Annotated in this window: 65 protein-coding genes and 1 tRNA gene (1 of these 66 cut by a window edge); 63 read left to right on the forward strand and 3 right to left on the reverse strand. The window is 65.4% G+C overall.

The window, feature by feature from the left end:
* The 42 genes from tuf (I7S92_RS18945) to rpmD form a co-directional block, all read left to right on the forward strand.
* The coding region (tuf, locus tag I7S92_RS18945) for an elongation factor Tu (protein WP_197647082.1) at positions 1-1,176 on the forward strand (1,176 nt) is incomplete at its 5' end.
* A gap of 155 nt (positions 1,177-1,331) precedes the next feature.
* The gene (locus I7S92_RS18950) at positions 1,332-1,631 is read left to right on the forward strand and encodes a ribbon-helix-helix domain-containing protein (protein ID WP_197647083.1); all 300 of its coding nucleotides are present in this window, start codon (positions 1,332-1,334) and stop codon (positions 1,629-1,631) included.
* A gap of 87 nt (positions 1,632-1,718) precedes the next feature.
* Positions 1,719-2,114, forward strand: coding sequence for a VOC family protein (locus tag I7S92_RS18955; RefSeq protein ID WP_197647084.1), 396 nt, complete (start codon positions 1,719-1,721; stop codon positions 2,112-2,114).
* Between the two features lie 45 nt (positions 2,115-2,159).
* Positions 2,160-2,681, forward strand: coding sequence for a Twin-arginine translocation pathway signal (locus I7S92_RS18960; RefSeq protein ID WP_197647085.1), 522 nt, complete (start codon positions 2,160-2,162; stop codon positions 2,679-2,681).
* 15 nt (positions 2,682-2,696) lie between these two features.
* Complete coding sequence (locus I7S92_RS18965; protein WP_197647086.1) at positions 2,697-4,265, forward strand: GMC family oxidoreductase; 1,569 nt, start codon at positions 2,697-2,699, stop codon at positions 4,263-4,265.
* A gap of 85 nt (positions 4,266-4,350) precedes the next feature.
* Positions 4,351-4,737 carry a DUF6766 family protein gene (locus I7S92_RS18970; RefSeq protein WP_197647087.1) on the forward strand — a complete coding sequence of 129 codons (387 nt, stop codon included), beginning with the start codon at positions 4,351-4,353 and terminating at the stop codon, positions 4,735-4,737.
* Between the two features lie 110 nt (positions 4,738-4,847).
* Positions 4,848-4,923 (forward strand) — tRNA-Trp (locus I7S92_RS18975).
* 115 nt (positions 4,924-5,038) lie between these two features.
* Positions 5,039-5,230, forward strand: a complete 192-nt coding sequence (gene secE, locus I7S92_RS18980; RefSeq protein ID WP_197647160.1) for a preprotein translocase subunit SecE — start codon at positions 5,039-5,041, stop codon at positions 5,228-5,230.
* A gap of 157 nt (positions 5,231-5,387) precedes the next feature.
* Entirely contained in the window at positions 5,388-5,921 is a 534-nt protein-coding gene (gene nusG, locus I7S92_RS18985) for a transcription termination/antitermination protein NusG (protein ID WP_197647088.1), read from the forward strand.
* A gap of 92 nt (positions 5,922-6,013) precedes the next feature.
* Positions 6,014-6,466, forward strand: coding sequence for a 50S ribosomal protein L11 (rplK, locus tag I7S92_RS18990; protein ID WP_197647089.1), 453 nt, complete (start codon positions 6,014-6,016; stop codon positions 6,464-6,466).
* Positions 6,467-6,471: 5 nt separating this feature from the next.
* Entirely contained in the window at positions 6,472-7,170 is a 699-nt protein-coding gene (gene rplA / locus I7S92_RS18995) for a 50S ribosomal protein L1 (protein ID WP_197647090.1), read from the forward strand.
* Positions 7,171-7,412: 242 nt separating this feature from the next.
* On the forward strand, positions 7,413-7,928 hold the full coding sequence (gene rplJ, locus I7S92_RS19000; protein ID WP_197647091.1) for a 50S ribosomal protein L10: 516 nt from the start codon (positions 7,413-7,415) through the stop codon (positions 7,926-7,928).
* Positions 7,929-7,992: 64 nt separating this feature from the next.
* Positions 7,993-8,367: a 50S ribosomal protein L7/L12 gene (rplL, locus tag I7S92_RS19005; protein WP_197647092.1), complete on the forward strand. Its 375-nt coding sequence runs from the start codon at positions 7,993-7,995 to the stop codon at positions 8,365-8,367.
* A 239-nt stretch (positions 8,368-8,606) separates the two neighbouring features.
* The gene (gene rpoB, locus I7S92_RS19010) at positions 8,607-12,740 is read left to right on the forward strand and encodes a DNA-directed RNA polymerase subunit beta (RefSeq protein ID WP_197647093.1); all 4,134 of its coding nucleotides are present in this window, start codon (positions 8,607-8,609) and stop codon (positions 12,738-12,740) included.
* Positions 12,737-13,531, forward strand: coding sequence for a hypothetical protein (locus I7S92_RS19015; RefSeq protein WP_197647094.1), 795 nt, complete (start codon positions 12,737-12,739; stop codon positions 13,529-13,531). Before rpoB ends, I7S92_RS19015 begins: the two co-directional genes overlap by 4 nt.
* Before the next feature lie 48 nt (positions 13,532-13,579).
* Positions 13,580-17,824 carry a DNA-directed RNA polymerase subunit beta' gene (gene rpoC, locus I7S92_RS19020; protein WP_197647095.1) on the forward strand — a complete coding sequence of 1,415 codons (4,245 nt, stop codon included), beginning with the start codon at positions 13,580-13,582 and terminating at the stop codon, positions 17,822-17,824.
* Positions 17,825-17,946: 122 nt separating this feature from the next.
* Positions 17,947-18,870 carry a DMT family transporter gene (locus I7S92_RS19025; protein ID WP_197647096.1) on the forward strand — a complete coding sequence of 308 codons (924 nt, stop codon included), beginning with the start codon at positions 17,947-17,949 and terminating at the stop codon, positions 18,868-18,870.
* Positions 18,871-19,110: 240 nt separating this feature from the next.
* On the forward strand, positions 19,111-19,482 hold the full coding sequence (gene rpsL / locus I7S92_RS19030; protein WP_197647097.1) for a 30S ribosomal protein S12: 372 nt from the start codon (positions 19,111-19,113) through the stop codon (positions 19,480-19,482).
* A gap of 11 nt (positions 19,483-19,493) precedes the next feature.
* On the forward strand, positions 19,494-19,964 hold the full coding sequence (gene rpsG / locus I7S92_RS19035; RefSeq protein ID WP_197647098.1) for a 30S ribosomal protein S7: 471 nt from the start codon (positions 19,494-19,496) through the stop codon (positions 19,962-19,964).
* Between the two features lie 9 nt (positions 19,965-19,973).
* The gene (gene fusA, locus I7S92_RS19040; protein ID WP_197647099.1) at positions 19,974-22,091 is read left to right on the forward strand and encodes an elongation factor G; all 2,118 of its coding nucleotides are present in this window, start codon (positions 19,974-19,976) and stop codon (positions 22,089-22,091) included.
* An 83-nt stretch (positions 22,092-22,174) separates the two neighbouring features.
* On the forward strand, positions 22,175-23,350 hold the full coding sequence (tuf, locus tag I7S92_RS19045) for an elongation factor Tu (RefSeq protein ID WP_197647082.1): 1,176 nt from the start codon (positions 22,175-22,177) through the stop codon (positions 23,348-23,350).
* Positions 23,351-23,467: 117 nt separating this feature from the next.
* Positions 23,468-23,776, forward strand: coding sequence for a 30S ribosomal protein S10 (gene rpsJ / locus I7S92_RS19050; protein WP_023666234.1), 309 nt, complete (start codon positions 23,468-23,470; stop codon positions 23,774-23,776).
* 13 nt (positions 23,777-23,789) lie between these two features.
* A complete protein-coding gene (gene rplC, locus I7S92_RS19055; protein WP_197647100.1) occupies positions 23,790-24,509 on the forward strand; it encodes a 50S ribosomal protein L3 in 720 nt (239 codons plus the stop codon).
* Entirely contained in the window at positions 24,506-25,126 is a 621-nt protein-coding gene (rplD, locus tag I7S92_RS19060; protein WP_197647101.1) for a 50S ribosomal protein L4, read from the forward strand. The genes rplC and rplD overlap by 4 nt, the downstream gene beginning before the upstream one ends.
* A complete protein-coding gene (locus I7S92_RS19065; RefSeq protein ID WP_197647102.1) occupies positions 25,123-25,443 on the forward strand; it encodes a 50S ribosomal protein L23 in 321 nt (106 codons plus the stop codon). The genes rplD and I7S92_RS19065 overlap by 4 nt, the downstream gene beginning before the upstream one ends.
* A 115-nt stretch (positions 25,444-25,558) precedes the next feature.
* Complete coding sequence (locus tag I7S92_RS19070) at positions 25,559-26,266, forward strand: hypothetical protein (protein ID WP_197647103.1); 708 nt, start codon at positions 25,559-25,561, stop codon at positions 26,264-26,266.
* Between the two features lie 209 nt (positions 26,267-26,475).
* Entirely contained in the window at positions 26,476-27,315 is an 840-nt protein-coding gene (rplB, locus tag I7S92_RS19075; protein ID WP_197647104.1) for a 50S ribosomal protein L2, read from the forward strand.
* Positions 27,316-27,318: 3 nt separating this feature from the next.
* Positions 27,319-27,597: a 30S ribosomal protein S19 gene (gene rpsS, locus I7S92_RS19080; RefSeq protein ID WP_197647105.1), complete on the forward strand. Its 279-nt coding sequence runs from the start codon at positions 27,319-27,321 to the stop codon at positions 27,595-27,597.
* Between the two features lie 3 nt (positions 27,598-27,600).
* The gene (gene rplV, locus I7S92_RS19085; protein WP_197647106.1) at positions 27,601-27,981 is read left to right on the forward strand and encodes a 50S ribosomal protein L22; all 381 of its coding nucleotides are present in this window, start codon (positions 27,601-27,603) and stop codon (positions 27,979-27,981) included.
* The gene (gene rpsC, locus I7S92_RS19090) at positions 27,981-28,697 is read left to right on the forward strand and encodes a 30S ribosomal protein S3 (RefSeq protein ID WP_197647107.1); all 717 of its coding nucleotides are present in this window, start codon (positions 27,981-27,983) and stop codon (positions 28,695-28,697) included. Before rplV ends, rpsC begins: the two co-directional genes overlap by 1 nt.
* Positions 28,698-28,710: 13 nt before the next feature.
* On the forward strand, positions 28,711-29,124 hold the full coding sequence (gene rplP, locus I7S92_RS19095; protein WP_197647108.1) for a 50S ribosomal protein L16: 414 nt from the start codon (positions 28,711-28,713) through the stop codon (positions 29,122-29,124).
* A gap of 262 nt (positions 29,125-29,386) precedes the next feature.
* Positions 29,387-29,587 (forward strand): 50S ribosomal protein L29, encoded by a 201-nt coding sequence (rpmC, locus tag I7S92_RS19100; protein ID WP_197647109.1) that lies wholly within the window; start codon positions 29,387-29,389, stop codon positions 29,585-29,587.
* Positions 29,588-29,599: 12 nt separating this feature from the next.
* A complete protein-coding gene (gene rpsQ, locus I7S92_RS19105) occupies positions 29,600-29,839 on the forward strand; it encodes a 30S ribosomal protein S17 (protein WP_197647110.1) in 240 nt (79 codons plus the stop codon).
* A gap of 65 nt (positions 29,840-29,904) precedes the next feature.
* Positions 29,905-30,273: a 50S ribosomal protein L14 gene (gene rplN, locus I7S92_RS19110; protein WP_013066055.1), complete on the forward strand. Its 369-nt coding sequence runs from the start codon at positions 29,905-29,907 to the stop codon at positions 30,271-30,273.
* On the forward strand, positions 30,273-30,578 hold the full coding sequence (rplX, locus tag I7S92_RS19115; RefSeq protein WP_197647111.1) for a 50S ribosomal protein L24: 306 nt from the start codon (positions 30,273-30,275) through the stop codon (positions 30,576-30,578). The genes rplN and rplX overlap by 1 nt, the downstream gene beginning before the upstream one ends.
* Entirely contained in the window at positions 30,578-31,138 is a 561-nt protein-coding gene (gene rplE / locus I7S92_RS19120) for a 50S ribosomal protein L5 (RefSeq protein ID WP_197647112.1), read from the forward strand. The genes rplX and rplE overlap by 1 nt, the downstream gene beginning before the upstream one ends.
* A gap of 18 nt (positions 31,139-31,156) precedes the next feature.
* Positions 31,157-31,462 carry a 30S ribosomal protein S14 gene (rpsN, locus tag I7S92_RS19125; protein ID WP_197647113.1) on the forward strand — a complete coding sequence of 102 codons (306 nt, stop codon included), beginning with the start codon at positions 31,157-31,159 and terminating at the stop codon, positions 31,460-31,462.
* Positions 31,463-31,474: 12 nt separating this feature from the next.
* Positions 31,475-31,873 carry a 30S ribosomal protein S8 gene (rpsH, locus tag I7S92_RS19130; RefSeq protein WP_197647114.1) on the forward strand — a complete coding sequence of 133 codons (399 nt, stop codon included), beginning with the start codon at positions 31,475-31,477 and terminating at the stop codon, positions 31,871-31,873.
* A gap of 10 nt (positions 31,874-31,883) precedes the next feature.
* A complete protein-coding gene (gene rplF, locus I7S92_RS19135; RefSeq protein WP_197647115.1) occupies positions 31,884-32,417 on the forward strand; it encodes a 50S ribosomal protein L6 in 534 nt (177 codons plus the stop codon).
* Between the two features lie 11 nt (positions 32,418-32,428).
* Positions 32,429-32,788, forward strand: coding sequence for a 50S ribosomal protein L18 (gene rplR, locus I7S92_RS19140; protein ID WP_197647116.1), 360 nt, complete (start codon positions 32,429-32,431; stop codon positions 32,786-32,788).
* A 108-nt stretch (positions 32,789-32,896) separates the two neighbouring features.
* Positions 32,897-33,469 carry a 30S ribosomal protein S5 gene (gene rpsE, locus I7S92_RS19145; RefSeq protein ID WP_197647117.1) on the forward strand — a complete coding sequence of 191 codons (573 nt, stop codon included), beginning with the start codon at positions 32,897-32,899 and terminating at the stop codon, positions 33,467-33,469.
* 2 nt (positions 33,470-33,471) lie between these two features.
* Complete coding sequence (gene rpmD / locus I7S92_RS19150; protein WP_197647118.1) at positions 33,472-33,684, forward strand: 50S ribosomal protein L30; 213 nt, start codon at positions 33,472-33,474, stop codon at positions 33,682-33,684.
* Between the two features lie 215 nt (positions 33,685-33,899).
* Here the strand turns inward: rpmD and I7S92_RS19155 are convergent, their stop codons facing one another.
* Entirely contained in the window at positions 33,900-34,088 is a 189-nt protein-coding gene (locus I7S92_RS19155; protein ID WP_197647119.1) for a helix-turn-helix transcriptional regulator, read from the reverse strand.
* Between the two features lie 138 nt (positions 34,089-34,226).
* Here I7S92_RS19155 and I7S92_RS19160 point away from each other — a divergent pair, with 138 nt between their 5' ends.
* The 16 genes from I7S92_RS19160 to I7S92_RS19235 all read left to right on the forward strand — a co-directional run bounded on the left by I7S92_RS19160 (position 34,227) and on the right by I7S92_RS19235 (position 47,676).
* Positions 34,227-34,667 (forward strand): GFA family protein, encoded by a 441-nt coding sequence (locus I7S92_RS19160; RefSeq protein ID WP_197647120.1) that lies wholly within the window; start codon positions 34,227-34,229, stop codon positions 34,665-34,667.
* Positions 34,668-34,885: 218 nt separating this feature from the next.
* Positions 34,886-35,365 carry a 50S ribosomal protein L15 gene (rplO, locus tag I7S92_RS19165; protein WP_197647121.1) on the forward strand — a complete coding sequence of 160 codons (480 nt, stop codon included), beginning with the start codon at positions 34,886-34,888 and terminating at the stop codon, positions 35,363-35,365.
* Positions 35,366-35,466: 101 nt separating this feature from the next.
* On the forward strand, positions 35,467-36,834 hold the full coding sequence (gene secY / locus I7S92_RS19170; RefSeq protein WP_197647122.1) for a preprotein translocase subunit SecY: 1,368 nt from the start codon (positions 35,467-35,469) through the stop codon (positions 36,832-36,834).
* A gap of 3 nt (positions 36,835-36,837) precedes the next feature.
* Positions 36,838-37,488: an adenylate kinase gene (locus tag I7S92_RS19175; protein WP_197647123.1), complete on the forward strand. Its 651-nt coding sequence runs from the start codon at positions 36,838-36,840 to the stop codon at positions 37,486-37,488.
* A gap of 180 nt (positions 37,489-37,668) precedes the next feature.
* Positions 37,669-38,037: a 30S ribosomal protein S13 gene (gene rpsM, locus I7S92_RS19180; RefSeq protein WP_197647124.1), complete on the forward strand. Its 369-nt coding sequence runs from the start codon at positions 37,669-37,671 to the stop codon at positions 38,035-38,037.
* Between the two features lie 13 nt (positions 38,038-38,050).
* Positions 38,051-38,446: a 30S ribosomal protein S11 gene (gene rpsK, locus I7S92_RS19185; RefSeq protein WP_197647125.1), complete on the forward strand. Its 396-nt coding sequence runs from the start codon at positions 38,051-38,053 to the stop codon at positions 38,444-38,446.
* Between the two features lie 121 nt (positions 38,447-38,567).
* A complete protein-coding gene (locus I7S92_RS19190; RefSeq protein ID WP_197647126.1) occupies positions 38,568-39,584 on the forward strand; it encodes a DNA-directed RNA polymerase subunit alpha in 1,017 nt (338 codons plus the stop codon).
* Between the two features lie 152 nt (positions 39,585-39,736).
* Entirely contained in the window at positions 39,737-40,147 is a 411-nt protein-coding gene (gene rplQ, locus I7S92_RS19195) for a 50S ribosomal protein L17 (protein ID WP_197647127.1), read from the forward strand.
* A gap of 190 nt (positions 40,148-40,337) precedes the next feature.
* Complete coding sequence (locus I7S92_RS19200) at positions 40,338-40,931, forward strand: helix-turn-helix transcriptional regulator (RefSeq protein WP_354001349.1); 594 nt, start codon at positions 40,338-40,340, stop codon at positions 40,929-40,931.
* 51 nt (positions 40,932-40,982) lie between these two features.
* Positions 40,983-41,570: an acyl-homoserine-lactone synthase gene (locus I7S92_RS19205; protein WP_197647129.1), complete on the forward strand. Its 588-nt coding sequence runs from the start codon at positions 40,983-40,985 to the stop codon at positions 41,568-41,570.
* A 155-nt stretch (positions 41,571-41,725) separates the two neighbouring features.
* On the forward strand, positions 41,726-43,036 hold the full coding sequence (locus tag I7S92_RS19210; RefSeq protein WP_197647130.1) for a replication-associated recombination protein A: 1,311 nt from the start codon (positions 41,726-41,728) through the stop codon (positions 43,034-43,036).
* 512 nt (positions 43,037-43,548) lie between these two features.
* Positions 43,549-44,394 (forward strand): glycosyltransferase family 4 protein, encoded by an 846-nt coding sequence (locus I7S92_RS19215; RefSeq protein WP_197647131.1) that lies wholly within the window; start codon positions 43,549-43,551, stop codon positions 44,392-44,394.
* Positions 44,395-44,538: 144 nt separating this feature from the next.
* The gene (locus I7S92_RS19220; protein WP_197647132.1) at positions 44,539-45,303 is read left to right on the forward strand and encodes an SDR family NAD(P)-dependent oxidoreductase; all 765 of its coding nucleotides are present in this window, start codon (positions 44,539-44,541) and stop codon (positions 45,301-45,303) included.
* Entirely contained in the window at positions 45,300-46,214 is a 915-nt protein-coding gene (locus I7S92_RS19225; protein WP_197647133.1) for a 2-dehydro-3-deoxygalactonokinase, read from the forward strand. Before I7S92_RS19220 ends, I7S92_RS19225 begins: the two co-directional genes overlap by 4 nt.
* Positions 46,211-46,828 carry a 2-dehydro-3-deoxy-6-phosphogalactonate aldolase gene (locus I7S92_RS19230; protein WP_197647134.1) on the forward strand — a complete coding sequence of 206 codons (618 nt, stop codon included), beginning with the start codon at positions 46,211-46,213 and terminating at the stop codon, positions 46,826-46,828. Before I7S92_RS19225 ends, I7S92_RS19230 begins: the two co-directional genes overlap by 4 nt.
* On the forward strand, positions 46,825-47,676 hold the full coding sequence (locus tag I7S92_RS19235; protein WP_197647135.1) for an SMP-30/gluconolactonase/LRE family protein: 852 nt from the start codon (positions 46,825-46,827) through the stop codon (positions 47,674-47,676). The genes I7S92_RS19230 and I7S92_RS19235 overlap by 4 nt, the downstream gene beginning before the upstream one ends.
* Before the next feature lie 21 nt (positions 47,677-47,697).
* Here the strand turns inward: I7S92_RS19235 and I7S92_RS19240 are convergent, their stop codons facing one another.
* On the reverse strand, positions 47,698-49,308 hold the full coding sequence (locus tag I7S92_RS19240) for an alpha-glucosidase (RefSeq protein ID WP_197647161.1): 1,611 nt from the start codon (positions 49,306-49,308) through the stop codon (positions 47,698-47,700).
* A 212-nt stretch (positions 49,309-49,520) separates the two neighbouring features.
* Between I7S92_RS19240 and I7S92_RS19245 the strand changes: the two genes are divergently transcribed.
* Positions 49,521-50,756 carry an MFS transporter gene (locus tag I7S92_RS19245; protein ID WP_197647136.1) on the forward strand — a complete coding sequence of 412 codons (1,236 nt, stop codon included), beginning with the start codon at positions 49,521-49,523 and terminating at the stop codon, positions 50,754-50,756.
* A gap of 79 nt (positions 50,757-50,835) precedes the next feature.
* On the opposite strand, the gene I7S92_RS19250 is transcribed toward I7S92_RS19245, so the two are convergent.
* Positions 50,836-51,879 (reverse strand): DUF4424 family protein, encoded by a 1,044-nt coding sequence (locus tag I7S92_RS19250; protein WP_197647137.1) that lies wholly within the window; start codon positions 51,877-51,879, stop codon positions 50,836-50,838.
* Between the two features lie 193 nt (positions 51,880-52,072).
* Here I7S92_RS19250 and I7S92_RS19255 point away from each other — a divergent pair, with 193 nt between their 5' ends.
* The 4 genes from I7S92_RS19255 to I7S92_RS19270 all read left to right on the forward strand — a co-directional run.
* Entirely contained in the window at positions 52,073-53,242 is a 1,170-nt protein-coding gene (locus I7S92_RS19255; RefSeq protein WP_197647138.1) for an MFS transporter, read from the forward strand.
* A gap of 91 nt (positions 53,243-53,333) precedes the next feature.
* Positions 53,334-54,356 (forward strand): aspartate-semialdehyde dehydrogenase, encoded by a 1,023-nt coding sequence (locus tag I7S92_RS19260; RefSeq protein ID WP_197647139.1) that lies wholly within the window; start codon positions 53,334-53,336, stop codon positions 54,354-54,356.
* A 36-nt stretch (positions 54,357-54,392) separates the two neighbouring features.
* Positions 54,393-54,836, forward strand: a complete 444-nt coding sequence (locus tag I7S92_RS19265; protein ID WP_197647140.1) for a hypothetical protein — start codon at positions 54,393-54,395, stop codon at positions 54,834-54,836.
* Positions 54,837-54,915: 79 nt separating this feature from the next.
* Positions 54,916-55,081, forward strand: the 5' portion of a protein-coding gene (locus tag I7S92_RS19270; RefSeq protein WP_197647141.1) for a DUF4139 domain-containing protein. It continues 1,454 nt past the right edge of the window; 166 of the gene's 1,620 nt are visible here — the first part of the coding sequence; the start codon lies at positions 54,916-54,918; the stop codon falls past the right edge of the window.

Genomic DNA, 55,081 nt, shown 5'->3' on the forward strand with positions numbered 1-55,081 from the left:
ATGGCGAAGGCAAAGTTTGAACGGACGAAACCGCACGTTAACATCGGGACGATCGGTCACGTCGACCATGGAAAGACGACGCTGACGGCGGCGATCACCAAGTATTTCGGCGACTTCAAGGGCTATGACCAGATCGACAACGCGCCGGAGGAGCGTGCGCGGGGGATCACGATCTCGACGACGCATGTTGAATACGAGACCGAGACCCGGCACTACGCGCACGTCGACTGCCCCGGCCACGCCGACTATGTGAAGAACATGATCACGGGTGCGGCGCAGATGGACGGCGCGATCCTGGTGGTGGCCTCGTCGGACGGGCCGATGCCGCAGACGCGCGAGCACATCCTGCTCGGCCGCCAGGTGGGCATCCCCTACATGGTGGTCTACATGAACAAGGTCGACCTTGTGGATGACGCCGAACTGCTGGAACTGGTGGAGATGGAAGTGCGCGAGCTTCTGTCGTCCTACGAATATCCCGGCGACGACATTCCGATCGTGAAGGGCTCGGCGCACCAGGCGCTGATCGGCGAGCGCAAGGACATCGGCGAGGATTCGATCCGCGCGCTCTTGAAGGCGGTTGACGAATACATCCCGACCCCGGCGCGTGCGGTGGACCAGCCGTTCCTGATGCCGATCGAGGACGTGTTCTCGATCTCGGGCCGCGGCACGGTGGTGACCGGCCGGGTCGAGCGTGGCGTGATCAACGTCGGCGACGAAGTCGAGATCGTCGGCATCCGCGACACCAAGAAGTCGGTCTGCACCGGCGTCGAGATGTTCCGCAAGCTGCTGGACCGGGGCGAGGCGGGCGACAACATCGGCGCGCTGCTGCGCGGCGTGGACCGTGACGGGGTGGAGCGCGGCCAGGTGCTGTGCAAGCCGGGCTCGGTGAAGCCGCACACCAAGTTCGAGGCCGAGGCCTATATCCTGACCAAGGAGGAAGGCGGGCGCCACACGCCGTTCTTCGCGAACTACCGTCCGCAGTTCTACTTCCGGACGACGGACGTGACCGGCACCGTGCAGCTGCCGGAAGGCACCGAGATGGTGATGCCGGGCGACAACCTGAAGTTCGAGGTCGAGCTGATCGCCCCGATCGCGATGGAAGAGAAACTGCGCTTCGCCATCCGCGAAGGCGGCCGCACCGTCGGCGCAGGCGTGGTGTCGAAGATCATCGCGTGATGATCAATCGTAGGGTGCGCTACAGCGCATCTTACGTCCGCACGGGATCGCAAGGGCCGCTCTTCGGGGCGGCCTTTGTGCATCGCAGTTGATTTGACGATTCGCCTTCCCCGTCCCACAGTCGTTCCATCGACCTGACGGGGGGAGACCAGCCGATGTGCCAGATGTTCGCCGGGCAGGATCCGGCCCGTTACGAAAATGTCACCCGCCGGTTGCGGCTGAACGGGCAGTCGACCTCGATCCGCCTGGAGCGCGCCTTCTGGGGCATCGTCGACCAGATGGCCGCGAAGGACGGCTGCACCACGCCGGCCTTCCTGTCGAAGCTGCACTCCGAAGTGCTGGAGCAGCATGGCGAGGCGACGAATTTCACCTCTCTCCTGCGCTGTGCCTGCACCATCCATCTGGGCGAGCTGGACCAGGTGCCACAGCATGGCGCGCCGATCGCGGCCGAATAGGAAAATCCGCCTGTAGTATTCCCTTACTACCTCACCCCAAATTGGTTCGTTAATCTTACCAGATCAACGCCACTTTCCGGGGAAGCAATGGCCAAGCTCATCCACTCCATGGTCCGCGTGCTGGAGGAAGCACGTTCGGTCGCCTTTTACGACGCCGCCTTCGGGCTGAAGGTGGCCGAACGGCTGGATTTCGAGACCTTCACGCTGATCTACCTGTCCAACGCCGAATCGACCTTCGAGCTGGAGCTGACCGTCAACAAGGGCCGGGACGAGGCCTACGACCTGGGCAACGGCTATGGCCACGTCGCCGTCAGCGTGCCGGATGCCGAGGCCGAACATGCGCGGATGACGGCGGCGGGCCTTGCGCCGCGCAAGATCGTCGATTTCCGCAACGGCGACGCGCTGGTCGCCCGGTTCTTCTTCATCGCCGACCCCGACGGCTATCAGATCGAGGTCATCCAGCGGGGCGGCCGCTTCCTCTGAGGAGGGAGGAGGCAGCCGGCCCGGCCAGACACAAGGGAGGAAAGAATGACAAGACAAGACCTTCGGGGGCTGACCCGGCGTCAGCTCCTGTCGCGCAGCCTGTCTGCCGGGGCGCTGGCGGTGGTCGGCACCGGCTTCATCGCCGCGCCGAATGCCGCCTGGGCGGTCGAGGTGACGGTGATCACGCCCGAGGAGATGGCGACGCTCCTGCAGATGGCGCGCGACATCTATCCGCATGACCAGGTGCCCGACCAGTTCTATGCCGTGGCGGTCAAGGGCTATGACAGCGAGGAGCAAAAGGCGCTGGTGGCCGAGGGCGTCGCCGCGCTGGACGCCGCCGCCAAGGCCGCCGGTTTCGACAGCTATGTCGCGGCAGGCTGGGAAGAGGACCGGGTCAGGCTCCTGCAAGGAATCGAGACGACGCCCTTCTTCCAGACCGTCCGTTCAGGCCTCGTGACCGGACTCTACAACCAGAAGGAAGTCTGGCCGATCTTCGGCTACCAGGGGGAAAGCTTCTCCCAGGGCGGCTACATCGAGCGCGGCTTCAACGACATCGACTGGCTGTAGGGGGAGGGACCGGACATGGTTGCGAAATTCGACCTGAACGACGACTCCGTGGTCGTCATCATCGGCACCGGCGCGGGCGGCGGGGTGCTGGCCAACGAACTGGCGCAGAAGGGCGTCAAGGTCGTCGCGCTGGAGGCGGGCGGGCGCTACCTGCCCGAGGACTTCATCAACGACGAATGGGAAAGCTTCGGCCAGCTGGCCTGGCTGGATGCGCGGACGACCTCGGGTTCCTGGCGCGTGGCCAAGGACTTCGCGGGCTTGCCGGCCTGGATCGTCAAGGCGGTGGGCGGCACCACGACCCACTGGGCGGGGGCCTCGATCCGCTTCCAGGAGCATGAATGGAAGGGGCTTTCGACCTACGGCAAGGTCGAGGGCGCGAACCTGCTCGACTGGCCGATCGACGGCGCGGAAATGGCGCCCTGGTATGACAAGGCCGAGGCCAAGCTGGGCGTCACCCGCACCGGCGATCGGGCGGGCCTGCCCGGCAACAACAACTACCTGGTCTTCGAGAAGGGCGCCAAGGCGCTGGGCTACAAAGAGGTGCATACCGGCCGCATGGCGATCAACTCGGCCGATTACGACGGCCGGATGGCCTGCCATCAGACCGGCTTCTGCTTCCAGGGCTGCAAATGGGGCGCCAAATGGTCGGCCGCCTATACCGACATCCCGAGGGGCGAGGCGACGGGCAACCTGGAAGTGCGCGACCGTTGCCACGCCGCGCGGATCCTGCATGACGACAGCGGCAAGGTGACGGGGGTCGAGTATTTCGACAAGGACGGCAACCTGCAACTGCAGAAGGCGCGCATCGTCTCGGTCGCGGGCAACAGCTACGAATCGCCGCGCCTCTTGCTGAACTCGGCCTCGTCGATGTTCCCGAACGGGCTGGCGAACTCCTCCGACCAGGTGGGGCGCAACTACATGCGGCATACCACCGGCTCGGTCTATGCGATCTTCGACAAGCCGGTGCGGATGTGGCGCGGCACCACCATGGCCGGGATCGTCCAGGACGAGGCGCGCCACGACCCCAGCCGCGGATTCGTCGGCGGCTATGAGCTGGAGACGCTGGCCCTCGGCCTGCCCTTCATGGCCGCCTTCCTGAACCCCGGCGGCTGGGGGCGCAGCTTCACCACCGCGCTCGACCATTACGAGCACATGGCCGGGATGTGGATCGTGGGCGAGGACATGCCCCAGGCCACGAACCGGGTCACGCTGTCGGAAACCAAGGACCAGTTCGGCCTGGCCGTAGCCAATGTCCATTTCGACGACCATCCGAACGACGTGGCGATGCGCAACCACGCCTACAGGCAGGGCATAGCCATGTACGAGGCGGTGGGCGCGACCCGCGCCTTCCCGACGCCGCCCTATCCCTCGACGCACAACCTCGGCACCAACCGGATGTCGGAAAAGCCCGAGGATGGCGTGGTGAACAAATGGGGCCAGACCCATGACATCGCGAACCTGTTCGTCTCGGACGGCTCGCAGTTCACCACCGGCGCGGCCGAGAACCCGACGCTGACCATCGTGGCGCTGGCGATCCGCCAGGCCGACCACATCGCCAGCGAGATGGCCGCGGGCAACATCTGAACCGGCGCGGGCCGGGGCATCCCCGGCCCGCCTGGAACATTCCGACCCGCCGCCGGTTGCAGCCGCTGCCGGAACGGAGGGTCCCATGTCCATCTGGAAAGCTTATGGCTATGCCTGGATCACGCTGATCCTGTTCCTTGGCGCCTTCATCGGGCACTGGACCTTCGGCTGGTTCGCCTATGTCGACCAGCAGCTCCAGCATGGCGCGCCGGTCGAGGTCTCGGAATACCTGGTCGAGATGGGCCGCGACACGATGGAGAACTGGCAGTCGGAGTTCCTGCAGCTTCTGTGGCAGGTGGGCGGCCTCGGCTTCTTCCTCTTCGTCGGCTCGCCGCAGTCCAAGGAGGAGGACGACCGGCTGGAGGAGAAGCTGGACCTGATCCTGCGCACGCTGCGCCCGGAAGATGCCGACCGCTTCATCGCCGAGTTCGACCGCCGCTTTCCCGGCCGCAACATGGGGCCGAAACTCTAGCCCGGCGGCGCAGGGCCGCGGTTTGCCATGGCAATCTGTCCGACCGGCCGCAAACGCTGCCGATCGCCTCTTGATTTCCCTCCGCGCCTGCCGTAACCCCTGCCTCGCGTAGGGGTATAGCTCAGCTGGTAGAGCGACGGTCTCCAAAACCGTAGGTCGCGGGTTCGAGCCCTGCTGCCCCTGCCAACCTCTTCCTGGACGGATCGTCAATCGTAGGGTGCGCTACAGCGCACCTTCCGCAGCCGCTTGAATTCCCCGGCCCAAAGCCGTATCTCCCCCTCCGACCCTAGTGCGGAAGCCCATCGCGATGATGAACCCCCTCCAGTTCCTGCAGCAGACCCGCAACGAGGTGGCCAAGGTCGTCTGGCCCACCCGGCGCGAAGTCCTTCTGACCACGCTGATGGTCTTCATCCTCTCGGCGCTGGCTGCGACCTTCTTCAGCCTGATCGACCTCGGGATCCGGACCGGCCTGCACGCGATCATCGGTTCGTGAGGCGGCGGTTCCCCCTTGCAATGGGGACGGTGCGGGGGTAATCCCCGGATCGACCAAAGGGACACCGGCGCGCATCGATTCGGGGTGCGCGCTGTTTTTTGTTCCGGGACAGACGATGACGCGGCCGAATGGCCCGGGCAGCAAGGATGACAGGCAGATGGCGAAGCGCTGGTATTCGGTGAGCGTTCTCTCGAACTTCGAGAAGAAAGTGGCCGAGCAGATCAAGACCGCCGTCACCGATGCCGGTCTGGAAGAGGAAATCGATGAGGTCCTGGTTCCGACCGAGGAAGTGATCGAGGTCCGCCGTGGCAAGAAGGTCACGTCCGAGCGTCGCTTCATGCCGGGCTATGTGCTCGTGCACATGGAAATGTCGAACCGCGGCTATCACCTGATCTCTTCGATCAACCGCGTCACCGGCTTCCTGGGACCGCAGGGCAAGCCGATGCCGATGCGCGATGCCGAGGTGAACGCGATCCTCAACCGGGTCGAGGAAGGCCAGGAAGCCCCGCGCAACCTGATCCGCTTCGACATAGGCGAGACGGTGCAGGTCACCGACGGCCCGTTCGAGGGCTTCTCGGGCATGGTCGAGGATGTGGACGAGGCGCACAACCGCCTGAAGGTCACCGTGTCGATCTTCGGCCGGGCGACGCCGGTGGAACTGGAATTCACCCAGGTCTCGAAAGGGGTCTAGGGTGCATCGCGTGGGAGGCGAGCGCGCCTGACGGCGTGACGGACCGGACCACTAAACCGCATCCCCGGATGCAGTGACAAAGGAGAGGCCAGATGGCCAAGAAGATTATCGGCAGCCTCAAGCTGCAAGTGAAGGCCCAGCAGGCCAACCCGTCGCCCCCGGTCGGTCCGGCCCTGGGTCAGCGCGGCCTGAACATCATGGCCTTCGTGAAGGAATTCAACGCGAAGACCGCCGACATCGCGCCGGGCACGCCCACGCCGGTCATCATCACCTACTACCAGGACAAGTCTTTCAGCCTGGAGCTCAAGACCCCGCCGGCCGCCTTCCTGATCAAGCAGGCCGCCGGCCTGCCGCCCGTCGGCAAGCGTTCGCGCTCCAAGGGCTCGACCAAGCCGGGCCGCGAGGTTGCCGGCACGATCACCGCGGCCCAGCTGCGCAAGATCGCCGAGACGAAGATGAAGGACCTGAACGCCAATTCCGTGGAAGCTGCGATGCAGATCATCCTCGGCTCGGCCAAGTCCTGCGGCATCGATGTGAAGGGCTGAGAACCATGGCAAAACTCGCAAAGCGTATCGCCAAGGCTCAGGAAGCCTTCGCCGGCAAGGCCAACATCTCGGTTGAGGATGCGGTCAAGCTGATCAAGTCGGCCGCCTCGGCCAAGTTCGACGAAACCGTCGAGATCGCGATGAACCTGGGCGTCGACCCGCGTCACGCCGACCAGATGGTCCGTGGCGTCGTGGCGCTGCCCAACGGCACCGGCAAGACCGTCCGCGTCGCCGTCTTCGCCCGTGGCGCCAAGGCTGACGAAGCCAAGGCCGCCGGTGCGGACATCGTCGGCGCCGAAGACCTGATGGAGACGATCCAGCAGGGCAAGATCGAGTTCGACCGTTGCATCGCGACCCCGGACCTGATGCCGCTCGTCGGCCGCCTGGGCAAGATCCTCGGCCCGCGCAACCTGATGCCGAACCCGAAGGTCGGCACCGTGACGATGGACGTGAAGACGGCCGTCGAGGGCGCCAAGGGCGGCGAGGTCCAGTTCAAGGTCGAGAAGGCCGGCGTGATCCACGCAGGCGTCGGCAAGGTCTCGTTCGACGAGGCGAAACTGGCGCAGAACATCCGCGCCTTCGTGGATGCGGTGTCGCGGGCCCGGCCGACGGGCGCCAAGGGCACCTACCTGAAGAAGGTGTCGCTGTCGTCCACCATGGGGCCGGGCGTGTCGGTCGACATCTCGTCGGCGACGCAGGCGTAAGGAGTCGGGGCAGGCCCCGACCTACGAATTCCCGGGAGACCGGGATACTACCCGGGCCGCAAGGCCCGGTTCTGTCCGAGACGGTGGGTGGTGCGCAAACACCATAAATCCTGCCCGAGATGGGGAACGAGATTGAAGGCACCTTCGGGTGGTCTTGGCTCGGGAACCTGAAACGGACCCGACGCCCCCCACAAGGGGGCATACATGAGCCGGGGGGAAACCCCCAACCTTGGAGTGAAACTGTGGATAGAGCCCAGAAAGAGAAAGTGGTCGAGGAACTCGGCCAGATCTTCGAAAGCTCTGGCGTTGTGGTGGTTGCCCACTACACCGGGATGACGGTTGCACAGATGCAGGACCTCCGCGCGAAGCTTCGCGACGTGGGGGGGGCCGTTCGCGTTGCCAAGAACACGCTCGCCAAGATCGCCCTTGAAGGGAAGCCCGCCGCAAGGATGGGTGACCTGCTCACGGGCATGACCGTGCTGTCCTTCTCGGAAGACCCCGTGGCTGCGGCCAAGGTCTGCGAGGCCTACGCCAAGACGAACGACAAGTTCGTCATCATCGGCGGGGCGATGGGCGACACGGTTCTGGACCAGGCCGGTGTGAAAGCCGTGGCCTCGATGCCGTCGCGCGAAGAGCTTATCGCTCAGATCGTGTCCTGCATCGGTGCGCCCGCGTCGAACATCGCCGGGGCCATTGGCGCGCCTGCTTCGAACATCGCGAGCATCCTGTCGACCATCGAGGAAAAGGCCGCGGCCTGATCCTTTTGCCCGGTGTGGTTGACCCCGCATCGTTGGAACCCATCTTAACAAACGGAACTGAAAAATGGCTGATCTGAACAAACTCGCCGAAGAGATCGTTGGTCTGACCCTCCTGCAGGCTCAGGAACTGAAGACCATCCTGAAGGACAAGTACGGCATCGAGCCCGCCGCTGGCGGCGCTGTGATGATGGCTGGTCCGGCCGCTGCCGCTGCCCCGGCTGAAGAAGAGAAGACCGAGTTCGACGTCGTCCTGACCGACGCCGGCGCGAACAAGATCAACGTGATCAAGGTCGTGCGCGAACTGACCGGCCTTGGCCTGAAGGAAGCCAAGGACCTGACGGAAGCCGGCGGCAAGATCAAGGAAGGCATCTCGAAGGCCGACGCCGAAGCGATGAAGAAGAAGTTCGAGGAAGCTGGCGCCAAGGCCGAGCTGAAGTAATCCCGCACGGGGGCAACCCCGATGGATTGGCAGGGCTGGGTCCGACACAGGTCGGGCCCAGCCATGCGCGTCTTGGAAGATGCCTTTGTCGAAGGCCTCTCCCCAGGCGCGGACAGGGTTCGGGAGCCTCCCTTCGGGACGGGCGGCACGAATGGAACCCTTCGGCCTCTTCGCAAGCGGCGTGACCCCGTGGCCCGACGGGGGATGCGCCAGCGAAAATACGAAAGGTGACCAGAAACATGGCGCAAGCTTATGTTGGCCAGAAACGCATCCGCCGCTACTTCGGAAAGATCCGCGAGGTGCTGGAGATGCCGAACCTGATCGAGGTTCAGAAATCCTCCTACGACCTGTTCCTGCGGTCCGGTGACAGCGACAAGCCGCTGGACGACGAGGGGATCCAGGGCACCTTCCAGTCGGTGTTCCCGATCAAGGATTTCAACGAGACCTCGGTCCTGGAATTCGTCAAGTACGAGCTGGAAAAGCCGAAATACGACGTGGACGAATGCCAGCAGCGCGACATGACCTATGCCGCGCCGCTGAAGGTGACGCTGCGCCTGATCGTGTTCGATGTCGATGAAACCACCGGGGCCCGGTCGGTCAAGGACATCAAGGAGCAGGACGTCTACATGGGCGACATGCCCCTGATGACCGCGAACGGCACCTTCATCGTGAACGGCACCGAGCGCGTGATCGTCAGCCAGATGCACCGTTCGCCCGGCGTGTTCTTCGACCACGACAAGGGCAAGACCCATTCCAGCGGAAAGCTGCTGTTCGCCTGCCGCATCATCCCGTATCGCGGCAGCTGGCTGGACTTCGAGTTCGACGCCAAGGACATCGTCTTCGCCCGCATCGACCGCCGCCGGAAACTGCCGGTGACGACGCTGCTCTATGCCCTCGGCATGGACCAGGAAGGCATCATGGATGCCTATTACGAGACGATCAACTTCAGCTATGTGAAGAACAAGGGCTGGGTCACCAAGTTCTTCCCGCAGCGCGTCTCGGGCACGCGTCCGACCTATGACCTGGTCGACGCGGCCACGGGCGAAGTCATCCTGAAGGCGGGCGAGAAGGCCACGCCGCGGATGGTGAAGAAGTGGAAGGACGAAGGCCAGGTCACCGAACTTCTGGTCCCCTTCGACCACATCCTCGGCCGTTATGTCGCCAAGGACATCATCAACGAGGAAACCGGCGAGATCTGGGTCGAGGCCGGCGACGAGCTGACCTGGGAACTGGACCGCGACGGCGAAGTCAAGGGCGGCTCGGTCAAGGTGCTGCTCGACCAGGGCATCACCGACATCCCGGTGCTGGACATCGACAACGTCAACGTCGGCCCCTACATCCGCAATACCATGGCGGCGGACAAGAACATGGGCCGCGACACCGCGCTCATGGACATCTACCGCGTGATGCGTCCCGGCGAGCCGCCGACCGTCGAAGCCGCGTCGCAGCTCTTCGACACGCTTTTCTTCGACAAGGAGCGTTATGACCTCTCGGCCGTCGGCCGGGTCAAGATGAACATGCGCCTCGACCTCGACAAGCCGGACACCCAGCGCACCCTGGATCGCAGCGACATCGTCTCCTGCATCAAGGCGCTGGTGGAACTGCGCGACGGCAAGGGCGAGATCGACGACATCGACCACCTCGGCAACCGCCGGGTGCGCTCGGTCGGCGAGCTGATGGAGAACCAGTACCGCGTCGGGCTCCTCCGCATGGAGCGCGCGATCAAGGAGCGCATGTCCTCGGTCGAGATCGACACGATCATGCCGCAGGACCTGATCAACGCCAAACCGGCGGCGGCGGCGGTGCGTGAATTCTTCGGCTCGTCGCAGCTCAGCCAGTTCATGGACCAGACCAACCCGCTGTCCGAAGTCACCCACAAGCGCCGTCTCTCGGCCCTCGGGCCGGGCGGCCTGACCCGCGAACGCGCCGGCTTCGAGGTGCGCGACGTGCACCCGACCCATTACGGCCGGATGTGCCCGATCGAGACGCCGGAAGGCCAGAACATCGGCCTGATCAACTCGCTGGCGACCTTCGCCCGCGTGAACAAATACGGCTTCATCGAGACCCCGTATCGCAAGGTGATCGACGGCAAGGTCTCGGATGACGTGGTCTACATGTCCGCGACCGAGGAGATGCGCCACACCGTCGCCCAGGCGAACGCCGCCCAGGACGCCGAGGGCCGCTTCACCGACGACCTGATTTCCAGCCGCAAGGCGGGCGAGTTCATGCTGAACCCGCCGGATGCGATCGACCTGATCGACGTCTCGCCGAAGCAGCTGGTCTCGGTCGCCGCCTCGCTGATCCCGTTCCTGGAGAACGACGACGCCAACCGCGCGCTGATGGGCTCGAACATGCAGCGTCAGGCCGTGCCGCTCTTGCAGTCCGACGCGCCCTTCGTCGGCACCGGGATCGAGGCGGTCGTCGCCCGTGACTCCGGCGCCGCCATCATGGCCCGCCGCGCCGGCGTGATCGACCAGGTGGACGCGACCCGTATCGTCGTCCGCGCGACCGAGATGCTGGAACCCGGCGAGCCGGGCGTCGACATCTACCGTCTGCGCAAGTTCAAGCGGTCGAACCAGTCCTCCTGCATCAACCAGCGTCCGCTGGTGAAGGTGGGCGACCGCGTGACCCGTGGCGAGGTGGTGGCCGACGGCCCCTGCACCGACATGGGCGAACTGGCCCTCGGCCGGAACGTGATCGTCGCCTTCATGCCCTGGAACGGCTACAACTACGAGGACTCGATCCTGATTTCCGAGCGGATCCTCAAGGACGACGTCTTCACCTCGATCCACATCGAGGAATACGAAGTCGCCGCCCGCGACACCAAGCTCGGGCCGGAAGAGATCACCCGCGACATCCCGAACGTCGGCGAGGAAGCCCTGCGCAACCTCGACGAAGCGGGCATCGTCTATATCGGGGCCGAGGTGCAGCCGGGCGACATCCTGGTCGGCAAGATCACCCCGAAAGGTGAATCGCCGATGACGCCCGAGGAAAAGCTCCTCCGCGCCATCTTCGGCGAAAAGGCCTCGGACGTCCGCGACACCTCGCTGCGACTGCCGCCGGGGGCCTACGGGACCATCGTGGAAGTGCGCGTCTTCAACCGGCACGGCGTCGACAAGGACGAACGCGCGCTGCAGATCGAGCGTGAGGAAGTCGAACGCCTCGCCCGCGACCGCGACGACGAGTTGGCGATCCTGGAGCGCAACATCTACTCGCGCCTCAAGACGCTGATCCTGGGCAAGACCGCCGTGAAGGGACCGAAAGGCATCAAGGCGGGCTCGACCATCGACGAGGAACTGCTGGGCACGCTCTCGCGCGGCCAGTGGTGGCAGCTCGCCCTGGGCGAGGAGGCCGATGCCAAGGACGTCGAGGCCCTGCACGACCAGTATGAGGCGCAGAAGCGCGCCCTGGACCACCGTTTCGACGACAAGGTCGAGAAGGTGCGTCGCGGCGACGACCTGCCTCCGGGCGTGATGAAGATGGTCAAGGTCTTCGTCGCGGTGAAGCGCAAGCTGCAGCCGGGCGACAAGATGGCCGGCCGCCACGGCAACAAGGGCGTCATCTCGAAAGTGGTGCCCGAGGAGGACATGCCCTTCCTCGCCGACGGCACCCCGGTCGACCTGGTGCTGAACCCGCTCGGCGTGCCGTCGCGGATGAACGTCGGCCAGATCCTGGAAACCCACATGGGCTGGGCCGCGCGCGGCCTGGGCCTGAAGATCGACGACGCGTTGAAGGAATACCGCCGCTCGGGCGACATGACCCCGGTTCGGGAAGCCATGCGCCTGGCCTATGGCGACGAGACCTATGGCGACGCCTTCACCGACCGGGACGAGGATGAATTCCTTGAACTGGCCGGCAACGTGACCAAGGGCGTTCCGATCGCCACCCCGGTCTTCGACGGGGCGAAAGAGGCGGACGTCAACGACGCGCTCCGCCGCGCGGGCTTCGACACCTCGGGCCAGTCCGTGGTGTTCGACGGCCGCTCGGGCGAGCAGTTCCAGCGCAAGGTCACCGTCGGCGTGAAATACATGCTGAAGCTGCACCACCTGGTTGACGACAAGCTGCACGCCCGCTCGACGGGTCCGTACAGCCTCGTCACCCAGCAACCGCTGGGCGGCAAGGCGCAGTTCGGCGGCCAGCGTCTCGGCGAGATGGAGGTCTGGGCCCTGGAAGCCTACGGCGCCGCCTACACCCTGCAGGAAATGCTGACGGTGAAGTCGGACGACGTGGCGGGCCGGACCAAGGTCTACGAGTCGATCGTCAAGGGCGAGGACAATTTCGAGGCCGGCGTGCCGGAATCGTTCAACGTCCTCGTCAAGGAAGTGCGCGGCCTCGGCCTCAACATGGAACTCCTGGATGCGGAGGAGGAATGACCAGCGGCCTTGCATCCTTCTCCGGCCCGGCGGGGTCGATGGCCGGACCGGATGTCCAGGTCATCTTCCTGACCGCCACGGTGTCGCCCAGAATGGGGACACTTGATCTCGTGCGGTCGGATTCGGCCCTGCGGCGGCAGGACTACCTGGATGCATTCCGGTTCTATGCCGATGTAGTCCGGCGCAATCCGGACTACCGGCTGCTGCTGGTCGAGAATTCGGGCACTGATCTAGCCGAGTTCGAGAGGATCGCGGCGGATGCGGGCATAGCGGAACGCACCGAATGCATCTCGTATACGGCCCAGGAGAACCCCGCATTGAACCGGCTTTATCTGGAGGGCGGATTGATCCGCGAGGCGGTGAAACGCTCGCGGTTCATTTCCCTGCCGGGGGTCGGGATCTGGAAAGTGACCGGCCGCTATCTCGTCACGAATATCGAAGCCCTGATCCGCAAGCGTCCCAAGGTTTTCGATATCTACGTGAATCTGCGTGATTACCCATCGCGCGTGGTGGATTTCTACTTCGCGGGATTCAGCCGAAAAGGGCTGGAGGCGGTGATCGCCCGGATCTGGGATCGGCTTCAGGTGACGTCTCCCGGCGAACTTATCCTGCGGCAGGCAATCGACACGAACCTGTTCGCGGACCTCGGCCTCGTGAAGCGGTTGAATGTCGTTCCTTTCATCAAGGGACGGCGTGGTCATGATAACAGGCAATATGACGGTGTGACCCAGGTTGCGAAATACTGGGTCCGGGTCGCAATGAACGCAGTCGCCCCTCGGATCTGGATCTGACTATCCCAGGACGGCGGACCAACACCTTTATCCACGGAGAATATCCGGATGAACCAGGAACTCTCGACCAACCCCTTCAACCCGGTTGCCCCGGTCAAGACCTTCGACGAGATCAAGATCTCTCTGGCCAGCCCGGAGCGGATCCTGTCTTGGTCCTATGGCGAGATCAAGAAGCCGGAAACCATCAACTACCGGACCTTCAAGCCCGAGCGCGACGGCCTGTTCTGCGCCCGCATCTTCGGACCGATCAAGGACTACGAATGTCTCTGCGGCAAATACAAGCGCATGAAGTATCGCGGCGTCGTCTGCGAGAAATGCGGCGTTGAAGTCACGCTCCAGAAGGTGCGGCGCGAGCGGATGGGCCATATCGAGCTCGCCGCCCCCGTTGCCCACATCTGGTTCCTGAAGTCGCTGCCGTCCCGGATCGGCCTCATGCTCGACATGACGCTGCGGGATCTGGAACGCATCCTCTACTTCGAAAACTACGTCGTCATCGAGCCGGGCCTGACCGACCTCACCTACGGCCAGCTGATGACCGAGGAGGAATACCTCGACGCGCAGGACCAGTACGGCGCCGACGCCTTCACCGCGAACATCGGTGCGGAAGCGATCCGCGAGATGCTGGCGGCGATCGACCTTGACGCCACCGCCGAGCAGCTGCGCGAGGAGCTGAAGGAGGCGACCGGCGAGCTGAAGCCGAAGAAGATCATCAAGCGGCTGAAGATCGTTGAATCCTTCCTGGAATCCGGCAACCGCCCGGAATGGATGATCCTGACCATCCTTCCGGTGATCCCGCCGGAACTGCGCCCGCTGGTCCCGCTGGATGGCGGCCGCTTCGCCACCTCGGACCTGAACGACCTCTACCGCCGCGTCATCAACCGCAACAACCGCCTGAAGCGCCTGATCGAGCTTCGCGCGCCGGACATCATCGTCCGGAACGAAAAGCGGATGCTGCAGGAAGCCGTCGACGCCCTCTTCGACAACGGCCGCCGTGGCCGCGTCATCACGGGCACCAACAAGCGCCCGCTGAAGTCGCTGTCGGACATGCTGAAGGGCAAGCAGGGCCGGTTCCGTCAGAACCTTCTGGGCAAGCGCGTCGACTTCTCGGGCCGCTCGGTCATCGTGACCGGCCCAGAACTGAAGCTGCACCAGTGCGGCCTGCCGAAGAAGATGGCGCTCGAGCTTTTCAAGCCCTTCATCTACTCGCGGCTGGAGGCCAAGGGCCTTTCCAGCACCGTGAAGCAGGCCAAGAAGCTGGTCGAGAAGGAACGCCCCGAGGTCTGGGACATCCTGGATGAAGTCATCCGCGAACACCCGGTTCTTCTCAACCGCGCGCCGACGCTGCACCGTCTGGGCATCCAGGCCTTCGAACCGATCCTGATCGAAGGCAAGGCGATCCAGCTGCACCCGCTCGTCTGCTCGGCCTTCAACGCCGACTTCGACGGTGACCAGATGGCCGTGCACGTCCCGCTGAGCCTCGAGGCCCAGCTGGAAGCCCGCGTGCTGATGATGTCGACGAACAACGTGCTGTCGCCCGCCAATGGCGCGCCGATCATCGTGCCGTCGCAGGACATGGTCCTCGGCCTCTACTACGTCACGATGGAGCGCAAGGGGATGCAGGGCGAAGGCATGGCCTTCGCCGACATCGAGGAAGTGGAACACGCTCTGGCCGCCGGCGCGGTGCATCTGCACGCCCGCATCAAGGCCCGCCTGAAACAGGTGGACGATACCGGCAACGTGGTCTGGAAGCGGTATGAGACCACTCCCGGCCGCCTGCGGCTCGGGAATCTCCTGCCGCTGAACGCCAAGGCCCCGTTCGAACTGGTCAACCGGCTTCTGCGGAAGAAGGACGTGCAGACCGTCATCGACACCGTCTACCGCTACTGCGGCCAGAAGGAATCGGTGATCTTCTGCGACCAGATCATGTCCCTCGGCTTCCGTGAAGCCTTCCGCGCCGGCATCTCCTTCGGCAAGGACGACATGGTGATCCCCGACACCAAATGGACCATCGTCAACGAGGTGAAGGAACAGGTCGCTGGCTTCGAGCAGCAGTATCTCGACGGGCTGATCACCCAGGGCGAGAAGTACAACAAGGTCGTCGACGCCTGGACCAAGTGCAACGACAAGGTGACCGAGGCCATGATGGCCACGATCTCCGCCTCGCGCACGGATGAGAATGGCGCCGAGAAGGAGCCGAACTCGGTCTACATGATGGCCCACTCCGGCGCCCGGGGTTCGGTCATCCAGATGAAGCAGCTCGGGGGCATGCGCGGCCTGATGGCCAAACCCTCGGGCGAGATCATCGAGACGCCGATCATCTCGAACTTCAAGGAAGGCCTGACCGTTCTTGAATACTTCAACTCGACCCACGGCGCCCGGAAGGGCCTCAGCGACACCGCGCTGAAGACGGCGAACTCGGGCTACCTGACCCGCCGCCTCGTCGACGTCGCGCAGGACTGCATCGTGCGGGTGCATGACTGCGGCACCGAACAGTCGATCACGGCCTCGGCCGCGGTCAACGACGGCGAGGTGATCGTGCCGATGGGCGAGCGTGTGCTGGGTCGCGTCGCGGCCGAGGACGTGATCGCGCCCGGCTCGGACGAGGTCATCGTCGCCCGGGGCGAGCTGATCGACGAACGCCGCGCCGATGCGATCAACGGTTCGGGCATCGCCTCGATCCGCATCCGCAGCCCGCTCACCTGCGAGGCCGAGGAGGGCGTCTGCGCGCTCTGCTACGGCCGCGACCTGGCGCGCGGCACGCTGGTGAACATCGGCGAGGCGGTCGGCATCATCGCCGCCCAGTCGATCGGCGAACCCGGCACGCAGCTGACCATGCGGACCTTCCACATCGGCGGCGTGGCCCAGGGCGGCCAGCAGTCGTTCCTGGAAGCGTCGCAGGAAGGCAAGATCGAGTTCCGCAACGCCAACCTGCTGAAGAACGTGGCGGGCGAGCAGATCGTGATCGGGCGCAACATGTCCATCGCCATCATCGACGAGGCCGGGCAGGAACGCGCAGCGCACAAGCTGACCTACGGCGCCAAGCTGCATGTCTCGGAAGGCGAGGTGGTCAAGCGCGGCACCAAGCTCTTCGAATGGGACCCCTTCACCCTGCCGATCATCGCCGAAAAGGCCGGTGTGGCGCGGTTCAAGGACCTGGTCGCGGGGATCTCGGTCCGCGAGGAAACCGACGATGCCACGGGCATGACCCAGAAGATCGTCTCGGACTGGCGGAGCGTGCCGAAAGGCGGCGACCTCAAGCCCGAGATCATCGTCATGGACCCTGCGACCGGCGACCCGGTGCGCGGCGACAACGGCAACCCGATCACCTACGCCATGTCGGTGGACGCGATCCTTTCCGTCGAGGACGGCCAGGAGTTGCGGCCCGGCGACGTGGTGGCGCGGATCCCGCGCGAAGGCGCCAAGACCAAGGACATCACCGGGGGTCTTCCCCGCGTGGCGGAACTGTTCGAGGCCCGTCGTCCGAAGGACCACGCGATCATCGCGGAAACCGACGGCTATGTCCGCTTCGGCAAGGACTACAAGTCCAAGCGCCGGATCACGGTCGAGCCGGTGGACGAGACGCTGCAGGCCGTCGAATACATGATCCCGAAGGGCAAGCACATTCCGGTCCAGGAAGGTGACTTCGTCCAGAAGGGCGATTACATCATGGACGGCAACCCGGCTCCGCACGACATCCTGCGGATCATGGGGATCGAGGCGCTTGCCAACTACATGATCGACGAAGTGCAGGACGTCTATCGCCTGCAGGGCGTGAAGATCAACGACAAGCACATCGAGGTCATCGTTCGCCAGATGCTGCAGAAGTTCGAGATCCTCGACGGTGGCGACACCACGCTCCTGAAGGGCGAGCAGGTCGAGAAGATCGAGCTGGACGAAGAGAACGCCAAGGCGATCGCCCGCGGCGGCCGCGAGGCCAAGGCGGAGCCGGTGCTGCTGGGGATCACCAAGGCGTCCTTGCAGACCCGCAGCTTCATCTCGGCGGCGTCCTTCCAGGAGACCACCCGCGTCCTGACCGAGGCTTCGGTCCAGGGCAAGCGCGACAAGCTGGTCGGCCTGAAGGAGAATGTCATCGTCGGCCGCCTGATCCCGGCGGGCACCGGCGGGGCGACCAGCCGCGTCAAGAAGATCGCCGCCGACCGCGACCACACCGTGATCGAGGCGCGCCGGTCCGAGGCCGAACATGCCGCGGCCCTGGCCGCTCCGATGGACGTGATGGACATGGGCGACCAGACCGACTCGGGCCTGGTCGACACGGTCGAAAGCCGCGACTGAGATCAGTCCGCACGACGATCCCGACCCCCGCCGGGCAACCGGCGGGGGTTTCCCTTTGCCGCGCGGCCTTCCCCTTCCGCCATTGCCCTGCTACGCATTGACGGACAGAGAAGGATCCCGTCTTGCACCTTTCGGAAAACCTGCGCGGAATCCTTCTGATGTGCACGTCGATGGCGGCCTTCACCATCAACGACACCTTCATGAAATCGGTGACGCAAAGCCTGCCGCTCTATCAGACCATCGCCATGCGCGGGGTGATCGCGCTGGTCGGCCTTGGCCTGCTCGCAGCCCTGACCGGCGCCTTCCGCTTCCGCCCTTCGGGTCGGGACGGGCTGCTGATCCTGTTGCGTTCGCTGGCCGATGTCGCGGCGACGATCCTGTTTCTCGAAGCCCTGCTGCGGATGCCGCTGGCGAACCTCTCGGCGATCCTGCAGGCGCTGCCGCTCCTCATCACCCTGGCGGCGGCGCTGGTCTTCGGCGACAAGATCGGCTGGCGGCGGATGACCGCGATCCTTGTCGGGCTGGTCGGCGTCCTCATCATCATCCGCCCCGGGACCGAGGGCTTCGACCGCTGGTCGCTTCTCGGCATCGCCTCGGTCCTTTGCGTCGTGGTCCGCGACCTTTCGGTGCGGCCGATCCAGGGCGCGGTGCCGGCGGGCCTCGTGGCGCTCGGCGCGGCGGTCGCGGTCACCGCGATGGGCTGGATCGGTGCCGGGATCCAGGGCTGGAAACCCGTGTCTCCGGCCGAAGCGGCCGAGGTCCTTGCCGCCGGGCTTTTCGTGATCGTGGGCTATCTCTCCTCGGTCTCTGCGATGCGGCATGGCGACATCGGCCTTGTCGCACCCTTCCGCTACACCTCGCTCATCTGGGCCATCGTGCTGGGCCTCCTGGTCTTCGGCGACCTGCCCGACGCCTGGACCCTGGTCGGCGCGGCCGTCGTGGTCGGCGCGGGACTCTTCACCCTCTGGCGCGAGCAACGGCTGCGCCGCCCGTCCCGTCCCGTCCCGGCCTCCCCGGACCCGGCCCCCCTGGACCCGGCCCGTTGACTCCCCCTGCGATTCCTCTTATACGCCGCCCAATCCGAATTCCGGTCGCGACCGGGACAAGGGTTCAGAGCGCTTGAAGTGGTCATGATCCGGGCTATCCGCCCCGATCCTCTGTAAATCCACCGCGGCATCCCCGGCGACGGGGGTGGTTGCGGTGTTCGTGTTTTGCGATTCGCGCAAGCACGATCGAGAAGCGGCGCCCTCCAGGCAAGGGGGCGAGTATCGAAACGAGGAACGTGAATGCCAACGATTCAACAGCTGATCCGGAAACCCCGGGAAGCGGTCGCGCGCAAGTCCAAGTCCCAGCACCTGGAATCCTGCCCGCAAAAGCGCGGGGTCTGCACCCGCGTCTACACCACCACCCCGAAGAAGCCGAACTCGGCCATGCGGAAGGTCGCCAAGGTGCGGCTGACCAACGGCTTCGAGGTCATCTCCTACATCCCCGGCGAAAAGCACAACCTTCAGGAACACTCCGTCGTCCTGATCCGCGGCGGCCGGGTCAAGGACCTTCCGGGTGTGCGCTACCACATCCTCCGCGGCGTTCTGGATACCCAGGGCGTGAAAGAGCGTCGTCAGCGTCGTTCGAAGTACGGCGCCAAGCGTCCGAAGTGAGGAGATAACAGATGTCCCGTCGTCACGCCGCCGAAAAGCGCGAAATCCTGCCCGATGCCAAGTTCGGCGACCGGGTGGTCACCAAGTTCATGAACAACCTGATGCTCGACGGCAAGAAATCCGTCGCCGAAAGCATCGTCTACGGCGCGCTCGACCGCGTCCAGACCCGTCTGAAGCGTCCCGCCGTCGAAGCCTTCCACGAGGCGCTCGACAACGTGAAGCCCTCGGTCGAGGTCCGCTCCCGCCGCGTCGGCGGTGCGACCTACCAGGTCCCCGTCGAAGTGCGCACCGAACGCCGTGAGGCGCTGGCGATCCGCTGGCTGATCACTGCCGCCCGCAAGCGCAACGAGAACACGATGGAAGAGCGTCTGGCCGCCGAACTGGCCGACGCCGTGCAGAACCGCGGCACCGCCGTGAAGAAGCGCGAAGACACTCACAAGATGGCGGACGCGAACAAGGCGTTCAGCCATTATCGCTGGTAAGAGGACAACATGGCACGCGAATATCCGCTGAACCTCTACCGCAACTTCGGGATCATGGCCCACATCGACGCGGGCAAGACGACCACGACCGAGCGGATTCTGTTCTACACCGGCAAGAACCACAAGATGGGCGAGACGCATGACGGCGCCTCGACCATGGACTGGATGGAACAGGAACAGGAACGCGGCATCACGATCACTTCGGCCGCGACCACCACCTTCTGGGAAAAGACCTACGACGGCAAGGAACCGACCTCGGCGAAGCACCGCTTCAACATCATCGACACCCCCGGCCACGTCGACTTCACCATCGAGGTGGAGCGTTCGCTGGCGGTGCTCGACGGCGCGGTCTGCCTGCTGGACGGCAACGCCGGCGTGGAGCCGCAGACCGAGACCGTCTGGCGCCAGGCTGACCGCTATGGCGTGCCGCGGATCGTGTTCGTCAACAAGATGGACAAGATCGGCGCCGACTTCCAGAAGTGCCTCCACATGATCAAGGACCGCACCGGCGCCACCCCGGCCCCGATCGCGTTCCCGATCGGCGCGGAAGACAAGCTGGAAGGCATCGTCGACCTGATCACGATGGAAGAATGGATCTGGGACGGCGACGACGTCGGCGCCTCCTGGTCGCACCGTCCGATCCGTGACGAGCTGAAGGCCGAGGCCGAAACCCGCCGCGCCACGCTGATCGAGCTTGCCGTCGAGCAGGACGATGCCGCGATGGAAGCCTATCTCGAAGGCAACGAGCCCGACCAGGACACGCTGCGCAAGCTGATCCGCAAGGGCACGCTGGCGATGGCCTTCGTTCCGGTCCTTGGCGGCTCCGCCTTCAAGAACAAGGGCGTGCAGGCTCTGCTGAACGCCGTGGTCGACTATCTGCCCTGCCCGCTGGACGTCCCGCCCTATCTGGGCTTCGCCCCGGGCGACGAGACCGAGACCCGCAACATCGAGCGCAAGCCCGACGACGCGGAACCCTTCTCGGCGCTCGCGTTCAAGATCATGAACGACCCCTTCGTCGGCTCGCTGACCTTCACGCGGCTCTACTCCGGCGTCCTCAAGAAGGGCGACCAGATGATGAACGCGACCAAGGGCAAGCGCGAGCGTGTCGGCCGCATGATGATGATGCACGCCATCCAGCGTGAGGAAATCGACGAGGCCTTCGCGGGCGACATCATCGCGCTCGCCGGTCTGAAAGAGACCACCACCGGCGACACGCTCTGCGATCCGGCCAAGCCGGTCGTGCTGGAAACCATGACCTTCCCCGATCCGGTGATCGAGATCGCGGTGGAGCCGAAGTCGAAGGCCGACCAGGAGAAGATGGGCATCGCCCTCGCTCGCCTCGCGGCCGAAGACCCGTCCTTCCGCGTCGAGACCGACCTGGAATCGGGCCAGACCATCATGAAGGGCATGGGCGAACTTCACCTCGACATCCTCGTCGACCGCATGCGGCGCGAGTTCAAGGTCGAGGCGAACATCGGCGCGCCGCAGGTGGCCTACCGCGAGACCATCTCGAACGCGCACGAGATCGACTATACCCACAAGAAGCAGACCGGCGGCACGGGCCAGTTCGCCCGCGTCAAGCTGCAGATCACCCCGACGGAACCGGGCGAAGGCTATTCCTTCGAATCCAAGATCGTCGGCGGTGCGGTGCCGAAGGAATACATCCCCGGCGTCGAGAAGGGCATCAAGTCGGTCATGGATTCGGGTCCGCTGGCGGGCTTCCCGGTCATCGACTTCAAGGTCCAGCTGGTCGACGGCGCGTTCCACGACGTCGACTCCTCGGTCCTGGCCTTCGAGATCGCCTCGCGCGCTGCCATGCGCGAAGGCCTGAAGAAGGCCGGCGCCAAGCTTCTGGAGCCGATCATGAAGGTCGAGGTCGTGACGCCCGAGGAATATACCGGCGGCGTCATCGGCGACCTGACCTCGCGCCGGGGCATGGTGACCGGGCAGGACAGCCGCGGCAACGCCAACGTGATCAACGCGATGGTGCCGCTGGCCAACATGTTCGGCTACATCAACAACCTGCGCTCGATGACCTCGGGCCGCGCGGTGTTCACGATGCTCTTCGACCACTACGACGCGGTGCCGGAGAACATCAGCCAGGAAATCCAGAAGAAATACGCATGACGGTGCGGCGGGCCGAAGCCCGCCCTACCACCCCGTAGGGTGCGCTACAGCGCACCGCAACCGAACCAATAGGAGAAGCCATCATGGCGAAGGCAAAGTTTGAACGGACGAAACCGCACGTTAACATCGGGACGATCGGTCACGTCGACCATGGAAAGACGACGCTGACGGCGGCGATCACCAAGTATTTCGGCGACTTCAAGGGCTATGACCAGATCGACAACGCGCCGGAGGAGCGTGCGCGGGGGATCACGATCTCGACGACGCATGTTGAATACGAGACCGAGACCCGGCACTACGCGCACGTCGACTGCCCCGGCCACGCCGACTATGTGAAGAACATGATCACGGGTGCGGCGCAGATGGACGGCGCGATCCTGGTGGTGGCCTCGTCGGACGGGCCGATGCCGCAGACGCGCGAGCACATCCTGCTCGGCCGCCAGGTGGGCATCCCCTACATGGTGGTCTACATGAACAAGGTCGACCTTGTGGATGACGCCGAACTGCTGGAACTGGTGGAGATGGAAGTGCGCGAGCTTCTGTCGTCCTACGAATATCCCGGCGACGACATTCCGATCGTGAAGGGCTCGGCGCACCAGGCGCTGATCGGCGAGCGCAAGGACATCGGCGAGGATTCGATCCGCGCGCTCTTGAAGGCGGTTGACGAATACATCCCGACCCCGGCGCGTGCGGTGGACCAGCCGTTCCTGATGCCGATCGAGGACGTGTTCTCGATCTCGGGCCGCGGCACGGTGGTGACCGGCCGGGTCGAGCGTGGCGTGATCAACGTCGGCGACGAAGTCGAGATCGTCGGCATCCGCGACACCAAGAAGTCGGTCTGCACCGGCGTCGAGATGTTCCGCAAGCTGCTGGACCGGGGCGAGGCGGGCGACAACATCGGCGCGCTGCTGCGCGGCGTGGACCGTGACGGGGTGGAGCGCGGCCAGGTGCTGTGCAAGCCGGGCTCGGTGAAGCCGCACACCAAGTTCGAGGCCGAGGCCTATATCCTGACCAAGGAGGAAGGCGGGCGCCACACGCCGTTCTTCGCGAACTACCGTCCGCAGTTCTACTTCCGGACGACGGACGTGACCGGCACCGTGCAGCTGCCGGAAGGCACCGAGATGGTGATGCCGGGCGACAACCTGAAGTTCGAGGTCGAGCTGATCGCCCCGATCGCGATGGAAGAGAAACTGCGCTTCGCCATCCGCGAAGGCGGCCGCACCGTCGGCGCAGGCGTGGTGTCGAAGATCATCGCGTAAAGCGCCTCTTGCACTCTCGGGGGCCGGGCTGTAATAGCCCGGCCTTCGAACCAACGAAACAGAACCTCTTGGGTCGGCGAATCCCGCCCGCGCCAATGTTCTAAAAGGAAAAAACCGATGCAAGGTCAGACCATCCGCATCCGGCTCAAGGCGTTCGACTACCGCGTGCTGGACGCCAGCACCCAGGAAATCGTGAACACCGCCAAACGGACCGGCGCGCAAGTCCGCGGCCCGATCCCGCTGCCGAACAAGATCGAGAAATTCACGGTTCTCCGTGGTCCGCACATCGACAAGAAGTCGCGCGACCAGTGGGAAATCCGCACGCACAAGCGTCTTCTCGACATCGTCGACCCCACCCCGCAGACCGTGGACGCGCTGATGAAGCTCGACCTCGCCGCCGGCGTGGACGTCGAGATCAAAGTGTAAGGAGGGCAGACCCATGCGCTCTGGAGTTATCGCAAAGAAGCTGGGCATGACCCGGCTGTTCCTGGCCGACGGCAAGCAGGTTCCGGTGACGGTCCTGCAGCTCGACAGCCTTCAGGTCGTGGCGCAGCGCACCGCCGACAAGGATGGCTACACCGCCGTCCAGCTCGGCGCGGGCGTGGCCAAGGCCAAGCGGACCACCGCCGCTCAGCGCGGCCATTTCGCCAAGGCGAATGTCGCGCCGAAGCGCAAGATCGCGGAATTCCGCGTCTCGCCGGACTGCCTGATCGAGGTGGGCGCGGAAATCACTGCCGACCACTATCTCGCGGGCCAGTTCGTCGACGTCGCCGGCACCTCGATCGGCAAGGGCTTCGCCGGTGCGATGAAGCGACACAACTTCGGCGGCCTGCGCGCCAGCCACGGTGTGTCGGTCTCGCACCGCTCGCACGGCTCGACCGGCCAGTGCCAGGACCCCGGCAAGGTGTTCAAGGGCAAGAAGATGGCCGGCCACATGGGCGCCGTCCGCGTGACCACGCAGAACCTGCAGGTCGTCCGCACCGACGCCGACCGCGGCCTGATCATGATCAAGGGCGCTGTCCCCGGGTCGAAGGGCGGCTGGGTCACCATCAAGGACGCCGTGAAGAAGCCGGAAGCCAAGGACGCCCCGCGTCCCGCCGCGATCCGGTCCGCTCAGGCTCCGGCAGCAGAAGTCGCCGCCGAAGGGGGTGAAGCATGAAACTCGATGTGATCAAGCTCGACGGCGGCAAGGCCGGTTCGATTGACCTCGACGAGGCGCTGTTCGGTCTGGAACCGCGCGCCGACATCCTGCACCGGGTGGTGCGCTGGCAGCGGGCGCGTGCCCAGGCCGGCACCCATTCGACGCTGGGCAAGTCGGACGTCAGCTACTCGACCAAGAAGATCTATCGCCAGAAGGGCACCGGCGGCGCACGCCACGGCTCCAAGAAGGCCCCGATCTTCCGTCACGGTGGCGTCTACAAGGGCCCGCAGCCCCGCAGCCACGCCCATGACCTGCCGAAGAAGTTCCGCGCCCTCGGGCTGCGGCACGCGCTCTCGGCCAAGGCCAAGGCGGGCGAGCTGGTGATCCTGGACGCGGCGACCCTCGCCGATGCCAAGACCGCCCAGCTGGCCAAGATGAAGTCGGAACTCGGCTGGAAGCGCGTGTTGATCATCGACGGCGCCGCGGTCGATGCGAACTTCGCCCTGGCCGCCCGCAACCTGGAGGGCGTCGACGTCCTGCCGACCATCGGCGCAAACGTCTACGACATCCTCAAGCGTGATACCCTGGTCATCACCAAGGCCGGTATCGAAGCCCTGGAGGCTCGCCTGAAATGAGCAAAGCACCGAAAACCGCTGCGGCCCTGAAGCCGGAGCACTACGACCTGATCAAGAAGCCGGTCATCACCGAAAAGGCCACCATGGCCTCGGAGGCGGGTGCCGTCGTGTTCCAGGTCACGATGGACTCGACCAAGCCGCAGATCAAGGAAGCCGTCGAGGCGATCTTCGGCGTGAAGGTGAAGGCGGTGAACACCACCATCACCAAGGGCAAGGCCAAACGCTTCCGCGGCCGCGCAGGCGAGCGGTCGGACAAGAAGAAGGCCTATGTCATGCTGGAAGACGGTCAGACGATCGACGTGACGACCGGTCTTTGAGCCTCAGGCTTGAGTGAAATCAGAGAGCCCCTGCCGGAAGGCGGGGGCTTTTTCATTGAGCCCTCACATCAGTAGCATGATTGCAAGTGGGGAGCGTATGCCTTGAGCTTGCTTCGTGCTCACCGCAAAGAGGTCATGGTTTTGGGGGAATGCCAACCAGAGCGACCCGAGTAACAGAGCGACGGGCTTCATGCGCAAAGCAATTCTACTCATCATACTTGTCGGCCTTTGTATGGCTGGCTGCCGCAATCTGACGCAACGATCGGTCTCAGTACCGCTTGGTTCCTCGGGGTACGAATTGGTCTTCACCGTCGCTTGGGGGACCGGCATGGATCAACAGTTTACGTTGCAACGCAAAGGGGCGTCATTGTCCACAGCGTCCAGCCGTTGGATCGAAATCTTCGACAAACCGTACAACTCGGGCGCAACGCTCTATGTGAGCGACGATGGCACCACTTACTACCTTGGAGCTTTCTACACCTTGCTGACCATCGAGCCAGGTGAAGGCACATTGGAGACAACCTGCAATCAGGAAGCGCTTCCAAAGCGCACACCACTTGCCGAACTCCTTCTGGATAGCGAGTGGGATACGGATGAAAAGCTTGATCCGGGCGCGCCTCGGATAAACAGGTACATTCAAACCGATGAATCTAGTTCAGCGCTACCTGACCCTTTGCCTTCAAGGTATTATGAAGGTGTTCGATACATCGGGCGGTTTGGCGTAACGGATGACGACGGACGCGGCCGCGGTGCTGGAGTTGGATTTGCTCCTGCCACGCTCGCACCCGAGCCGAGGCTGGGACTAGAGTTCTCTTGCGGCTGACCCCGGAAGAATTTGCCCTCCTCCCCCCTTGCCACCCTCACCCCCCTCTGCTACTCCCGCGCCACGCCACAAGCCCCGGATTCGTCCGGGGCTCTTGGTTTGTTCGTTCCCGATGCAGCCGCAGACGGAGCAAGCACCTAATCGGGGATCTTCGGAGCCCTTCACCGCCTAGCCTTCGGGCCAAGGCAAGCAAACGGAAGACAGGAAACATGGCACTCAAGTCGTATAAACCGACGACGCCTGGCCAGCGCGGGCTGGTTCTGATCGACCGTTCGGAGCTGTGGAAAGGCCGCCCGGTCAAGCACCTCACCGAGGGTTTGAACCGTTCTGGCGGCCGGAACAACACCGGACGTATCACGATGTGGCACCAGGGCGGGGGCGCGAAGCGTCTTTACCGGGTGGTCGATTTCAAGCGTCGCAAATTCGATGTCCCGGCCACGGTCGAGCGGATCGAATATGACCCGAACCGCACCGCCTTCATCGCGCTGATCAAGTATCAGGACGGTGAACTCGCCTACATTCTCGCGCCGCAGCGCCTCGCCGTCGGCGACAGCGTCATCGCGGGCGCGAAGACCGACGTGAAGCCCGGCAACGCGATGCCCTTCTCGGGGATGCCGATCGGCACGATCGTCCACAACGTCGAGCTGAAGCCCGGCAAGGGCGGCCAGCTGGCCCGTGCGGCGGGCACCTATGCCCAGTTCGTCGGCCGTGACGGCTCCTACGCGCAGATCCGCCTCTCCTCGGGCGAACTTCGCATGGTCCGCCAGGAATGCATGGCCACCATCGGTGCCGTGTCGAACCCCGACAACTCGAACCAGAACTTCGGGAAAGCCGGCCGCATGCGGCACAAGGGCATCCGCCCGACTGTCCGCGGCGTCGCGATGAACCCGATCGACCACCCGCATGGCGGCGGCGAAGGCCGCACCTCGGGCGGCCGTCACCCGGTCACCCCTTGGGGCAAGGGCACCAAGGGCAACCGGACCCGCAAGCCGAAGACGTCGGATTCGCTGATCGTCCGCTCGCGTCACGCCAAGAAGAAAGGGCGTTAATCCATGGCACGTTCCATCTGGAAAGGCCCGTTCGTCGACGGCTACGTCCTGAAGAAGGCCGAGAAGGCCAAGGCGGGCGGCAAGGCCGAAGTGATCAAGATCTGGTCGCGTCGCTCCACCATCCTGCCGCAGTTCGTCGGCCTGACCTTCGCGGTCTACAACGGCAAGAAGCACATCCCGGTCGCCGTGACCGAGGAGATGATCGGCCAGAAGTTCGGTGAATATTCGCCGACCCGGACCTATTACGGTCACGCCGCCGACAAGAAAGCGAAGAGGAAGTAAGCCATGGGATCGGAAAAGAACCCCCGTCGCGTGGCGGACAACGAGGCGATGGCGGTGCTCCGCATGCTTCGCACCTCGCCGCAGAAACTGAACCTCGTCGCGGGGATGATCCGTGGCAAGAAGGTGGACAAGGCCCTGGCCGACCTCACCTTCTCCAAGCGCCGCATCGCGGGCGACGTGAAGAAGTGCCTGCAGTCGGCGATCGCCAACGCGGAAAACAACCACAACCTCGACGTGGATAGCCTCGTCGTGGCGGAAGCCTGGGTCGGCAAGAACCTGGTGATGAAGCGGGGCCGTCCGCGGGCGCGCGGCCGGTTCGGCAAGATCATGAAGCCGTTCTCTGAAATCACCATCAAGGTCCGCCAAGCCGGGGAGTCCGCATAATGGGTCAGAAGGTCAATCCGATCGGCATGCGCCTTCAGGTCAACCGCACCTGGGACAGCCGCTGGTTCGCCGAGTCGAAGGACTATGGCAACCTGCTGCTGGAAGACCTCAAGATGCGCGAGTTCATCCACAAGGAACTCAAGCAGGCGGGCATCAGCCGCGTGATCATCGAGCGTCCGCACAAGAAGTGCCGGGTGACGATCCACACCGCGCGTCCGGGCGTGATCATCGGCAAGAAAGGCGCCGATATCGAGACCCTGCGCAAGAAGCTGTCGGCTTTCACCAAGTCGGAACTGCACCTCAACATCGTCGAAGTGCGGAAACCCGAACTGGACGCCCAGCTGGTGGCCGAATCGATCGCCCAGCAGATGGAACGCCGCGTCTCCTTCCGTCGCGCGATGAAGCGCGGCGTGCAGAACGCGATGCGCATGGGTGCCCTCGGCATCCGGGTCAACGTGTCGGGCCGCCTCGGCGGCGCCGAGATCGCCCGGACCGAATGGTACCGCGAGGGCCGCGTGCCGCTGCACACGCTGCGCGCCGACATCGACTATGCGCTGTCCGAAGCCGAAACCCCGTACGGGATCATCGGCGTCAAGGTCTGGATCTTCAAGGGCGAAATCCTTGAGCATGATCCGCAGGCCCATGACCGCCGCCTGGCCGAAGCTGCCGACGGCCCGGCCCCCCGTGGCCCGCGTCGCGACCGCGAACGCGCCTGAGGAGTAAACGAAGATGCTGCAACCCAAGCGCACCAAGTATCGCAAGATGCACAAGGGCCGCATCCATGGCGAAGCCAAGGGTGGGTTCCTGATCAACTTCGGCTCCTTCGCCCTCAAGGCGACCGAGCCCGAGCGCGTCACCGCGCGGCAGATCGAGGCGGCCCGCCGCGCGATCACCCGCCACATGAAGCGTCAGGGCCGGGTCTGGATCCGGATCTTCCCGGACGTTCCGGTCTCGTCGAAGCCTGTCGAAGTCCGCATGGGCTCGGGCAAGGGCTCGACCGACTACTGGGCCTGCAAGGTCAAGCCCGGCCGGATCATGTTCGAGATCGACGGCGTGAACGACGAGATCGCGCGTGAGGCCCTGCGCCTCGGCGCGATGAAGCTCCCGGTCACGACCCGCATCGTCGCGAAGGAAGACTGGTAAGGATCGGTGCGCTGTAGCGCACCCTACGATAGCGGCCCCCGCTGGAAACGGCGGGGGTCTTCATTTGTATGGGTAGGGTGCGCTACAGCGCACCATCCGACACCTGCCACATTACCCCTTGCCCCGCACCCCCTTCCCCTGTAGAGGAACGCATCCGCGATTCCGGGGCGACTCGGCGTCGGCGGTCAGTCATTGATCCGCCAGGTCCTCGGTGACCCTTTCCGAAGGGGCCGACTGGCGATTGTGAGAAGGAAAGACCGGCATGAAAGCCGAAGAACTGCGTTCGAAGACGCCGGACCAGCTGCGCGACAGCCTGGTTCAGCTGAAGAAGGAAGCCTTCAACCTGCGCTTCCAGCAAGCGACCAACCAGCTTGAGAACACCGCCCGCATGCGTGCCGTCCGCCGCGACGTTGCCCGCATCAAGACCGTTCTCGGCCAAAAAGCCGCTGACGCTGCGAAGTAAGGGGAGAGAGCAATGCCCAAACGTATCCTGCAAGGTACCGTCACCTCGGACAAGAACGAGCAGACGATCACCGTTCTCGTGGAACGCCGCTTCAAGCATCCGCTGCTGCAGAAGACCGTCCGCAAGTCGAAGAAATACCGCGCCCATGACGCGGAGAACAAGTTCAAGGTCGGCGACGTGGTCCGCATCGAGGAATGCGCCCCGATCTCGAAAACGAAACGCTGGACCGTGGTGACTGAAGCTTCGGCTTGAGCTCGCCAGGGTCCCGAACGAAACCCCAGGGCGGAAGACGTCCCTGAAGGTCGGGAGACTGACAAATGATCCAGATGCAGACGAATCTGGATGTCGCTGACAACTCCGGCGCGCGCCGGGTGCAGTGCATCAAGGTTCTTGGCGGTTCGCACCGCCGTTATGCTTCCGTGGGCGACATCATCGTGGTGTCGGTCAAGGAGGCGATTCCGAAGGGCCGCGTGAAGAAGGGCGACGTCCGCAAGGCCGTCGTCGTGCGCACCGCCAAGGAAGTCCGCCGTGAAGACGGCACCGCGATCCGCTTCGACCGCAACGCCGCCGTCATCCTGAACAACCAGGGCGAGCCGGTCGGCACCCGTATCTTCGGGCCGGTCGTGCGCGAGCTGCGGGCCAAGAACTTCATGAAGATCATCTCGCTGGCGCCGGAGGTGCTCTGATGGCTGCGAAGCTCAAGAAGGGTGACACGGTCGTCGTGCTCACCGGCAAGGACAAGGGCAAGAAGGGCGAGATTTCCGCCGTCCTGCCGTCCGAGAACAAGGCCATCGTCGATGGCGTGAACATCGCGATCCGCCACACCAAGCAGTCGGCGGCCTCGCAGGGCGGCCGTCAGCCGAAGGCGATGCCGATCGACCTGTCGAACCTCGCGATCGTGGACAGCAAGGGCAATCCCACCCGCGTCGGCTTCCGCATGGATGGCGACAAGAAGGTGCGTTTCGCCAAGACCACCGGGGAGGCGATCTGATGCTGGACGCTGCTCAATACACTCCGCGCCTGAAGGCCGAATACAAGGCCAAGATCCGCGCGGCGATGAAGTCGGAATTCGGCTACAAGAACGACATGCAGATCCCGCGTCTGGACAAGATCGTCCTGAACATGGGCGTCGGCGAGGCGGTCAAGGACACCAAGAAGGTCAAGCAGGCCTCCGAGGAACTGGGCCAGATCGCCGGTCAGAAGGCTGTCATCACCAAGGCCAAGAAGTCGATCGCCGGCTTCCGCGTCCGTGAGGAGATGCCGCTGGGCTGCAAGGTCACCCTCCGTGGCGACCGGATGTACGAATTCCTCGACCGGCTCATCAACGTGGCTCTGCCCCGCGTCCGCGACTTCCGCGGTGTGAAAGGCACCAGCTTCGACGGTCGCGGCAACTATGCCATGGGCCTGAAAGAGCACATCGTGTTCCCCGAGATCAACTTCGACAAGGTCGACGAGGTTCTGGGGATGGACATCATCATCTGCACCACCGCGAACTCCGACGCGGAAGCCAAGGCGCTGTTGAAGCATTTCAACATGCCCTTCACGTCGTAAGCGCGAGGAACCTGAAATATGGCAAAGAAATCCATGGTGAACCGCGAAGTGAAGCGGGCGAAGCTGGTGAAGCAGCATGCTTCCAAGCGCGCCGGCCTCAAGGCGGTGATCAACGACCAGTCGAAGCCGATGGAAGAGCGTTTCAAGGCGACTCTGAAACTGGCCGAGATGCCCCGCAACTCGTCGGCGACGCGGATCCACAACCGCTGCCAGCTGACGGGCCGTCCGCATGCGTTCTACCGCAAGCTCAAACTCTCGCGCATCATGCTGCGTGACCTGGCCTCGTTCGGCCAGATCCCCGGCATGGTCAAGTCCAGCTGGTAAGGGAGGAATCAGATGTCCATGAACGATCCTCTCGGCGATATGCTGACCCGTATCCGCAACGCCCAGATGCGCGGCAAGTCCACTGTCGTGACCCCCGCATCCACGCTGCGCGCCCGCGTCCTGGAAGTGCTGCTGTCCGAAGGCTACATCCGTGGCTGGGAGAAGGCGGACACCGCCAACGGCCAGGGCGAATTCACCATCAGCCTGAAGTACTACGAAGGCGAGCCCGTGATCCGCGAACTCAAGCGCGTCTCGAAGCCCGGCCGTCGCGTGTACATGGGCGTGAGCGAGCTTCCCTCGGTCCGCAACGGCCTTGGCGTCGCCATCGTCTCCACGCCCAAGGGTGTTCTGTCGGATGCAAATGCACGCGCTGCCAACGTCGGCGGCGAAGTGCTTTGCACCGTGTTCTGAGGAGGGTTCCATGTCTCGTATCGGCAAGAAACCCGTCACCCTGGTCAAAGGCACCTCCGCCTCGATCAGCGGCCAGACCATCGAAGTGAAGGGCCCGAAAGGGACCCGTTCCTTCACCGCAGGCGACGACGTCACCCTCACCATCGAAGGCGATGCCGTGAAGGTCACCCCGCGCGGACTCTCCAAGCGCGCCCGCGCGCAGTGGGGCATGACCCGTTCCATGATCGAGAACCTGGTGACTGGCGTCAGCACCGGCTTCAAGAAGGAAATGGAAATCCAGGGCGTCGGCTACCGTGCGGCGATGCAGGGCAATGTCCTGAAGCTGTCGGTCGGCCATTCGCATGACGTGAACTTCGAAGCGCCGAAGGGGGTGACCATCACCGTCCCGAAGCAGACCGAGATCATCGTCGAAGGCATCGACCAGCAACTCGTCGGCCAGGTGGCGGCGAACATCCGCGAGTGGAAGCAGCCCGAGCCCTACAAGGGCAAGGGGATCCGCTACAAGGGTGAATTCGTCTTCCGCAAGGAAGGCAAGAAGAAGTAAGGGTGGCGAAAATGGCTTTGAACAAGAGAGAGCTGTTCCTCAAGCGCCGCCTGCGCGTCCGGAACAAGATCAAGGCGACCTCGCATGGTCGCCTGCGCCTGTCGGTGCACCGTTCCTCGAAGAACATCAGCGTCCAGCTGATCGACGACGTGAAGGGTATCACCATCGCGGCGGCCTCCTCGCTCGAGAAGGATCTCGGCGTGGTCGGCAAGAACAACCTGGAAGCTTCGGCCAAGGTCGGCGCGGCGATTGCCGAGCGGGCCAAGAAGGCTGGCGTCGAAGAGTGCTACTTCGACCGCGGCGGCTTCCTGTTCCACGGCAAGATCAAGGCGCTTGCCGACGCGGCCCGCGAAGGCGGTCTGAAGTTCTGATACCGGCGGGCAGCGGCAACGCTGCCCCGATGATCCGGGTCCCCCGTCGCGGGGGACACCAGGATCGGCTTTAACGGCGCGCAGTCGCCACCACGAAGGAAGTGCCATATGGCAGAACGTGAGAACCGCCGCGAGCGTCGTGACGACCGTCGCGACAACCGCCCGGAAGAAACCCCGGAATTCGCCGACCGTCTGGTCGCGATCAACCGCGTCTCGAAAACCGTCAAGGGTGGCAAGCGCTTCGGCTTTGCGGCTCTGGTGGTCGTCGGCGACCAGCGCGGTCGCGTCGGCTTCGGCAAGGGCAAGGCCAAGGAAGTGCCGGAAGCGATCCGCAAGGCCACCGAACAGGCCAAGCGCTCGATGATCCGCGTGGCGCTCAAGGACAGCCGCACGCTGCACCACGACATGGAAGGCCGCCACGGCGCCGGCAAGGTCGTGATGCGCACCGCCGTGGCCGGGACCGGCATCATCGCCGGCGGCCCGATGCGCGCCGTGTTCGAGATGCTGGGCGTCCAGGACGTCGTCGCCAAGTCGATCGGCAGCCAGAATCCCTACAACATGATCCGCGCCACCATCGACGGGCTGAAGCACGAGACTTCGCCCCGTTCGGTCGCGTCGCGCCGTGGCAAGAAGGTTGCGGAAATCCTCCGCAAGCCCGAAGCCGAAACCGTGGAGGCCTGAGCATGGCTGCCAAGAAATCTGACGCCACGAAGAAGACCATCGTCGTGAAGCAGGTCCGCTCCGCCGCCCGCCGTCCGGCCGTGCAGACCGCAACCCTGAAGGGCCTCGGCCTGAACAAGCTGAACCGCACCCGCGAGCTGGAGGACACCCCTTCCGTCCGCGGCATGGTGAACGCGATCAGCCACCTGGTCGAGATCATCGAAGAACGCGGCTGACGTAGCGTGGGCATATTGCCCACCCTACGCCCGCTCCGCCCGGTAGGGTGGGCAATATGCCCACCATCCGTTAATAATCATACGCCCCCGCGGAAACGCGGGGGTTCTTCATTTTTCCAAGTTGGTGGCACTACTGAAGGCTGCTTCTTATCGACGGAAGGAAACGGTTCGCGTCTCCTTCCGCAAGATCCGGGCACATTCGGCCAACCCACCCCTCACGCCACATCCCGGGCCACGGCAATCGCCGTCAGCGTATCCACCGATCCCCGTGACTTCCCCGTCTCGATGTCCTGCAACTGCACCCGGTGCAGGTCCGCCCGGCGGGCAAGCTTGGCCCGGGTCAGGCAGCGCCACTCCCGGATCACTCTGACCGGATCCTCGCACGCGCACTTTGGTCCGCGCATGGGGTCGCTCTCCCGAAGCTGGATCTCGCCACGCCCATGTCGCAAAATCTTACCCTGCGTCATTCTGCGGTGCTACGCTTCTCCCAACGACTCAACCCTGACCCGGCAAGGCAGGGGGTCGTCCAAGGGAGGAAACCCATGACCACGCATTATGCCGGCGGCTGCGAGCACGTCCATGTGACCGCCACGGCCGAGCCGATCGACAACCACGAATGTCACTGCAACGTCTGCAAGTCGGTGACGGGCCAGCACACCACCCATGTCGCCTTCTTCAACCATGGCGACATCCAGGTCGACCACCCCGAGAAGATCAAGCGCGTGCCCTTCAACAAGGACAACCCGGACGGTCCCTTGGAGATCTGCCTCTGCACCGACTGCGGCGCGGTGCTGATGCTCGACGACAAGCAGGGCCGCATCCGCGTCGCGGTGCCGAACGTGATGGGCTACGACGACGCCAAGTTCCCCAAGGCCACCTACCATGCCTTCTGGGACGAGACGAAGGGCTATCCGGCCCCGCAGGACGGCCGCCCGGTCTATTCCGGCCTCCAGCCCAGCTTCGTCTGGCCGAAAGGCGCGTGACCACCCGGTTCCAAAGGTTAAGTCCACACTAACGCGGCTTGCCAACCCATTGGAATCGTGCACTCCGAAAGGCTGTCCACGCGTGGACGGCCTTTCCCTTGCCAAGCGCCCTGCCTTCCTGTAAGGCCCCCCGGTGGCCAAGTCCGGCCATGAGAATCAAGAAAAGCCGTGGTCGCCCCGTTCTCGCTTCGGGGGCGTTTCCGGCAAGGAGAAGCGACATGAAACTGCACGAACTCGCCGACAACGAAGGCGCGGCGAAGAAGAAGAAGCGCGTTGCGCGCGGCCCGGGCTCGGGCAAGGGCAAGACCGCAGGCCGGGGTATCAAGGGCCAGTCGTCCCGCTCGGGCGTGGCGCTGGGTGGCTACGAAGGCGGCCAGATGCCGCTCTACCGCCGCCTGCCGAAGCGCGGCTTCACCAAGCCGAACAAGCTGCACTATTCGGTGGTCAACCTGGGCCTGATCGAGAAGTTCATCGCCGCGGGCAAGCTGGACGCCAAGGAAGAGATCACCGAGGACGCGCTGGTCGCGGCCGGTGTCACCTCGAACAAGCGCGACGGCATCCGCGTGCTGGCCAAGGGTGAGCTGACGTCGAAGGTCACCCTGACCGTCACCGGCGCCTCGGCCTCGGCCGTGGAAGCGGTGGAAAAGGCCGGCGGCAAGGTCACGCTCCTGGCACCCGTGGCGGCTGCGGCTGAATAAGCATTGTGAGCGGCCGAAAGGTCGCTTACACCACACCAAGTTTTCCCGCGCCGCCGAACCGGAGAACGGTCCGGCGGCGCTTGGCTTGAAAGAGACCTGACATGGCATCTGCTGCAGAGCAAATGGCGGCGAACCTCAGCTGGGGCATGCTCGGCAAGGCGACCGACCTGCGCCAACGCATCTTCTTCACGGTCGGCCTTCTGATCGTCTACCGGCTGGGCACCTATATTCCCGTCCCCGGCATCGACGGCCAGGCCCTGCGTGAGTTCATGCAGCAGGCCGGGCAGGGAATCGGCGGCATGCTGAACCTGTTCACCGGCGGCGCGATCAGCCGGATGGGGATCTTCGCCCTGGGCATCATGCCCTATATCTCGGCCTCGATCATCGTGCAGCTTCTGGCCACGATGTACGGCCCCTGGCAGCAGCTCAAGAAAGAGGGCGAGCAGGGCCGCAAGAAGCTCAACCAGTACACCCGCTACGGCACCGTGGCGCTGGCGATCCTGCAGGGCTACGGCATCGCCATGTCGATCCAGGGCGGCGGCCTCGCGCATGAGCCGGGCTGGTTCTTCGTCGCCTCCTGCGTCATCACCCTGGTCGGCGGCACGATGTTCCTGATGTGGCTGGGCGAGCAGATCACCGCCCGCGGCATCGGCAACGGCATCAGCCTGATCATCTTCGTCGGCATCGTCGCCGAGATCCCCGCCGCCATCGCGCAATTCCTGGCGCAGGGCCGGTCGGGCGCGATCTCGACCCCGGTGATCCTGGGCGTGATCGTGATGGTCGTCGCCGTAATCGCCTTCGTCGTCTTCATGGAGCGCGCGCTGCGCAAGATCTCGATCCTGTATCCGCGCCGCCAGGTCGGGATGAAGGTCTATGAGGGCGGCTCGTCGCACCTGCCGATCAAGGTCAATCCGGCCGGCGTGATCCCGGCGATCTTCGCCTCGTCGATCCTCTTGCTGCCGACCACGGTTTCCACCTTCTCGGGCGGCGGGACCAATCCGGTCATGTCCTGGCTTTCGGCGAACCTCGGCTACGGCCAGCCGCTGCACCTTGTGTTCCTGTCGGCGATGATCGTCTTCTTCACCTATTTCTACACGCTGAACGTCAGCTTCAAGGTCGACGAGGTCGCCGAGAACCTGAAGAACCAGAGCGCCTCCGTCCCCGGCATCCGTCCCGGCAAGAAGACCGAGGAATATCTGGAATATGTCGTCAACCGCATCCTCGTGCTCGGCGCGGGCTACCTGGCCGCCGTCTGCCTCCTGCCCGAGGTCCTGATCTCGCGCGTGGGGCTGCCCTTCTACTTCGGCGGCACTTCGGTGCTGATCGTGGTCTCGGTCACGATGGACACGATCCAGCAGGTCCAGTCGCATCTTCTGGCCCACCAATACGAGGCGCTGATCGAGAAGTCGCAGCTGCGCGGCCGCAAGAAACCGGGCGCCAAGGCCGCCAAGCCCCCGGCGCGGCGCTGATCCATGGCGAACATCATTCTTCTCGGACCGCCCGGAGCGGGCAAGGGCACTCAGGCCAAGCGGCTGGAAGAGACGCGCGGCATGGTGCAGCTCTCGACCGGCGACATGCTGAAGGATGCGATCGCCAGGGGCACCGAGCTTGGCCGCCGGGTCGAGGGGATCATGGCCCGGGGCGAGCTGGTGACGGACGAGATCGTCATCGGCCTGATCGAGGACCGGATGAAGGGCGGCGCCAGGGGGGGCTTCATCTTCGACGGCTTCCCGCGCACGTTGAAACAGGCCGATGCCCTGGCCGGGCTGATGACCCGGATGGGCTCGACGCTGGACCGGGTGATCGAGATGCAGGTCGATGACGCGGCGCTTGTCGCGCGGATCACCGGCCGCTTCACCTGCGGCAACTGCGGCGCGGTCTATCACGACGTGACCCGGCCGACGAAGGTTGCGGGCGTCTGCGACGTCTGCGGCTCGACCGACCTGAAGCGGCGGGCCGACGACAACGAGGATACGCTGAAGACCCGGCTGATGGAATATTACAAGAAGACCTCACCGCTGATCGGCTATTACTATGCCAAGGGGCAGCTTTCCGCCGTCGACGGCCTGGCCGAGGTGGATGCGGTCGCCGATGCCATCGCATCGGTTCTTGACAAGAGCTGAGAAACTTGCCCCGCGGCCTTGACGGCCCCGGCAAAAGCCCCTAATGCACGGCGTCCCGCGGTGGAATCGCCTTGCGGGCCTTCCTTTATGGAAGTTCGTATCGCCGGGTGAACAGCCCGTGCGGTGTTGTGAAAAAAGGTTCTGGCGCTACGGAACCGCAACCGAAGAAGGACGACACGTTTGGCACGTATTGCTGGCGTCAACATTCCGACCGCGAAACGGGTTCCGATCGCGCTCACCTACATCACCGGAATCGGTCCGCAGACCGCCGAAACCATCTGCGAGGCGCTGAACATCGACCGCGCTCGCCGCGTGAACCAACTGACCGACGCCGAAGTTCTCGCGATCCGCGAATACATCGACGCCAACCTGACGGTCGAGGGCGACCTGCGCCGCGAAGTCACGATGAACATCAAGCGTCTGATGGACCTGGGCTGCTACCGTGGCCTGCGCCACCGCAAGGGCCTGCCGGTCCGCGGCCAGCGCACCCATACCAACGCCCGCACCCGCAAAGGCCCCGCGAAGGCCATTGCCGGCAAGAAGAAATAAGGGGGTCTGACCAATGGCACGTGATACCAAGACCGCCCGCACGAAGAAAAAAGAACGCAAGAACATCGCCGCCGGCGTGGCGCATGTGAACTCGTCGTTCAACAACACCAAGATCCTGATCTCGGACGTCCAGGGCAATGCGATCTCGTGGTCGTCCTCGGGCACCATGGGCTTCAAGGGCTCGCGCAAGTCGACCCCCTATGCCGCCCAGATGGCCGCCGAGGATGCCGGCAAGAAGGCGCAGGAACATGGCGTCCGCACGCTGGAAGTCGAAGTGCAGGGCCCCGGCTCGGGCCGTGAATCGGCTCTGCGCGCGCTGGCTGCGGTGGGCTTCCAGATCACCTCGATCCGCGACGTGACCCCGCTGGCGCACAACGGCTGCCGCCCGCCGAAGCGTCGCCGCGTCTAAGACATTGATTTCCGCCGGGCCGTGGGGAGCTGTCTCCCTGCGGCCCGGTTTTCGTCGTTTACGATCCTCGGGCGTCCGCCGGCTTCGGACATCGGCAGCGGACAAGAATAGGGGCTTCAGAATGATCCACAAGAACTGGCAGGAACTCATCAAGCCGACGCAGCTGGTCGTGAAGCCGGGGGCCGATGCCGCCCGCGTCGCGACCGTCATCGCCGAGCCCCTGGAGCGCGGCTTCGGCCTGACGCTGGGCAACGCGCTGCGCCGCGTGCTGATGTCGTCCCTGCAGGGCGGCGCGATCACCTCCGTCCAGATCGACAACGTGCTGCATGAGTTCTCCTCGGTTGCGGGCGTGCGCGAGGACGTGACGGACATCGTCCTGAACCTGAAGGGCGTCAGCCTGAAGATGGAAGTCGAGGGGCCGAAGCGCCTGTCGATCTCGGCCAAGGGGCCGGGCGTGGTGACCGCGGGCGACATTTCCGAATCCAACGGTATCGAGGTCCTGAACAAGGACCACGTGATCTGCCACCTGGACGAAGGCGCCGACGTGTTCATGGAGCTGACCGTGAACACCGGCAAGGGCTATGTCTCGGCCGACAAGAACCGCCCCGAGGATGCGCCGATCGGCCTGATCCCGATCGACGCGATCTATTCGCCGGTGAAGAAGGTCTCGTATGAAGTCACGCCCACCCGCGAGGGCCAGGTGCTGGACTACGACAAGCTGACGATGAAGGTCGAGACCGACGGCAGCCTGACCCCGGACGACGCCGTGGCCTATGCCGCGCGCATCCTGCAGGACCAGCTGTCGATCTTCGTCAACTTCGAGGAGCCCGAATCCGCCAAGGCCGGCGAGATCGACAGTGGGCTGGAGTTCAACCCGCTGCTCCTGAAGAAGGTGGACGAGCTGGAGCTTTCGGTCCGCTCGGCCAACTGCCTGAAGAACGACAACATCGTCTACATCGGCGACCTGATCCAGAAGACCGAGGCGGAAATGCTCCGCACCCCGAACTTCGGCCGCAAGTCGCTGAACGAGATCAAGGAAGTGCTCTCGGGCATGGGCCTGCATCTCGGCATGGATGTCGAGGACTGGCCGCCGGAGAACATCGAGGACCTCGCCAAGCGGTTCGAGGACCAGTTCTAAGGGTCGGGGCAGGCCCCGACCTACGTCGGCCGGGGCCTGCCCCGGCCTGCAAAATGCCCGGACCGCCGGGGAAACCATGGGCAATCCCGCCCCAACGACGCCGGTCCAACGCAGGCCGGCAACACAAAGCAAAACGACGTCAGGAGACCATCATGCGTCACGCCCGCGGCTACCGCCGTCTGAACCGTACCCACGAACACCGCAAGGCGCTGTTCGCCAACATGACCGGCTCGCTGATCGAGCACGAGCAGATCAAGACCACCCTGCCCAAGGCCAAGGAACTGCGCCCGATCATCGAGAAGCTGATCACTCTGGCCAAGCGCGGCGACCTGCACGCCCGCCGTCAGGCCGCGGCCCAGCTGAAGCAGGACCAGTATGTCGAGCGCCTGTTCGCCATCCTCGGCCCGCGCTACAAGGACCGCCAGGGCGGTTATGTCCGCATCCTGAAGGCCGGTTTCCGTTATGGCGACATGGCCCCGATGGCGATCATCGAGTTTGTCGATCGCGACACCTCGGCCAAGGGCGCTGCCGATCGCGCGCGTGAGGAAGCCGCCGAGGGCTGATCCGACTGCACGGCTTGTGCCAAAGTCAGCAGGCCCGCCGAACCGGCGGGCCTTTGCAATTTTCCCACGATGTCCAACCGTTTGCAGGGATTGACAGAAGTCCCTTGAACTTGGCCGGCGAGGCCCCAAGATCAATCTCAAGTAGAGAATCGCCGGAAGACACCCCATCTCGATGTCACAGGTAAAGCGGTTGGCTGAACTGTATGAAGAGTTGAACAAGCTGGCGCCCGATGGGTATGCGGTCGGTCTGCACATCCGTTTTGCCACGCCCCTTGTGTATCACAGCCGCTATCCCGCCAAATGGGTCGAATACTACAACAACAATTCCTTCTATCTGCGGGATCCCCTGGTGTTCTGGGGAATAGGCACGACGGGCACCAGCCGGTGGAGCGATATCCCGCTGCCCGATCCTTTCGGCCTGCTGAAGAAGGCCGCCACCTACGGCATGAAATATGGTGCGGTATCTTCCTACGGCCCGATAACCTCACGCTCGATGGCAGGGATCACCTCCTCGACGCGTGAGTTCACCGTCGGAGAGATGGAGGCCCTGGCCGATATCACCGCGCGCCTGCACATCGCGGCGAAACCTCCGTCGGAACTGACCAAAGCACAGATCGAGGCGTTGCAATGCATCGCAAATGGGGACCGTCATTCTGCTGCCGCAGCCAAACTGGGTATTTCGGAAAGCGCGCTCAAGGCGCGGCTCAACTCGGCGCGTATCCGGCTTGAGGCGCGCACCACCTCCGAAGCGGTGAGAAAGGCGCGAGAGTATCGCATGCTCTAGGCGCCCACGGTTTCCCTCTGACAGGTTCCACGAGCCCAGAAGGAGACGACCATGGAAGTCACTACGCTTTCCTACGAAAACCTGCACAACCACGGCGAGTTGTTTGCGAACATGTTTCGCGCAAGGCACCGCGCTTTCATCCAGCAGAACAAGTGGGACCTGCCCCAGGCGAACGGGATGGAGTTCGACCAGTACGACACTCCGGCAAGCCGCTGGCTGGCCGTGCATGACAACGGCGAGGTCCTGGCGGGCATCCGCCTGACCCCGACAACCCACCGCTGCGGGATCTATTCCTACATGATCCGCGACGCGCAGCTCGGCCTGCTGGAGACCATTCCGTCCAACCTCCTCGACATGCCGGCGCCGGTGGCCCCGCATATCTGGGAATCCAGCCGTGTCTTCGTCTCGGAAACGGTGCCGGCCAGCCTGCGCCTGCGCGTCCAGCTGCAGCTCCGCCAGGAGATGGTGGCCGCCGCGCGCGACCTGGGCGCCTCGATGGTGCTGGGGCTGATCCCCGAAGCCTCGCGGAGGATCGGCCGCCGGGTGGGGCTGGAATGTGAACCGGCTGGCCCGATCCTGAACTTCGACGGCCTGGATTGCGTCTGCGTGACGATCAGCATGGCGGCCAAGCTGCATTAGGCGGGTGCGGGGACGATCCCGGGGCTGCCGCGCCAACGGGGAACCCGACCTTCGCCGGATATCGGGGCGCGCCGCGCCCCCGCGGCCCGGGGCCTGTCGTGCCCTGGGCCATAACGCCGCTTTTCCTTGGCCGCCAGCTTGCCTAGATTGCGGCCATGGCCGATCTGTTCGACACGCCCCACCCTGCAAAAGACAGCGGCCCGCGCCCCTTGGCCGACCGGCTGCGGCCGAAGTCGCTGGCCGAGGTGATCGGGCAGGAAAAGATCCTCTCGCGCGAGGGGCCGCTCGGCGCGATGCTGGCGGCGGGATCGCTGTCCTCGCTGGTCCTCTGGGGGCCGCCGGGGGTGGGCAAGACCACCATCGCGCGCCTGCTCGCGGCCGAGACCGACCTGCATTTCGTCCAGATCAGCGCGATCTTCACCGGCGTGCCCGAGTTGCGCAAGGTGTTCGAGGCGGCCCGGCTGCGGCGCCAGAACGGGCAGGGGACGCTGCTCTTCGTCGACGAGATCCACCGTTTCAACAAGGCGCAGCAGGACGGCTTCCTGCCGCATATGGAGGACGGGACGATCCTCCTGGTCGGGGCGACAACCGAGAACCCCAGCTTCGAGCTGAACGCGGCGCTTCTGTCGCGGGCCCAGGTCATCGTGCTGGAGCGGCTGTCGCTTGCCGACCTGGAGCGCCTGGCGCAGCGGGCAGAGAAAGAGCTTGGCCGCGCCCTGCCGCTGAAGGGCGAGGCGCGCGAGGCGATGCTGGAGATGGCGGACGGCGACGGCCGGGCGCTTCTGAACCTGATCGAGCAGGTCGCGGCCTGGAAGGTCGAAGGCTCGCTCTCCCGCGATCAGCTGGCGCAGCGCCTGATGCGGCGGGCGGCGAAATACGACAAGTCCGGGGACGAGCACTACAACCTGATCAGCGCCCTGCACAAATCCATCCGCGGATCCGACCCGGACGCCGCGCTGTACTGGTTCGCCCGGATGCTGGAGGGCGGCGAGGACCCCCGCTTCCTGGCCCGCCGCCTGACCCGCATGGCGGTCGAGGACATCGGCTTGGCCGATCCGCAGGCCGAGGCGGTGTGCCTGGACGGCTGGCAGACCTATGAGCGCCTGGGCAGCCCCGAGGGCGAGCTTGCGCTGGCGCAGGCCGTGGTCTACCTCGCCCTCGCGCCCAAGTCGAATGCCGTCTACACCGCCTACAAGGCCGCCCGCGCGGCGGCGCGCGAGACCGGCAGCCTGATGCCGCCCAAGCATATCCTCAACGCCCCCACCCGGATGATGAAGGAGCATGGCTATGGCGCGGGCTATGCCTATGACCACGACGCCGAGGACGGCTTTTCGGGGCAGAACTACTTTCCCGAAAGCATGAAACGCCCGGTCTGGTACCTGCCTCCCGAACGCGGCTTCGAGCGGGAACTGAAGAAACGCGCCGAGTATTTCGCGAAGCTCCGGGCGAAACGGCAAGGGGGATAGGTGCCGGGCGGCGGATGGGCTCCGGTCCCCAGGCCACTTGACCTGCTGCGGGAAGTGGACGACCCTCGTTTCCGCCCGTTCTGGTGAGTGAGAGCATGAAGATTCTGCTTGTTGCGCAGAATGCATCTTCCCGTTTCGGCGGAGAGGCGTTCCTGCCTCTCAAATACTTCCAGCTTCTGCGTCAGCGCGGCCATGAGGTGCGCCTGATTGCGCATCAGAGAAACCGGGACGATCTGCAAGAAACCCTCGGCGATGAAATCCGGTTCGTGCATTTCATTCCCGACACGGGATGGCACCGGGCAATCTGGCGAATTGGGCAGCACCTGCCCGCCCGGGGATTCAAGCCGATTGTCGAAATCGCCATGGGATTTGTGAATGAACATTTCCAGAAGCGTATCATCCGTTCGCTTGTCGCGGAGGGAAAGGCAGACATAATCCACCAGCCGATCCCGGTTTCTCCGCGCGCGCCGTCCGCGATATACGGTTTCGGCATTCCGGTCGTGATCGGCCCGATGAACGGAAACATGAGCTTTCCGGACGGATACGAGGATTACCAGCCGTCTTGGGAACGCCGGATGATCGGGTTCAGCCGCCTCTTCGCCGGTTTGGCGAACCGGATCATTCCGGGAAAGGCGCGGGCCGCGGCGCTTCTGGTCGCCAATGAGCGGACCAGAAGAGGATTGCCCGTCGCGAGCCATCCCAGGGTGATCAGCCTGGTCGAGAACGGAGTCGATTTCTCGGTCTGGAAAGGGGCCTTGCGGCGACCGGAAGGCGACAATGCTTTCCGCCTGGTATTCATGGGGCGCCTGGTCGGACTGAAGGCGGTGGACCTGACACTGGAAGCCATGGCGCTGACGCGGAAATCCGGGGTCGATGTGCGCCTGGATGTCCTGGGCGAGGGGCCCGAAACGGAAAGGCTTCAGGCCCTTGCGAAGGCCCTGGATCTGCAGGATGTGGTGACCTTCCACGGTTTCCTGCCGCAATCCGAATGTGCCGCGAGGATGGCGCGGGCCGATGCCCTGGTCCTCAATTCCCTGCGCGAATGCGGAGGGGCGGTCGTGTTGGAGGCGATGGGTCTCGGACTTCCGGTCATTGCCGCGGATTGGGGCGGTCCGGCCGATTATCTCGACCCCTCCTGCGGGTTTCTGGTTCCTCCGGTGCCACGCTCGACCTTCGTGCCAAGGCTGGCCGAAGCGATGCAGAGGCTGGCAGACGACCCGGAGCTTGCCGGGCGAATGGGGGCGCTCGGGGCGGCGAAGGTCCGGGCCGAATACGACTGGGAGAAGAAGATCGACCGGATGCTGCAGATCTACCAGGACCAGCTCGGACCGGCATCCGGGGCGGGTCGGGCGCAGTGAGGCCGATCCGCTGGCCGGGGCAGGGTGGAGCACGGGAACCCTCGCCCGGATTCCGGGTTCTTCTTGACGCTGGCTGGCCAAGGGGTGATGACTCCCGATGCCGGTAGCCTGGCCCGTCGACCGGGCCGCCCGAGGACGAAAGCGATGACCGATCCCGTCTTTCCCGATCTGAAGCACCAGTCCGTCTTCATCACCGGCGGCGGGTCGGGCATCGGTGCAGCCCTGACCGAGGCCTTCCTGCGCCAGGGGGCGAAGGTCGCCTTCTGCCAACGGTCCGATGCGACGCCCTTCTGCGACGCGATGGAGAAGGCCACGGGGAACCGCCCGCTGTTCCTGCCCTGCGACATCGCCCGGACCGACCAGTTGCAGCTGACGCTCTCCACCGCCGCAAAGGCGAACGGGCCGATCACCGTGCTGGTGAACAACGCCGCCAACGACCGGCGGCACGAGACGCTGGCGACCGATCCGGCCTTCTGGGACTGGTCGATGGCGGTCAACCTGCGGTCCTATTTCTTCGCCTGCCAGGCGGTCATTCCGGGGATGCAGGCGGCGGGCGGGGGCAGCATCGTCAACTTCTCCTCGATCAGCTTCATGATGGCCGACAAGGGCTATGCCGCCTATATCGCCGCCAATGCCGGCATCGTCGGCCTGACCCGGACGCTGGCGCGCGAGTTCGGGCCGGATCGCATCCGCGTCAACGCGATCGCGCCGGGCTGGGTGCTGACCGAACGGCAGAAGGAGCACTGGGTCACGCCCGAGGGGCTGGCCGCGCACCTGTCGCGCCAGTGCCTGCCCGACCCGATCCAGCCCGGGGATATGGCCGGCGCGGTGCTCTTCCTCGCCTCGAACGCCTCGCGCGTGATGACCTCGCAGACGCTGATCCTTGATGGGGGGTATATTTCCGCATGACCGGACCGTTCCAACCCGCCTGGATTGCCGTTGACTGGGGGACCTCGAACCTGCGCGCCTGGGCGATGGCGGCGGATGGCTGCGTGCTGGCCGAGACCGGCTCGGACGAGGGGATGGGTCGCCTGACGCCGGGCGAGTTCGAGCCCGCGCTTCTGCGCCTGATCTCGCCCTGGCTGGAGGGGCGGCCGCCGGTCGTCGCCTGCGGCATGGTCGGCGCCCGCCAGGGCTGGCGCGAGGCCCCCTATCGCAAGGTTCCCTGCGCGCCCCTCGACCCCGCGGCGATGATCCTGGCCCCGACGACCGATCCCCGCCTGCATGTCTCCATCGCGCCGGGACTGATGCAGGCCCGGCCCGCCGACGTGATGCGCGGCGAGGAGACCCAGATCGCCGGGGCGCTGCGGCTGATGCCGGACTACGACGGCGTGATCTGCCTGCCCGGCACCCATTCCAAATGGGCCCATGTCAGCGCGGGCGAGGTGGTCAGCTTCCAGACCTTCATGACCGGCGAGATCTTCGCGCTCCTCTCCGAAGCTTCGGTCCTGCGCCACGGCATGCAGGGCGGCGGCTGGGATGAGGAGGCGTTCGACAGCTCGGTCTCGGACGCGCTGTCCCGCCCGGAACGGCTTGCGGCGCGGCTCTTCTCGCTGCGGGCCGAAGGGCTGGTGGCCGAGCTTGCACCGGGCACCGCGCGGGCCAGGCTCTCGGGTCTCCTGATCGGGGCCGAGCTGGCCGCCGCCCGGCCCTACTGGCTGGGCCAGCGCGTCACCCTGATCGGCTCCGCCGCGCTGGCCGCCGCCTATGCCCGCGCCCTGGCCGTGCAGGGGGTGGAAGCCGCCCATCTCGCCGCCGCCGATTGCACGCTTGCGGGCCTGGCCGCGCTTGCCCCCCGGACCGAGGCCACCTCGCCATGACTCACCCCGTGACCCATCGCAACCTCATCGCCATCCTGCGCGGCATCACCCCGGCCGAGGCCCCCGCCGCCGCACAGGCGCTGGCACGGGCCGGGATCACCCGGATCGAGGTCCCGCTGAATTCGCCCGATCCCTTCGCCTCGATCGCCGCCATGGTCGCCGCCACCGAGGACGCCGAGATCGGTGCCGGCACCGTCCTGACGATCGACGAGGTCTCCCAGGTGAAGGCCGCGGGCGGCAGCCTCGTCGTCTCGCCGAACTGCGACCCCGAGGTGATCCGGGCCACCCGCGCGCTCGGCATGGCAAGCTGGCCCGGCGTGATGACTCCCACCGAATGTTTCGCGGCGATCCGGGCCGGGGCCAGCGGCCTGAAGCTTTTCCCCGGCAGCCTGATCGGGCCCGAGGGGCTGAAGGCGCTGCGCGCGGTCCTGCCGAAGGACCTGCCGGTCTATGCCGTCGGCGGCGCGGGACCGGCGAACTTCGCCGACTGGGCCCGCGCCGGGGCGGAGGGTTTCGGCATCGGCACCGCGCTTTACACCCCCGGCCTCCCGACTGCGGAAATCGCCGGCCGCGCGGCGACGATCGTGGCCGCCTTCGACGCGGTGTTCGCATGATCTACGATGCGCGCCCCTGCGAACTGGGAGAAGGCGCGCTCTGGCATCCCTTGCGCGAAGAGCTGTTCTGGTTCGACATCCTGAACCGGACGCTGCATTCCCGGGCGCAAAGCTGGAGCTTCCCCGAACTGGTCTCGGCCGCAGGCTGGATCGGCCGGGACGAGCTCCTGATCGCCTCGGAGACCGGCCTGTTCCGCTTTCACCTCGGCAGCGGCACGCGCAGCCCGGTTGCGGCGGCAGGCACCGCCGCGACCCGCTCGAACGACGGCCGCGCCGACCGGCAGGGCGGCTTCTGGTTCGGCACCATGGGCCGGAAGGCGGAAAAGGGCTCGGGCGCGGTCTGGCGCTGGCGTGACGGCGCATTGCGCCGGCTGTTCCAGGGGATCACCATCCCCAACTCGATCTGCTTCACCGCGGACGGCAGGGCGGCGCATTTCTCGGACACCGCCACCGGCCAGGTGATGAAGGTGGCGCTGGACGCGGCGGGCTGGCCGCAGGGAGAGCCGGAGGCCTGGCTGGACCTCGACCGGGCGGGTCTGAATCCCGACGGGGCGGTGATCGACGCCGAGGGACGGTTCTGGAACGCGCAATGGGGCGCGGGCCGCGTCGCCTGCTATACCCCGGACGGCCGCTTCCTGCAGGCGGTGGAAACGCCGGATGCCGCGCAATCCTCCTGCCCGGCCTTCGGTGGCCCCGACCTTTCCACGCTCTTCGTCACCACGGCGCTGGAGAACATGAGCGCCGAGGCGCGGGCAAGGCATCCGGCCTCGGGCCAGGTCTTCGCCTTCCCCGCCGTCGCCCGCGGCTTGCCCGAACCGCAGGTCCTGATGCCCGGCCAGGGTGGGTGAAGCACCCACCCTGCGCCTGCCTCAATCCCTGACCGAGACCTCGCCTGTGACCGGCAGGAAGGCTGCGGCATTGGGGCCGAGGGTCAGCCGGTCGCCGTCCAGCACCGCATTGAACGAGACCGCATCCAGGTGCTCCGCGCCCGCCACCGTCACCGACAGCGCCACCGGCGACAGGTTGAACAGGCACAGAAGCGCGGCCTCGCCCTCGCCGCGGACGAAGCCCAGCACCGGGTCATGCAGGTCGAGGAACCGGGTCCGCCCGGTCCGCAGCACCGGCGTCGCCCGGCGGAAGGCCAGCATCGCCCGGTAATGCTCCAGCACCGAGCCCGGCACCCCCGCCTGGCCCGCGACATGCCGCGCCGCCTGCTCCGCCTTCACCGGCAGCCAGGGAAGACCCGTCGAGAACCCGGCCTGCGGCGAGGCGTCCCAGACCATCGGCGTGCGGGTGTTGTCGCGGCCGATCGGCTCGGGCCAGAAGGCGATGCCCTGCGGGTCGGTCAGCTCGTCCAGGTCGAGCGGCGTATCGGTCTGGCCCAGCTCCTCGCCCTGCCAGAGACAGATCGAGCCCTCGAAGGACAGAAGCAGCGATCCGGCCTGCTTCGCCAGGCAGTCCAGCGTGTCGCCATAGGCGGCCCAGCGGCTGACATGGCGCGGCACGTCGTGGTTGGAGAAGGCCCACATCGGCCAGCCTCCCGCGGCCCCGGCGAAGAACTCGGCCAGTTTCGCGCGGAAGTAGCCGGGGGAATAGTCGTTGCCCATCATCTCGAAGCTGTAGCACTGATGCAGCCGGCCGGGCGCGGTGTAGTCGTTCATCATGCGGATCGCATGGTGGCTTTCGCCCATCTCGCCCACCGAGATCGCGCCGTATTCGTCCAACAGCCCGCGCACCCTTTCCAGCCAGGGCAGCGTCTCGGGCTGGTTCTTGTCGAACAGGTGGTACTGCATCCCGTAGGGGTTGGCCTCGGTCTCGGGCTTGATGCGGTAGTCCGAGGGATTGTCGCGGAATTTCGCGTCGTGGAAGAAATAGTTGACCGTGTCGAAGCGGAACCCGTCCACCCCCCGGTCCAGCCAGAAGCGCAGGGTCTCCAGCGCCCAGTCCTGGACCTCGGGGTTGTGGAAGTTCAGGTCCGGCTGACTGGCCAGGAAGTTGTGCAGGTAATACTGCTTGCGCCGCGCGTCCCAGGCCCAGGCGGTGCCGCCGAAGACCGACAGCCAGTTCGAGGGCGGGCCGCCGTCGTGGCGGGCATCGGCCCAGACATACCAGTCGGCCTTGGGGTTCAGCCGGTTCTGGCGGCTTTCCACGAAGGCCGGGTGCCGGTCCGACGTGTGGCTCAGGACCTGGTCGATGATGACCTTCAGCCCCAGCTCATGCGCCCTCTCGATCAGCCGGTCGAAGTCTTCCAGCCGGCCGAAGACCGGATCGACGTCGCGATAGTCGCTGACGTCATAGCCCATGTCCTTCATCGGGCTGCGGAAGAAGGGCGAGAGCCAGACCGCATCCACCCCGAGCCCGGCCAGATGGTCAAGCCTGCGGGTGATGCCGGGCAGGTCGCCCACCCCGTCGCCATTGCTGTCCTGGAACGACCGGGGATAGACCTGATAGGTCACCGCGCCACGCCACCATTCCTGCATCCCCGCCTCCCTGCCGCGCAGGCGCAAGATGCGCAACATTGCCCACCCTACGCTGTCTCCCAGCCCCATAGCCCTCCGCGGCCGGAGGAAAAAGGCCCCTCTGCCCCCAAACAGCGCGGCTTCCTGCCGACCGGCCCGCGACGCAGCCGCAACTTCCCGGTTGACCCCGCCGCTTCGCCGCAGCACCTTCCGGCCCCAGCCCGGAGTCGCCGATGACCAAAGCCCCGCTCGTCACCCCCGTCCTGATCGCCGGATCGGTGATCCTGATGATCTCCTTCGCCGTCAGGGCCAGTTTCGGCGTGTTCCAGATTCCCATCGCCGAGGAATTCGGCTGGATGCGGGCCGATTTCTCGCTGGCGATCGCGATCCAGAACCTGGCCTGGGGCATCGGCCAGCCCCTGTTCGGCGCCCTGGCCGAGCGGTTCGGCGACCGCCGCGCGATCATCGCCGGGGCGCTGCTCTATGCGGCGGGGCTGGTCCTCTCGGCCTATGCGGTCACGCCGGGCCAGCACCAGCTGCTGGCGATCATCATCGGCTTCGGCATCGCCGGCACCGGCTTCGGCGTGATCCTGGCCATCGTCGGTCGCGCCACCAGCGCCGAGAACCGCTCGATGGCGCTGGGCATCGCCACGGCCGCCGGCTCGGCCGGGCAGGTGATCGGCGCCCCCTCGGCCGAGTTCCTGCTGCAATCCTGGTCCTGGCAGGTCGTCTTCGTGATCTTCGCTGCCGTGATCCTGGCCACGCTGGCGGCGCTTCCCTTCCTGCGCAGCCCGCAGCTGGCCACGAGACACGAGCTGGAGGAGAGCATGGGCACCGTCCTGGCCCGCGCCATCCGCGACCCGTCCTATACGCTGATCTTCCTGGGCTTCTTCTCCTGCGGCTATCAGCTGGCCTTCATCACCGCCCACTTCCCCGCCTTCGTGACCGAGCTCTGCTCGCCCATCGATAGCAGCAGCCTGCTCGCCGGGCTGGGGATCACCTCGACCTCGGCGCTGGGGGCGGTATCGATCGCGGTGATCGGGCTGTTCAACATCATGGGCACACTGACGGCCGGATACCTGGGCAAGCGTTATACCAAGAAGTATCTCCTGTTCGCGGTCTATGTCGGCCGCACCATCGCCGCCGCCGTCTTCATCCTCATGCCGATCACCCCGGCCTCGGTGCTGATCTTCTCGGCGGTCATGGGCTCGCTCTGGCTGGCGACCGTGCCGCTGACCAGCGGCCTTGTCGCGCATATCTACGGCATCCGCTACATGGGCACGCTCTACGGCTTCGTCTTCCTCAGCCACCAGATCGGCGGCTTCCTCGGCGTCTGGCTGGGCGGGCGAATGTACGACCTGAACGGCGACTACACGCTGGTCTGGTGGATCGGCGTCGGGGTCGGGGCCTTCTCGGCCGTGGTCCACCTGCCGATCCGCGAGCGCAGCATGATGGCGCAGCCCGCTTGACCCTCCTCCTCGAGCACTTCGTGCACTCGTCGGGGGGTGGCCCCGCGAGGAGTGCGCGAAGTGCTCGACGAGCCGCCCGCTACTCCTTCGGCATCGGCTGGACCACCAGCACCTCGAGGTCGCGTCCGGGCGTGTAATCGGTCTTCTCGATCACGAAGGTGGTCGGGCCCGTCTTCCTCACCCCCTCGGCGCAAAGCGAGATCACGTTCCCCGGATCGCCCTTGTCCAGCGTCAGGCTGAACCTGCCGATGGGTCCGGCCCAGCTGTTCGCCGTCCGCAGGACGTAGGAGAGGTAGAAGGCGGTGCCGTAGTTGCCGTATTCGTCGCCCCCGGGGCTTTCCAGCGCCTTCGCCATCGCCCTCGAGGTGGCCGCATCGATGCAGTACTGGTCCACCAGCGCCTGCTGATAGTCCTCCGGCGGCTCGGACCAGTAGAACAGGCCCCCCGGCGGGCGATTGGTGTAGCTGTGACCGATCCGCAGCTCCTTGCCCGCCCGGAAGGTCTGGGTCCAGTGATAGCGGGTGACGATGGACCATGCGCCCCAGACATCCGGCGGGATGTCCTGCGCCGCGTCGCCCTCGTAGTATTCCGCCAGCCCCAGCGCCGCGACCTCGTTGCGCTTTTCCTCGGGGAAGGACAGGAGCAGTTCGCGCAGCGCGACCCAGTCCAGCGCCAGGGGAATGCCGAGGCGTTCCAGATCGGCGGTCACCTCGCGGCCCGGCGTGTCGTATTGCTCGGCCGGGGTGGCGCTTTCCCAATTCTCCTGCACCACGGCGATCCGGTCGATGGCGACCGCAACCGGCTGGCCGTCGACCGTGGCGGTGAAGCCGACGAGATCGGGCTGCGACAGGTCCTCGGGCAGGTTCATCATCCCCTCGTAGCCCGCCCAGACGCCGATCGGGGGCAGGGGAAAGATCACCTCGCCGGTGACATCCCGGCCGGTCGTGTTGCGGAAGACATAGTCCACCGTGACCCTGTCGATCCCGATGAAAAGCCGCTCCTCCTCCATCGCGACGGCCTCGGTCTGGCCGAAGGTCAGGCCGGTGGCGGAAAGCCCGCCGAAGCCGTCGTTGGCAAGCGCAGGGCTGGCAGAGATCAGGACAAGGCAAAGGCACAGACGCATCGAAACCTCCGGGAGCAATTCCCCGCATCTGACGCCCGTCGCCGGATTCCCACAAGTCCGCCGGGCACCGGAATTTTTGAAAAATTCCGGACCGGAGCCTTCAAAGGCTCCGATGCGATTTCTTCAAGAAATCGCCTTGCGCCCGGCCGCCCGGCTTGTCACAACCTCCGGACCCCTGCGAGAGCTCCGCCCCATGCGCATCGGCATTGCCGCCCTCGTCCTGGCCTATGTCCTCAGCCAGTTCTACCGCGCCTTCCTGGCGGTGATGACCCCGGTCCTGACCAAGGAGCTTGGCGTCTCGGCGGCGGATCTCGCCTCGGCCTCGGGCTGGTGGTTCCTGGCCTTCGCCGCGATGCAGGTCCCGATCGGCGCCTGGCTCGACCGGGTGGGGCCCCGGCTGACCACGGGCCTCCTGCTGGCGCTGGGCGCGGGCGGGGCGGTCCTGTTTTCCCAGGCGACCGGGGCCCTGCAGATCAAGCTGGCGATGGCGCTGATCGGCGCGGGCTGCGCGCCGGTCCTGATGGCGGGCTATTTCATCTTCGCCCGCAGCTTCTCGCCGACGGTCTTCGGCACGCTGGCCGCGCTGATGCTGGGGGTGGGGACGCTGGGCAATGTCGCCTCGGCGCTGCCCCTGTCCTGGACGGTCGCGGCCTTCGGCTGGCGCGAGACCATGCTGGGCCTTGCCGTCATCACCGGCGCGGTGGCGCTGGCGATCCTCGCGCTGGTGCGCGACCCCGAGCGGCTGGAGGCCGGGCGCAGGGGCTCGCTGATCGAGCTTCTGCGGATGCCCGCGCTCTGGCCGATCCTGGCGATGATGGTGGTCTGCTATGCGCCCATCGCCGGGCTGCGCGGGCTGTGGATCGGGCCCTATTTCGCCGATGTGCATGGCGCGGACCAGCTGGAGATCGGGCGGATCAGCCTCTGGGTCGGGCTGGCCATGGTGGCCGGGAACTTCGCCTACGGACCGCTGGACCGCATCTTCAGCCGCAGGAAATGGCTGGTCATCGCCGGCAATGCGGCGGCGGTGGCCTGTCTCTTCGCCTTGTGGTGGTTCGCGGCGGCCCCGCCGGCGGTGACGACCGCGATCCTGGTCGCGGCGGGCTTCCTGGGCGCGAGCTTTCCCATCGTGCTGGCGCACGGCCGGTCCTTCGTGCCGCCGCACCTGACCGGGCGGGGGGTGACGCTGCTCAACCTCTTCGGCATCGCGCCCATCGGCATCGCCCAGATCATCACCGGCCGCATCCATGCCGCGACCCCGGCCGCCCCCGCGGCCGCGCCCTATGCGGCGGTGTTCCTGTTCTTCGCCGTCAGCACCGCCATCGGCCTGGCCGTCTATCTTCTGTCACAGGACCGGGCCGACTGACGCGAGGCCCGACGAATCCGCTTTCCCCCGCGCGGCCCATGCGCTAACAGCCGCCCGTCCCGAGGTCCGGGACGGACAAAGGAGAACCCCGATGGGCTACAAGGTCGTCGTCGCGGGTGCCACGGGCAACGTGGGCCGCGAAATGCTGAACATCCTCGCCGAGCGCGAGTTCCCGGTGGACGAGATCGCCGCGCTGGCGTCGCGCAAGTCCCTCGGCACCGAGGTCAGCTTCGGCGACAAGACCATCAAGACCAGGGACCTCGACACTTTCGACTTCACCGGCTGGGACATCGCGCTCTTCGCCGTCGGCTCCGAAGCGACGAAAGCCTATGCCCCCAAGGCCGCCGCGGCGGGCTGCGTGGTGATCGACAACTCGTCGCTCTACCGCTACGACCCGGAAATCCCGCTGATCGTGCCGGAAGTGAACGCCGACGCGATCCACGGCTATGCCAAGCGCAACATCATCGCCAACCCCAACTGTTCCACCGCGCAGATGGTGGTGGCGTTGAAGCCCTTGCATGACCGCGCCAGGATCAAGCGCGTGGTGGTCTCGACCTACCAGTCCGTCTCGGGCGCCGGCAAGGAAGGCATGGACGAGCTCTGGGAGCAGACCAAGGCGGTCTACAACCCGGTGCAGGAAGTCCCGCCGAAGAAATTCTCCAAGCAGATCGCCTTCAACGTGATCCCGCATATCGACGTCTTCCTCGACTCGGGCGAGACCAAGGAAGAATGGAAGATGGTGGCCGAGACCAAGAAGATCCTCGACCCCTCGATCAAGGTCACCGCGACCTGCGTCCGCGTCCCGGTCTTCGTCGGCCATTCCGAGGCGATCAACATCGAGACCGAGGAGTTCCTCGACTGGCAGGAAGCCCAGGACATCCTGCGCGAGGCGCCCGGCATCATGCTGGTCGACAAGCGCGAGGCGGGCGGCTACGTCACCCCGATCGAATGCGTGGGCGAATTCGCGACCTATGTCAGCCGCGTGCGGCAGGATTCGACCATCGAAAACGGGCTGAACCTGTGGTGCGTCAGCGACAACCTGCGCAAGGGTGCCGCGTTGAACGCGGTGCAGATCGCGGAACTGCTGGGTTCGAGGGTGCTGAAGAAGGGCTAGGACTTTCTTCACCCTTGTCTGACAGGGTCTCGGTCCATGGCCGAGACCCTTTTCCATTGCGATGACCTGCTCTGGGCGCGTTTTCTCGCCCTGTGCCGGGCGCGAGATGAAACCCCCGGAGCCATGCTGCGCGACCTCGTGCGGCTGGAAGTGCAGCGCAACGAGCGTCGCAATGCGAGGAGTGACGAAGTCATCGACGAGCCGCTCCTCGTGCGCCTTCGGCTTCTCGTCGCGGAGGCGCTTGCCGAAGCGCAGGACTGGCCCACGCTGCAGTCCGCCCTGCGCCAGCGTGGCCTCCGCTTCCAGCCCGCGGGCGGTGGCCTCAACCTGATCGACGCCGCCACCGGCGAACCCCTCGCCAGGTCCAGCCAGGTCGGCCCCGCCTATCTCGCCCTTGTCCGTCGCTTCCGGACGGGCTTCCCGGGCCATCCGCGTCCCGGCCTCGCCGCGCAGGCGCTGGCGCGGCAAACGGGGCGATAGGGACGGGTTTCCCGCCTTGCGCAACGCGCGCCGACGGGCCTACCCTCGCGCCCGGACCATTCCCCGACAGGCCACCGCCATGCGCATGCTTCTCCCGCTCCTCCTCGTCACCGCCCTGCCTGCCCTGGCCGACACGATCCCCGCAGCCAGCCGGATCACCGCCGTCACCGTCTACCCCGAGGGCGCGAGACTGACGCGCGAGGTCACCTTCACCCTTCCCGCCGCCGGGCGGCACGAGCTTCTGG

Origin of the sequence: Tabrizicola soli (assembly GCF_015999335.1) — a bacterium.
Taxonomy (GTDB): Bacteria; Pseudomonadota; Alphaproteobacteria; order Rhodobacterales; family Rhodobacteraceae; genus Tabrizicola; species Tabrizicola soli.

Bases quoted from the DNA above. Each gene is read 5' to 3' on its own strand.
- I7S92_RS18955 (WP_197647084.1), top strand. From the start codon at position 1,719: ATGGCCAAGCTCATCCACTCCATGGTCCGCGTGCTGGAGGAAGCACGT.
- secY (WP_197647122.1), top strand. From the start codon at position 35,467: ATGGCATCTGCTGCAGAGCAAATGGCGGCGAACCTCAGCTGGGGCATG.
- I7S92_RS18960 (WP_197647085.1), top strand. From the start codon at position 2,160: ATGACAAGACAAGACCTTCGGGGGCTGACCCGGCGTCAGCTCCTGTCG.
- I7S92_RS19265 (WP_197647140.1), top strand. From the start codon at position 54,393: ATGGCCGAGACCCTTTTCCATTGCGATGACCTGCTCTGGGCGCGTTTT.
- rplE (WP_197647112.1), top strand. From the start codon at position 30,578: ATGCTGGACGCTGCTCAATACACTCCGCGCCTGAAGGCCGAATACAAG.
- I7S92_RS19250 (WP_197647137.1), bottom strand. From the start codon at position 51,879: ATGCGTCTGTGCCTTTGCCTTGTCCTGATCTCTGCCAGCCCTGCGCTT.
- rplK (WP_197647089.1), top strand. From the start codon at position 6,014: ATGGCCAAGAAGATTATCGGCAGCCTCAAGCTGCAAGTGAAGGCCCAG.
- I7S92_RS19245 (WP_197647136.1), top strand. From the start codon at position 49,521: ATGACCAAAGCCCCGCTCGTCACCCCCGTCCTGATCGCCGGATCGGTG.
- rplA (WP_197647090.1), top strand. From the start codon at position 6,472: ATGGCAAAACTCGCAAAGCGTATCGCCAAGGCTCAGGAAGCCTTCGCC.
- rpoC (WP_197647095.1), top strand. From the start codon at position 13,580: ATGAACCAGGAACTCTCGACCAACCCCTTCAACCCGGTTGCCCCGGTC.
- I7S92_RS19190 (WP_197647126.1), top strand. From the start codon at position 38,568: ATGATCCACAAGAACTGGCAGGAACTCATCAAGCCGACGCAGCTGGTC.
- fusA (WP_197647099.1), top strand. From the start codon at position 19,974: ATGGCACGCGAATATCCGCTGAACCTCTACCGCAACTTCGGGATCATG.
- rplR (WP_197647116.1), top strand. From the start codon at position 32,429: ATGGCTTTGAACAAGAGAGAGCTGTTCCTCAAGCGCCGCCTGCGCGTC.
- I7S92_RS19255 (WP_197647138.1), top strand. From the start codon at position 52,073: ATGCGCATCGGCATTGCCGCCCTCGTCCTGGCCTATGTCCTCAGCCAG.
- rpsJ (WP_023666234.1), top strand. From the start codon at position 23,468: ATGCAAGGTCAGACCATCCGCATCCGGCTCAAGGCGTTCGACTACCGC.
- I7S92_RS19220 (WP_197647132.1), top strand. From the start codon at position 44,539: ATGACCGATCCCGTCTTTCCCGATCTGAAGCACCAGTCCGTCTTCATC.
- rpmC (WP_197647109.1), top strand. From the start codon at position 29,387: ATGAAAGCCGAAGAACTGCGTTCGAAGACGCCGGACCAGCTGCGCGAC.
- I7S92_RS19235 (WP_197647135.1), top strand. From the start codon at position 46,825: ATGATCTACGATGCGCGCCCCTGCGAACTGGGAGAAGGCGCGCTCTGG.
- rplC (WP_197647100.1), top strand. From the start codon at position 23,790: ATGCGCTCTGGAGTTATCGCAAAGAAGCTGGGCATGACCCGGCTGTTC.
- rplO (WP_197647121.1), top strand. From the start codon at position 34,886: ATGAAACTGCACGAACTCGCCGACAACGAAGGCGCGGCGAAGAAGAAG.
- rplV (WP_197647106.1), top strand. From the start codon at position 27,601: ATGGGATCGGAAAAGAACCCCCGTCGCGTGGCGGACAACGAGGCGATG.
- rpsQ (WP_197647110.1), top strand. From the start codon at position 29,600: ATGCCCAAACGTATCCTGCAAGGTACCGTCACCTCGGACAAGAACGAG.
- rpsK (WP_197647125.1), top strand. From the start codon at position 38,051: ATGGCACGTGATACCAAGACCGCCCGCACGAAGAAAAAAGAACGCAAG.
- rplF (WP_197647115.1), top strand. From the start codon at position 31,884: ATGTCTCGTATCGGCAAGAAACCCGTCACCCTGGTCAAAGGCACCTCC.
- rpsC (WP_197647107.1), top strand. From the start codon at position 27,981: ATGGGTCAGAAGGTCAATCCGATCGGCATGCGCCTTCAGGTCAACCGC.
- rplN (WP_013066055.1), top strand. From the start codon at position 29,905: ATGATCCAGATGCAGACGAATCTGGATGTCGCTGACAACTCCGGCGCG.
- rpoB (WP_197647093.1), top strand. From the start codon at position 8,607: ATGGCGCAAGCTTATGTTGGCCAGAAACGCATCCGCCGCTACTTCGGA.
- rplB (WP_197647104.1), top strand. From the start codon at position 26,476: ATGGCACTCAAGTCGTATAAACCGACGACGCCTGGCCAGCGCGGGCTG.
- rplD (WP_197647101.1), top strand. From the start codon at position 24,506: ATGAAACTCGATGTGATCAAGCTCGACGGCGGCAAGGCCGGTTCGATT.
- rplX (WP_197647111.1), top strand. From the start codon at position 30,273: ATGGCTGCGAAGCTCAAGAAGGGTGACACGGTCGTCGTGCTCACCGGC.
- I7S92_RS19225 (WP_197647133.1), top strand. From the start codon at position 45,300: ATGACCGGACCGTTCCAACCCGCCTGGATTGCCGTTGACTGGGGGACC.
- rpsS (WP_197647105.1), top strand. From the start codon at position 27,319: ATGGCACGTTCCATCTGGAAAGGCCCGTTCGTCGACGGCTACGTCCTG.
- I7S92_RS19175 (WP_197647123.1), top strand. From the start codon at position 36,838: ATGGCGAACATCATTCTTCTCGGACCGCCCGGAGCGGGCAAGGGCACT.
- I7S92_RS19215 (WP_197647131.1), top strand. From the start codon at position 43,549: ATGAACGGAAACATGAGCTTTCCGGACGGATACGAGGATTACCAGCCG.
- I7S92_RS19160 (WP_197647120.1), top strand. From the start codon at position 34,227: ATGACCACGCATTATGCCGGCGGCTGCGAGCACGTCCATGTGACCGCC.
- rpsE (WP_197647117.1), top strand. From the start codon at position 32,897: ATGGCAGAACGTGAGAACCGCCGCGAGCGTCGTGACGACCGTCGCGAC.
- I7S92_RS18970 (WP_197647087.1), top strand. From the start codon at position 4,351: ATGTCCATCTGGAAAGCTTATGGCTATGCCTGGATCACGCTGATCCTG.
- rpsH (WP_197647114.1), top strand. From the start codon at position 31,475: ATGTCCATGAACGATCCTCTCGGCGATATGCTGACCCGTATCCGCAAC.
- rplQ (WP_197647127.1), top strand. From the start codon at position 39,737: ATGCGTCACGCCCGCGGCTACCGCCGTCTGAACCGTACCCACGAACAC.
- rpmD (WP_197647118.1), top strand. From the start codon at position 33,472: ATGGCTGCCAAGAAATCTGACGCCACGAAGAAGACCATCGTCGTGAAG.
- I7S92_RS19260 (WP_197647139.1), top strand. From the start codon at position 53,334: ATGGGCTACAAGGTCGTCGTCGCGGGTGCCACGGGCAACGTGGGCCGC.
- I7S92_RS19240 (WP_197647161.1), bottom strand. From the start codon at position 49,308: ATGCAGGAATGGTGGCGTGGCGCGGTGACCTATCAGGTCTATCCCCGG.
- I7S92_RS19015 (WP_197647094.1), top strand. From the start codon at position 12,737: ATGACCAGCGGCCTTGCATCCTTCTCCGGCCCGGCGGGGTCGATGGCC.
- I7S92_RS19210 (WP_197647130.1), top strand. From the start codon at position 41,726: ATGGCCGATCTGTTCGACACGCCCCACCCTGCAAAAGACAGCGGCCCG.
- rplP (WP_197647108.1), top strand. From the start codon at position 28,711: ATGCTGCAACCCAAGCGCACCAAGTATCGCAAGATGCACAAGGGCCGC.
- rpsN (WP_197647113.1), top strand. From the start codon at position 31,157: ATGGCAAAGAAATCCATGGTGAACCGCGAAGTGAAGCGGGCGAAGCTG.
- tuf (WP_197647082.1), top strand. From the start codon at position 22,175: ATGGCGAAGGCAAAGTTTGAACGGACGAAACCGCACGTTAACATCGGG.
- I7S92_RS19205 (WP_197647129.1), top strand. From the start codon at position 40,983: ATGGAAGTCACTACGCTTTCCTACGAAAACCTGCACAACCACGGCGAG.
- rpsL (WP_197647097.1), top strand. From the start codon at position 19,111: ATGCCAACGATTCAACAGCTGATCCGGAAACCCCGGGAAGCGGTCGCG.
- nusG (WP_197647088.1), top strand. From the start codon at position 5,388: ATGGCGAAGCGCTGGTATTCGGTGAGCGTTCTCTCGAACTTCGAGAAG.
- I7S92_RS19230 (WP_197647134.1), top strand. From the start codon at position 46,211: ATGACTCACCCCGTGACCCATCGCAACCTCATCGCCATCCTGCGCGGC.
- I7S92_RS18950 (WP_197647083.1), top strand. From the start codon at position 1,332: ATGTGCCAGATGTTCGCCGGGCAGGATCCGGCCCGTTACGAAAATGTC.
- rplL (WP_197647092.1), top strand. From the start codon at position 7,993: ATGGCTGATCTGAACAAACTCGCCGAAGAGATCGTTGGTCTGACCCTC.
- I7S92_RS18965 (WP_197647086.1), top strand. From the start codon at position 2,697: ATGGTTGCGAAATTCGACCTGAACGACGACTCCGTGGTCGTCATCATC.
- I7S92_RS19065 (WP_197647102.1), top strand. From the start codon at position 25,123: ATGAGCAAAGCACCGAAAACCGCTGCGGCCCTGAAGCCGGAGCACTAC.
- rpsG (WP_197647098.1), top strand. From the start codon at position 19,494: ATGTCCCGTCGTCACGCCGCCGAAAAGCGCGAAATCCTGCCCGATGCC.
- I7S92_RS19155 (WP_197647119.1), bottom strand. From the start codon at position 34,088: ATGCGCGGACCAAAGTGCGCGTGCGAGGATCCGGTCAGAGTGATCCGG.